Annotated in this window: 46 protein-coding genes and 1 tRNA gene (2 of these 47 only partly in view); 22 read left to right on the top strand and 25 right to left on the bottom strand. The window is 73.4% G+C overall.

Annotation, left to right across the window (positions count from 1 at the left end):
- The 3 genes from IE295_RS07875 to IE295_RS07865 all read right to left on the bottom strand — a co-directional run.
- On the bottom strand, positions 1-714 hold the 5' end (the start) of the coding sequence (locus tag IE295_RS07875) for a GMC family oxidoreductase (RefSeq protein WP_190062781.1). Its footprint begins 1,224 nt before the window's first position; only the first 714 of its 1,938 coding nucleotides appear in the window; the start codon lies at positions 712-714; its stop codon lies beyond the left edge, outside the window.
- On the bottom strand, positions 711-1,169 hold the full coding sequence (locus IE295_RS07870; RefSeq protein WP_190062780.1) for a hypothetical protein: 459 nt from the start codon (positions 1,167-1,169) through the stop codon (positions 711-713). The genes IE295_RS07875 and IE295_RS07870 overlap by 4 nt, the downstream gene beginning before the upstream one ends.
- A 143-nt stretch (positions 1,170-1,312) precedes the next feature.
- Positions 1,313-2,530, bottom strand: a complete 1,218-nt coding sequence (locus IE295_RS07865) for an alpha/beta hydrolase family protein (protein WP_190062779.1) — start codon at positions 2,528-2,530, stop codon at positions 1,313-1,315.
- A gap of 234 nt (positions 2,531-2,764) precedes the next feature.
- Between IE295_RS07865 and IE295_RS07860 the strand changes: the two genes are divergently transcribed.
- Positions 2,765-3,802 (top strand): ArsR/SmtB family transcription factor, encoded by a 1,038-nt coding sequence (locus IE295_RS07860; RefSeq protein WP_190062778.1) that lies wholly within the window; start codon positions 2,765-2,767, stop codon positions 3,800-3,802.
- Between the two features lie 40 nt (positions 3,803-3,842).
- Here IE295_RS07860 and IE295_RS07855 read toward each other — a convergent pair whose 3' ends face one another.
- A complete protein-coding gene (locus tag IE295_RS07855; protein WP_190062777.1) occupies positions 3,843-4,406 on the bottom strand; it encodes an NUDIX domain-containing protein in 564 nt (187 codons plus the stop codon).
- Between the two features lie 115 nt (positions 4,407-4,521).
- Positions 4,522-4,594, bottom strand: a tRNA-Ala gene (locus tag IE295_RS07850).
- Positions 4,595-4,786: 192 nt separating this feature from the next.
- On the opposite strand from IE295_RS07850, the gene IE295_RS07845 reads away from it, so the two are divergent.
- Both IE295_RS07845 and IE295_RS07840 read left to right on the top strand, forming a co-directional pair.
- A complete protein-coding gene (locus IE295_RS07845; RefSeq protein ID WP_190062776.1) occupies positions 4,787-5,194 on the top strand; it encodes a hypothetical protein in 408 nt (135 codons plus the stop codon).
- Positions 5,195-5,366: 172 nt separating this feature from the next.
- Positions 5,367-5,645: a DUF1540 domain-containing protein gene (locus IE295_RS07840; protein WP_224323534.1), complete on the top strand. Its 279-nt coding sequence runs from the start codon at positions 5,367-5,369 to the stop codon at positions 5,643-5,645.
- A 33-nt stretch (positions 5,646-5,678) separates the two neighbouring features.
- Here the strand turns inward: IE295_RS07840 and IE295_RS07835 are convergent, their stop codons facing one another.
- Positions 5,679-6,689, bottom strand: a complete 1,011-nt coding sequence (locus IE295_RS07835) for an alpha/beta hydrolase (RefSeq protein WP_224323533.1) — start codon at positions 6,687-6,689, stop codon at positions 5,679-5,681.
- A 463-nt stretch (positions 6,690-7,152) separates the two neighbouring features.
- On the opposite strand from IE295_RS07835, the gene IE295_RS07830 reads away from it, so the two are divergent.
- Positions 7,153-7,491, top strand: coding sequence for a hypothetical protein (locus IE295_RS07830; protein WP_190062773.1), 339 nt, complete (start codon positions 7,153-7,155; stop codon positions 7,489-7,491).
- A 62-nt stretch (positions 7,492-7,553) separates the two neighbouring features.
- Here the strand turns inward: IE295_RS07830 and IE295_RS07825 are convergent, their stop codons facing one another.
- The 3 genes from IE295_RS07825 to IE295_RS07815 form a co-directional block, all read right to left on the bottom strand.
- On the bottom strand, positions 7,554-8,231 hold the full coding sequence (locus tag IE295_RS07825) for an AIM24 family protein (RefSeq protein WP_190062772.1): 678 nt from the start codon (positions 8,229-8,231) through the stop codon (positions 7,554-7,556).
- A gap of 82 nt (positions 8,232-8,313) precedes the next feature.
- A complete protein-coding gene (locus tag IE295_RS07820; RefSeq protein ID WP_190062771.1) occupies positions 8,314-10,740 on the bottom strand; it encodes a SpoIIE family protein phosphatase in 2,427 nt (808 codons plus the stop codon).
- Between the two features lie 125 nt (positions 10,741-10,865).
- On the bottom strand, positions 10,866-11,432 hold the full coding sequence (locus IE295_RS07815; RefSeq protein ID WP_190062770.1) for a helix-turn-helix domain-containing protein: 567 nt from the start codon (positions 11,430-11,432) through the stop codon (positions 10,866-10,868).
- 128 nt (positions 11,433-11,560) lie between these two features.
- Between IE295_RS07815 and IE295_RS07810 the strand changes: the two genes are divergently transcribed.
- On the top strand, positions 11,561-12,394 hold the full coding sequence (locus IE295_RS07810) for a class I SAM-dependent methyltransferase (RefSeq protein ID WP_190062769.1): 834 nt from the start codon (positions 11,561-11,563) through the stop codon (positions 12,392-12,394).
- 246 nt (positions 12,395-12,640) lie between these two features.
- Here the strand turns inward: IE295_RS07810 and IE295_RS07805 are convergent, their stop codons facing one another.
- Both IE295_RS07805 and IE295_RS07800 read right to left on the bottom strand, forming a co-directional pair.
- A complete protein-coding gene (locus IE295_RS07805; RefSeq protein ID WP_190062768.1) occupies positions 12,641-13,867 on the bottom strand; it encodes a S8 family peptidase in 1,227 nt (408 codons plus the stop codon).
- Positions 13,868-14,150: 283 nt separating this feature from the next.
- On the bottom strand, positions 14,151-16,208 hold the full coding sequence (locus tag IE295_RS07800) for a phosphocholine-specific phospholipase C (protein ID WP_190062767.1): 2,058 nt from the start codon (positions 16,206-16,208) through the stop codon (positions 14,151-14,153).
- Positions 16,209-16,491: 283 nt separating this feature from the next.
- Here IE295_RS07800 and IE295_RS07795 point away from each other — a divergent pair, with 283 nt between their 5' ends.
- Complete coding sequence (locus tag IE295_RS07795) at positions 16,492-16,674, top strand: hypothetical protein (protein ID WP_190062766.1); 183 nt, start codon at positions 16,492-16,494, stop codon at positions 16,672-16,674.
- Between the two features lie 303 nt (positions 16,675-16,977).
- Here the strand turns inward: IE295_RS07795 and IE295_RS07790 are convergent, their stop codons facing one another.
- From IE295_RS07790 to qcrB, 4 genes are all read right to left on the bottom strand, one after another.
- Positions 16,978-17,910, bottom strand: coding sequence for a MurR/RpiR family transcriptional regulator (locus IE295_RS07790; protein WP_224323525.1), 933 nt, complete (start codon positions 17,908-17,910; stop codon positions 16,978-16,980).
- A gap of 95 nt (positions 17,911-18,005) precedes the next feature.
- Positions 18,006-19,112, bottom strand: coding sequence for a PP2C family protein-serine/threonine phosphatase (locus IE295_RS07785; RefSeq protein ID WP_224323524.1), 1,107 nt, complete (start codon positions 19,110-19,112; stop codon positions 18,006-18,008).
- Positions 19,113-19,225: 113 nt separating this feature from the next.
- Entirely contained in the window at positions 19,226-19,534 is a 309-nt protein-coding gene (locus tag IE295_RS07780; RefSeq protein WP_190062764.1) for a hypothetical protein, read from the bottom strand.
- Positions 19,535-19,564: 30 nt separating this feature from the next.
- Positions 19,565-21,244: a cytochrome bc1 complex cytochrome b subunit gene (gene qcrB / locus IE295_RS07775; RefSeq protein WP_190062763.1), complete on the bottom strand. Its 1,680-nt coding sequence runs from the start codon at positions 21,242-21,244 to the stop codon at positions 19,565-19,567.
- A 304-nt stretch (positions 21,245-21,548) separates the two neighbouring features.
- Between qcrB and IE295_RS07770 the strand changes: the two genes are divergently transcribed.
- A complete protein-coding gene (locus IE295_RS07770; protein ID WP_190062762.1) occupies positions 21,549-23,579 on the top strand; it encodes a M6 family metalloprotease domain-containing protein in 2,031 nt (676 codons plus the stop codon).
- A 194-nt stretch (positions 23,580-23,773) separates the two neighbouring features.
- Positions 23,774-25,747 carry a transglycosylase domain-containing protein gene (locus IE295_RS07765; protein ID WP_190062761.1) on the top strand — a complete coding sequence of 658 codons (1,974 nt, stop codon included), beginning with the start codon at positions 23,774-23,776 and terminating at the stop codon, positions 25,745-25,747.
- 4 nt (positions 25,748-25,751) lie between these two features.
- Here the strand turns inward: IE295_RS07765 and IE295_RS07760 are convergent, their stop codons facing one another.
- The gene (locus tag IE295_RS07760; RefSeq protein WP_190062760.1) at positions 25,752-26,192 is read right to left on the bottom strand and encodes a hypothetical protein; all 441 of its coding nucleotides are present in this window, start codon (positions 26,190-26,192) and stop codon (positions 25,752-25,754) included.
- Positions 26,193-26,270: 78 nt separating this feature from the next.
- Between IE295_RS07760 and IE295_RS07755 the strand changes: the two genes are divergently transcribed.
- Positions 26,271-26,597 (top strand): hypothetical protein, encoded by a 327-nt coding sequence (locus tag IE295_RS07755; protein WP_190062759.1) that lies wholly within the window; start codon positions 26,271-26,273, stop codon positions 26,595-26,597.
- A 37-nt stretch (positions 26,598-26,634) separates the two neighbouring features.
- Here the strand turns inward: IE295_RS07755 and IE295_RS07750 are convergent, their stop codons facing one another.
- A complete protein-coding gene (locus tag IE295_RS07750) occupies positions 26,635-27,414 on the bottom strand; it encodes a hypothetical protein (RefSeq protein WP_190062758.1) in 780 nt (259 codons plus the stop codon).
- Positions 27,415-27,641: 227 nt separating this feature from the next.
- On the opposite strand from IE295_RS07750, the gene IE295_RS07745 reads away from it, so the two are divergent.
- Positions 27,642-28,610, top strand: coding sequence for an FG-GAP repeat domain-containing protein (locus IE295_RS07745; protein ID WP_190062973.1), 969 nt, complete (start codon positions 27,642-27,644; stop codon positions 28,608-28,610).
- Between the two features lie 105 nt (positions 28,611-28,715).
- On the opposite strand, the gene IE295_RS07740 is transcribed toward IE295_RS07745, so the two are convergent.
- Positions 28,716-29,780, bottom strand: coding sequence for a cobalamin-independent methionine synthase II family protein (locus IE295_RS07740; RefSeq protein ID WP_190062757.1), 1,065 nt, complete (start codon positions 29,778-29,780; stop codon positions 28,716-28,718).
- A 192-nt stretch (positions 29,781-29,972) separates the two neighbouring features.
- Here IE295_RS07740 and IE295_RS07735 point away from each other — a divergent pair, with 192 nt between their 5' ends.
- Positions 29,973-30,866, top strand: coding sequence for an endonuclease/exonuclease/phosphatase family protein (locus tag IE295_RS07735; protein WP_372479703.1), 894 nt, complete (start codon positions 29,973-29,975; stop codon positions 30,864-30,866).
- Positions 30,867-30,891: 25 nt separating this feature from the next.
- On the opposite strand, the gene IE295_RS07730 is transcribed toward IE295_RS07735, so the two are convergent.
- On the bottom strand, positions 30,892-31,269 hold the full coding sequence (locus IE295_RS07730; protein ID WP_190062756.1) for a hypothetical protein: 378 nt from the start codon (positions 31,267-31,269) through the stop codon (positions 30,892-30,894).
- Positions 31,270-31,656: 387 nt separating this feature from the next.
- On the opposite strand from IE295_RS07730, the gene IE295_RS33355 reads away from it, so the two are divergent.
- The 4 genes from IE295_RS33355 (at position 31,657) to IE295_RS07710 (ending at position 36,448) form a co-directional block, all read left to right on the top strand.
- The gene (locus IE295_RS33355) at positions 31,657-32,325 is read left to right on the top strand and encodes a hypothetical protein (RefSeq protein WP_224323522.1); all 669 of its coding nucleotides are present in this window, start codon (positions 31,657-31,659) and stop codon (positions 32,323-32,325) included.
- A 102-nt stretch (positions 32,326-32,427) separates the two neighbouring features.
- Positions 32,428-35,100: a winged helix-turn-helix domain-containing protein gene (locus IE295_RS34105; protein WP_190062755.1), complete on the top strand. Its 2,673-nt coding sequence runs from the start codon at positions 32,428-32,430 to the stop codon at positions 35,098-35,100.
- Positions 35,101-35,185: 85 nt separating this feature from the next.
- Positions 35,186-35,632, top strand: a complete 447-nt coding sequence (locus IE295_RS07715; protein WP_190062754.1) for a DUF7144 family membrane protein — start codon at positions 35,186-35,188, stop codon at positions 35,630-35,632.
- Positions 35,633-35,674: 42 nt separating this feature from the next.
- Positions 35,675-36,448: a class I SAM-dependent methyltransferase gene (locus IE295_RS07710; protein WP_190062753.1), complete on the top strand. Its 774-nt coding sequence runs from the start codon at positions 35,675-35,677 to the stop codon at positions 36,446-36,448.
- Between the two features lie 72 nt (positions 36,449-36,520).
- On the opposite strand, the gene IE295_RS07705 is transcribed toward IE295_RS07710, so the two are convergent.
- A complete protein-coding gene (locus IE295_RS07705; protein ID WP_190062752.1) occupies positions 36,521-37,246 on the bottom strand; it encodes a YoaK family protein in 726 nt (241 codons plus the stop codon).
- Positions 37,247-37,585: 339 nt separating this feature from the next.
- Here IE295_RS07705 and IE295_RS07700 point away from each other — a divergent pair, with 339 nt between their 5' ends.
- Together IE295_RS07700 and IE295_RS07695 are read left to right on the top strand one after the other, a co-directional pair.
- Positions 37,586-38,602, top strand: a complete 1,017-nt coding sequence (locus tag IE295_RS07700; RefSeq protein ID WP_190062751.1) for a cytotoxin leucocidin — start codon at positions 37,586-37,588, stop codon at positions 38,600-38,602.
- Between the two features lie 142 nt (positions 38,603-38,744).
- Positions 38,745-39,347 carry a hypothetical protein gene (locus IE295_RS07695; RefSeq protein ID WP_190062750.1) on the top strand — a complete coding sequence of 201 codons (603 nt, stop codon included), beginning with the start codon at positions 38,745-38,747 and terminating at the stop codon, positions 39,345-39,347.
- Positions 39,348-39,435: 88 nt separating this feature from the next.
- On the opposite strand, the gene IE295_RS07690 is transcribed toward IE295_RS07695, so the two are convergent.
- A complete protein-coding gene (locus IE295_RS07690; protein ID WP_190062749.1) occupies positions 39,436-40,188 on the bottom strand; it encodes a transglycosylase SLT domain-containing protein in 753 nt (250 codons plus the stop codon).
- A gap of 331 nt (positions 40,189-40,519) precedes the next feature.
- Positions 40,520-41,401 (bottom strand): LysR family transcriptional regulator, encoded by an 882-nt coding sequence (locus IE295_RS07685; protein WP_190062748.1) that lies wholly within the window; start codon positions 41,399-41,401, stop codon positions 40,520-40,522.
- Between the two features lie 127 nt (positions 41,402-41,528).
- Here IE295_RS07685 and IE295_RS07680 point away from each other — a divergent pair, with 127 nt between their 5' ends.
- Positions 41,529-42,347 (top strand): alpha/beta fold hydrolase, encoded by an 819-nt coding sequence (locus IE295_RS07680; protein ID WP_190062747.1) that lies wholly within the window; start codon positions 41,529-41,531, stop codon positions 42,345-42,347.
- A 58-nt stretch (positions 42,348-42,405) separates the two neighbouring features.
- The gene (locus IE295_RS07675) at positions 42,406-43,257 is read left to right on the top strand and encodes an alpha/beta fold hydrolase (protein WP_190062746.1); all 852 of its coding nucleotides are present in this window, start codon (positions 42,406-42,408) and stop codon (positions 43,255-43,257) included.
- A gap of 54 nt (positions 43,258-43,311) precedes the next feature.
- On the opposite strand, the gene IE295_RS07670 is transcribed toward IE295_RS07675, so the two are convergent.
- A complete protein-coding gene (locus tag IE295_RS07670; protein ID WP_190062745.1) occupies positions 43,312-44,157 on the bottom strand; it encodes a hypothetical protein in 846 nt (281 codons plus the stop codon).
- Between the two features lie 133 nt (positions 44,158-44,290).
- On the opposite strand from IE295_RS07670, the gene IE295_RS07665 reads away from it, so the two are divergent.
- The 3 genes from IE295_RS07665 to IE295_RS07655 are packed head-to-tail and all read left to right on the top strand — an operon-like array spanning position 44,291 to position 54,335.
- Positions 44,291-50,452, top strand: coding sequence for a type I polyketide synthase (locus tag IE295_RS07665; protein WP_190062744.1), 6,162 nt, complete (start codon positions 44,291-44,293; stop codon positions 50,450-50,452).
- Positions 50,449-52,719, top strand: a complete 2,271-nt coding sequence (locus IE295_RS07660) for a hotdog family protein (RefSeq protein WP_190062743.1) — start codon at positions 50,449-50,451, stop codon at positions 52,717-52,719. The genes IE295_RS07665 and IE295_RS07660 overlap by 4 nt, the downstream gene beginning before the upstream one ends.
- Positions 52,716-54,335: a PfaD family polyunsaturated fatty acid/polyketide biosynthesis protein gene (locus tag IE295_RS07655; RefSeq protein ID WP_190062742.1), complete on the top strand. Its 1,620-nt coding sequence runs from the start codon at positions 52,716-52,718 to the stop codon at positions 54,333-54,335. The genes IE295_RS07660 and IE295_RS07655 overlap by 4 nt, the downstream gene beginning before the upstream one ends.
- Here IE295_RS07655 and IE295_RS07650 read toward each other — a convergent pair.
- Positions 54,284-56,626 (bottom strand): Orn/Lys/Arg family decarboxylase, encoded by a 2,343-nt coding sequence (locus tag IE295_RS07650; protein WP_190062741.1) that lies wholly within the window; start codon positions 56,624-56,626, stop codon positions 54,284-54,286. The genes IE295_RS07655 and IE295_RS07650 overlap by 52 nt on opposite strands.
- A 151-nt stretch (positions 56,627-56,777) precedes the next feature.
- A protein-coding gene (locus IE295_RS07645; RefSeq protein ID WP_190062740.1) for a cytochrome P450 crosses the window boundary here: on the bottom strand, positions 56,778-57,232 show its 3' end. Its footprint extends 757 nt past the window's final position; the window shows 455 of its 1,212 coding nt (coding positions 758-1,212); its start codon lies off the right edge, out of view; the stop codon is at positions 56,778-56,780.

Below are 57,232 nucleotides of genomic sequence, written 5' to 3'. Positions count from 1 at the left end.
GGGGTCGACCAGGGAGCGCAGGCTCTCCACGGGGGACAGCGGCCGGCCGAGGAAGTCCGCGAGGGTCTCCTCGGCGGCCGAGAGGATGACCTTCAGCAGCTGCTTGTCCTGGACGATGAGCTTGGGGTCGGCGAGGGCGGTCGTCAGCCAGCCGTCGAATCCGTGGCGCGCGTCGTTGCGGTACGTGGCGCCGATGAAGGGCAGGCGCCGCAGGAGCGCGGCCAGCAGGGCGTTCGAGGGCGGCTTCCTGGGCGCGGAACGGTAGGTGCAGCGCTCCAGCCGCTCGAAGTAGCGGCGCATGACGCTGCTGCGCCAGGAGGCGTCGCCGGTCTCCTCCGCGATCGCGTCCCAGTCGCGGTTGTACGGATAGACGGTGATCAGCGCGTGATGGGCGGTGCAGCCGCCGACCGTCCCGGCGCGCGGGTAGAGGATGCCCTTGCCGGGGACGAGCTTGCTGTCGCGCTGGTGCTGCTGTTCGTCGGCGTAGTGCCGTACGAAGTAGTCCCAGCGCTGGACGGGGTCCTCCGAGGCGTCCGCGTGGAAGGCGGGCACCGCGTAGTTGTCGTTGTCCTCGGCGCCGCCGGCGTCGAGGAGCAGGACGCGGGTGCCGGCGGCGGCGAGGTTGGCCGCCAGCGGTCCGCCGCCGGCGCCCGCGCCGACGACGACGTAGTCGAAGCCGGTCTCGGCGGCGGGAGCGCCGGGCTCCGGGGTCACGTCCGCTTCCTCTTCCCGGCCCGCTTCCCGCCCCTCTTCCCGCAGCAGCGGTGGGAGGTGGCGCCGCAGCCGCCGACGCGGTCGGTCGCGGTGGCGGCCAGGACCGTGTTCGTGGCCGAGATGAGCGTGGTCAGGGCGGCGGTGCGCGGGGCGAGCCGGCCGCTGACGCCGAGCAGGGCCGCCGTCGCGGTGTCGCTGCCGTGGATCAGGACGCCCTCGCGCAGGTCTTCGCGCAGCCGCTCGTCGCGGTGGGTCAGCAGGTCGAGGCCGAGCAGGATCGTACGGATCCCGAAGAGCCGGAAGGCGTAGACGGCCGCCGGACTGAGCCCCTTGCCGGGCTCGAGGCGCCGGATGAGCATGGAGGGCATCAGCAGTCCGCTGACCCCGTTGAAGAGCCGGACCCCGGCCAACGCGTACACCGAGGCGGGGCGGCGGGCGGCACTGTGCTTGGCCATGTGTGTCTCCCTGAGGGTGCGGTGGCTTCCACTGCGGCGGAAGCACCGGCGAATACCCCGATACGGGCGAAAAGGCCGTTCCCGTCCACGCTAGGGGAACGGCCTTCCCGGTGCACCTCGGGCCGGATCCGGCGTACCGGCCCTCAGCCGGCGGCCCGGACGGGCAGGTGCCGCGCGAAGAAGGAGAGCAGCCGGCCGCGCACGGCGGGCACGCTCCTCGCCGGGTCGATGCCGCCGACCAGCTTGACCCTGTCCCCCGCGGTCATCAGCCCGGCGGCCTGCAACTGGGGCGCTATGGCCGCGTAGTCGGTGAACACCCAGTGCGCGGCGTCGTCGATCCGCAGACGGCGGGTGCGGCCGCCGGGGTGGGCGAGCATGGCGGCCCAGGAACGGTCGATGTCCGCGTCGCGGAAGCCGTCGGTGCCCAGCAGGAGCAGCGGCCGGTCCACCCCCTCCCGGGCGACGGGGAACAACTCCCCTTCCCCGCCGGGCGCGTGGGGCGGATGGTTCAGATAGCCCTCCAGGTCGACCGCGGCGCCGATGCGCCGGTCCTCGTACATCGCCTCGGCGGCGGTGGTCCCTCCGGCCGAGTGCCCGTACATCCCGACCCGGCGCGGGTCCAGCGCGCGGCCGAGGCCCTCCGGCAGCCGGCGCCCCTCCGCGTCCGGGTTCCGGCCGGCGGCCAGCGCCTCCAGCCGGTCCAGCACGAAGCGGGTGTCCGCGATCCTGGTGCCGATCAGGGCGCGGAAGAGGCCGGGGTCCTTGCGGGGGTCCGATTGCAGCACGGTGTGCCGGACCCCGGGCCGCCACGGCGCCCGCCGGGGGAACTCGACCTCGGAGGCGTCGCCGGGATGATCGATGGTCACCACCACATAGCCATGACTGGCCAGTTCCTCGGCGGTTCCGGTGCCCATGGTGCGCGGGTCGCCGCCTCCGGGGCTGTACAGCAGCACCGGCCGGCGCCCGGCCCGCGCGGGAGCGCCCGTGTGCGCGTGGGTCAGGGTGGCCGCCCAGTCCACCCCCGCCTTCGGCAGTTCCGGGTGCAGCAGGGGGTCGATCATCTCCCTCGCGGCGCCCCCGGTCATGTGCGGTGCGCGCGGGTACCCGTGGACGTCACGGGCCGGGTAGAAGACCGTGACCATCACTTCCCGGACCGGGATCGCCGGATCCCACGGGTCCCTCCTGGTCCGGTCGACCAGGTGGAGCTCGGTCGTCCCGATCCGGTACGGGCCGGTCGGCGCCGGCAGACGGACGGTCAGGCCCGCCGCCGCGCGCTCCCGCGCCCGGGCGGGGCCGCCCCCGCCCGTGACCAGCAGCGCGACGGCCGCGACGGCCGACGCGGTGACGGTCCGTCGGCTCACTCCGGGCTTCACTCCGGGGTTCACTCCGGGCCTCACTACGGCCGCACCCGCATCCTTGTTCCCGCCAGTAGACATGGCTCTCCCCTCACACCTGTGACATCGGTCCTTGCGCCGTGTGGCGGCCCCCTGCGTGAATGGCGGGGGCAATGACCCGAATGCTGGCGTGCGGGCCGGGGCGCGGGCGAGGGTTCAGTCCCTGACCGAAACGATGGCGCGGCATCGCCGGGGAGAGTAGTGATCCGGATTCATTTCACGGCCGCCGACTTCGCCCGGGTGCGTTTCGCGTCCCGGCCGGCCCCGCTGCAGGAGTTGAACGCGGCGCTGATGATGCTGGTGAGCGGCCACCGGGACGAACTGCTCTTCGGCCGCTGGAGGCAGCGCGTGGCCCGGTCCCTGCCGACCGCCGTCGAACCCCTCGGGGACCTGGTCCCGGGGGCGGTGGCCCCCGCCTTCCTGGACGTCTTCAGCACCTCCCTCCGGGAGGGGCTGGACACCGTGCGGGCGTCGCACCCGGACGTCGTCCGCTCCGAGATCGAGCGCGTGTACGCCGGTCACGGCGCCCCCGCTCCCCTGTGGGTCCGCGACCTGCACCGGGGTGACGCCGGCGCCTGGCAGGTCCTGCGCCGCGCCCAGCACGCCGCCTTCGAGACGGTCCTGGGACCCGTGTGGCCCCTGGTGCAGGACCTGCATCAGGCGGAGTTCACCCGGCACGCCCTGACCGTGGCCGAGCACGGCATCGGCACCGCGCTCACCGGACTCCTCCCCGGCGCCCGGCTGCACGGGAACGTCTGGGAGTTCGACGGCCCCGGCCCACAGGACGTCAGCCTGCACGGGCGGGGGCTGGTGCTCGTACCCACCTTCCACTGGACCGGCCATCCGGTCGTCGCCGATCCGCCCGACGGCCCCCTGTTCCTGACCTACCCCGCCGGTCCAGGCCTTCCGCTCTCCGCGACCGGGGCGCCCGGCACGGAGGAGGCGCTGGCCGCGGTGCTCGGCCGCACCCGCCTCGCCGCCCTGTTCCTGCTCGCGGAGGAGCACACCACCGGCGACCTCGCGCGTCGGCTGGGTGTCAGCGACGCCACCGCGTCGGCCCATGCCGCCGCGTTGCGCGGCGCGGGCCTGATCACCACGGTGCGCGCGGGCCGGGCGGTCCTGCACCGGCGCACCGCTCTGGGCGGCCTGCTGGTCCGGCGGGGCGGGCCGGAGCGGGCCGGGCCGCGAACGCGGCCGCGGCCGGACCTCAGCGGCGCGGGGCGTCCAGCAGGTCCGTGACGAATTTGCGCATCGCGAGGGGGCGAGCGGGAGTGCGCGATCAGGAAGGCGCGAGGAGGGACGCCGCGAGGAGCAGGCCGATCGCGCTCCCCGCCTCCGAGACGGCCCCCGAGCGCACCGCGGCCACCGCGTCGCCGAGCGGCATCCAGTGCACGGTCATCGTGGCCTCGGTCGGGTCCCTGCGCAGGGACCCGTGCCGCAGGTCGGTGGCGAGGAAGAGGTGCGCCACGGCGGACGTCCGGGCCGGGAGCGGGTGGTAGGCGGTCAGCTGGCGCAGCGTGCCCGGGCGCCGGCCGGTCTCCTCCTCGCATTCGCGCGCGGCCGCGTCCTCGGGCCGCTCGCCTTCCGCGATCGCGCCGCCCGGCACGTGGAGCAGGCGGGCGCCCGGCGGGTAGAACGCGTCCTCCACGAGGGCGACCCTGCCGTCCTCGTCGATCGCGACGACCCTGGCGCCGTCCGCGATGGTCAGGCGGTCGTACGTCCCTTCCGTGCCGTCGGGCTGCAGGACGCTGTCGTGGTGCAGGGTGAGGTGGTCGCCGCGGTGCACGGCCCGGCTGCCCAGCCGGGTCCATCCGCGCGGCCGCGCGTCAAGGTCGTCGCTCATCGCCGTGCACAACGCCCCCGGCCGCGAATCGTTGCGGCGCGTACGCACACCAAAAGGGAGAGGCCGCCGGATTCGGCGGCCTCTCCCTTGTGCGTGCTCGTGGAGCACATTTCTGTGGAGCTAAGGAGAATTGAACTCCTGACCTCCTGCATGCCATGCAGGCGCTCTACCAACTGAGCTATAGCCCCGTGTTCCGTTGTGTCCGCCGGGCTTCCCTGGCGGCACGGAGAACATTACACGGACATCCCGCCCGTCCGCCAAATCGGTCCGCGCCCCCGCGGCAGGTGCCCGGCTGCCCCGTACGGGTGACACGCCGGATCGTCGCCCGAGGGCTGGGCATGCACTCGTGTGCCCTGTGATCGGACAGAAGGACGGACCCCATGAAGCGTGCCCCTCAGCGTGCCTCCGCACGGACGCGTCGGTTCCTGCGCGCCCTCGCCTGCGCGACGGGGGTGACGGCGCTGATCGTCACCGCCACCCCCTCCGCGTCGGCGGGCGGCAGGAGCTGCTCCGGCCAGGCCTGCCTCACGGTCGACGGGACGGGCCGGTACGCGGCCAGGGCGACGGCCACCACTCCGCCGGGCTCGCAGTTCTTCGGGCACTTCCGCATGTACGGCGGCGGCCTGAACGGCACGAGCGCGACCCAGCACTGGCACGAGGGCTCCAAGTACACCCTCGCCCTGGGCCGCAACCTCCCCGACCACACGAAGATCTGCGTCGAGGGGTGGGAGCACCTCGAGGAGAAGCGCGTCGCGCGCGGGCGCACCTGCGTGGACATCCACGCCTGAGGACGGGCCGGCCGTCGCCCGCCCCGGCTTCCGGGTGAACACTCACGACCGCCTGTGTCACCGCTCCACCCCCGAGGAAGGCATCGGAAGACGGGGGACGGCCGCCCCGCGGGAAGCGCGGCGCGGCCCGTCCTGGCCGTCGTGACGTCGCACCGAGGAGAACGCCGTGGAGATGCCTCAGGTGGCCGTGTGCCAGGTCGCCGACTGCGCGTACAACCAGGACACCACCTGCCATGCCCTGGCCATCACCGTCGGCGACGGGACGCACGCCCGCTGCGACACGTTCTTCACCTTCCCCACGAAGGGCGGCGACTCCTCCGCCGTCGGCCGGGTCGGCGCGTGCAAGGTGTCCGGCTGCCTGCACAACGTCGGGCTCGAGTGCCAGGCCCCCGGCATCACGGTGGCCGCGCTGCAGGACACGGCCGACTGCCTGACGTACACCATGCGCTAGCGACGGGCCGCGGGCCGTTCCGGCACCCGGGCGTCAGGAGGAGGGCGTCGGCCCGGCCATCTGCTCGCTGACCCATTGCATGGGGCCCGCCATGTTCGCGAGGTACGTGGCGCCGTTGTGGTCGCCGCCCGGGATCTCCCAGAGCTTGGTGTGGACCGGCCCCTTGCCGTAGGAGGCCATGAACTTCTTGACGCCGGCCATGGTCGCCGGGTTCTCCTTCGTGCCGACCTGGAAGGCGACGTAGACGTCGGGTCCCTTGGCGGCGATCAGGTTCTTCGCCAGCACCTCGGGGTTGTTCTCGGCCTTCTCCTTCTCGTGCCCCCGCCACAGCGGGGAGTCCGGGACGATGTCCGGGCCGTTGGCGACGGCGGCCTTGAACTTGTCGGGGTGCTTGAGCACGGACTTCATGCTCGCGAAGCCACCGGTGGAGGAGCCCATGTAGCCCCAGCCGTCACGGGACGCGATGGTACGGAAGTTGGCCTTCATCAGGTCCGGGACGTCCTCGGTCAGCCACGTGCCCATCTTGGCCTGGCCGGGGATGTCGCTGCCGTCCCAGTAGATGCCCTTGTCGTCCGGCCCGGGGTTGAGGATCGGCATGGCCAGCAGGAAGGGCTTGCTCTTGCCCTCCTGGTACCAGGAGGAGACGCTCTTCTCGAGCGAGATCTTCTGCTTGCCGAACTGCCCCAGGGCCCAGTAGTTGCTGTCGTTGCCGGGCCCGCCGGGCAGGGCGATCAGGACGGGGAACCCGCTCGAGGCGAACTTCGGGTCGTCGGTGTACTCCTTGGGCGCCCAGACCCACACCTTGCCCTTGAACCCGGACTTCTTGCCGTCCAGGGTGACGACGCTGACCTTCGTGCCGTCGGAGAGGGTGTTGACGTTCGTGAACGCGGCCTTGGGGCCCGTGGGCATCAGGGTTCCGGTGCTGCCCTTCGCCCCGTTCGCGCCGTCGGACCGGTCGTAGCTGACCGGGTCGCCCTTGTCCGTGAAGGGCGGGATCTCGTAGTAGCTCATCACCGGCCAGGCGATCAGACCGAGCACGGCTATGGATGCCACCGCGACGATCCATCGTCGTGCGCGGGACGCCCGGCGGCTTCCCCGGGAGCGGTAGGCCCCGGTGGTTGAGTGCGTCATCGTATTGCTCCGGCTGGTGCTGCCCCTGAGGACAAGACGGTCAGTTCCGTCCCTGCTGATGAGGGATCCGGCGCCGGAGGTTCCAGGAATGTCCCGCTAACGGGCCTTTGCAACACAACCATCACATGACCGGCGGCTCCACGTGCCCGGCCATCCAGCGCATGACGGCCTCGGGCAGCGCCGGGTTCCCCGGAAGACCGTCCCTCCCGGTCCGGTGAATTCCGTCGGGCCGGGGGCCGCGGGCGGGAGGCGGCGGCGGTGGGCGTCACCTGATCAGGCGGCGTCGGCGGGAAATCCCCCCGGCCTGCGCCGGTCGCCGGTCTACTGGGCGGGCCGCCGTGCCACCGGGGTGCGGGGCACGAACAGGGGACATGTCATGAAGAAGATCGTCGTCGCGCTCGCCGCTCTCGCCCTCGGCTTCGCCGGCGCCGGGCCGGCGGCCGCGGCTCCGAACGGTGTGCACTCCCACTGCGGGAAGTACATCTGCGTCATGACGGCCCATCACAACCGGTTCGTCCAGGACATCACCGTCCAGACCAAGGACGGCCTGCCCGGCACGCTGCGCTCGTACTGGGGCAAGTTCCACTCCCCCAAGGTCAACGCGGCCTCCCACCGCTGGGAGGTCGGCTACGAGCAGGCCAACGCCAAGCTCGTGTGCGGCGGCCTCGACCGCGACGGCCGCTCCATCGAGGACGGCATCTGCGTCAGCATCTGACCGCTTCCGCCGACGCCCGCCGCACCCTCGGGCGCCCTCGTGCGCCCCCGCGCGTCCGGCGCTCAGCCGGTCTGCTGCTTCTGCGGCTTCGCCTCGCTCGGCCGCACGATCACGAAGCCCTCGCCCTCCAGCTTGAGCTGGACGGCCTCGCCGGAGCCTCCGCGCAGCATGGAGCCGAGGCTCTGCGAGCGGTGCAGGGAGGTGCGCAGGGCGGTGGACCAGCCGACGACGGCGTCGGTGTCCACGAAGACCGGGGCCTGCGGGGAGACGGGGATGACGATGGGGTTGCCCTCGCAGATCACGCCGAGCTTGCCGTGGCCGGTGAAGACGCTGTTGAACAGGCCGCCGCCGGTCATGCCCGCGCCCTTGACCGTCTGGATCTCGTAGGAGAGCGTCGGGTCGAAGCACAGGACGTTGCGGCCGTTGATGGTCAGGCTGTCGCCGGGGGCTATGTCGACGATGAAGCAGTTGGCCGCCTCGTGCGCGAACCACACCTCGCCCTGGCCCTGGACGGTCATCAGCGCCAGGCCCTCGCCGGTCACGGCGCGCTTGAGGAAGTTCCCCACGCCCTGGCCCTGCTTCTCGAACTTCAGGTTGCCGCGGTAGGCGACCATGGCGCCCTGGCGGGCGTAGCACTCGCCGTTGACGGCGTAGACGATGGATTTGGCGTTGTGGACGGACATGCCGGGCGCGGTGGCCGGCTTGGCCATGTTCTCGTGGGCGAAGAGGTCGCTGTGCATGACGTGCATGATCGCCTGAAAACCGGCGTTCCGGCAACGGGCGCGCACCCGGGGCCGGAGGCCGCGCCGGGGCGCACGCCGCTCAGGGCAGGCGCTGTTCCGTCCAGACCGTCTTTCCCTCGCGCCCGTAGCGGGTGCCCCAGCGTTCGGTGAGCTGGGCCACCAGGTACAGGCCGCGGCCGCCCTCGTCGGTGGTGCGCGCACGGCGCAGGTGCGGGGAGGTGTTGCTGGTGTCGGAGACCTCGCAGATGAGGGCGGAGCCGAGGATGAGCCGCAGGGTGACGGGGCCGCCGCCGTAGCGGTAGGCGTTGGTGACCAGCTCGCTGACGATGAGCTCGGTCGTGAAGACCAGTTCGTCCAGCTGCCAGGCGCCGAGCCGGCCGGCGGCCATGGCGCGGGCCTGGGAGGCGGCGACGGCTTCGGCCGGCAGGGTCCAGGTGGCCACGCAGTCGTCCCCGAGCACGCGGGTGCGGGCGAGGAGGAGGGCGACGTCGTCGGGGGGCTTCGCGGGCAGCAGCGCCTCCACGACGGACTTGGCCGTCTCGTGCAACGGCCGGGCGGGGCCCGCGAGTTCCTCGGACAGGCGGGCGAGCATGTCGTCGACGTCGTGGGCGGGGGTGTGGATGAGGCCGTTGGTGTAGAGGGCGAGCATGCTTCCCTCGGCGAGTTCGAACTCGGCTTCCTCGAAGGGCAGTCCGCCCAGTCCGAGCGGCGGCCCGGCGGGCAGGTCGGGGAAGCTCACCTGTCCGCCGGGGGCCACCACGGCGGGGGGCGGGTGGCCCGCGCGCGCCACGGAGCAGCGGCGGGAGACGGGGTCGTAGACGACGTACAGGCAGCTGGCCCCGGTCACCTGGTCCAGCGGGAAGTCGCTGGTGCCGGCCTCCTGTTCGGCGGCGAGCCGGTGGACGAGGTCGTCCAGGTGGGAGAGGACCTCCTCCGGGTCGAGGTCGAGTTCGGCCAGGGTGTGGACGGCGGTGCGCAGGCGGCCCATGGTGGCCGCGGCGTCGATGCCGTGCCCGAGGACGTCGCCGACGACGAGGGCGACGCGGGCGCCGGACAGGGGGATGACGTCGAACCAGTCACCGCCGACGCCCTCCGCCGCGCCCGCGGGGATGTACTGGTGCGCGACCTCCGCCGCCGGCAGGTCGGGCAGCTCGGCCGGCAGCAGGCGGCACTGCAGGGTGAGCGCGGCCTGGTGCTGGCGGGTGTAGCGGCGGGCGTTGTCGATGCAGACGGCGGCGCGGGCGGCGAACTCCCCGGCGAGGGTGAGGTCGTCGGCCTCGAACGGATCGGGGCTGCGGGAGCGCCACAGGGTGACCAGGCCCAGTACGAGTCCGCGCGCGGCCAGGGGGAGCATCATGGCGGAGTGGACGCCCAGGCTCCGCGCGTGTTCCGCGCGGTCCTGCGCCACCGCGGCGAGGTCGTCGGTCGTGCGGATGTGGGGGACGAGGATGGGCACCTGGTCGGCCAGGCAGCCGGCCTGGGGGGTCCCGGGCGGGAAGTGGATGAGCGCTCCGAGCGGGTTGACCGCGTCCTCGGAGCCCGGGACGAGGGATCTGATGGCGGTCCTGCGGACCGGTCCGAGGCCGTCGGGGTAGGGCTCCTCGCCGCGGCTGACGGGTTCGAGGAGGTCGACGGTGGCGCAGTCGGCGAGCTCGGGCACGACGACCTCGGCCAGTTCGCGGGCGGTGGTCTCCACGTCGAGGGTGGTCCCGATGCGGGCCCCGGCCTCGTTGAGGAGCGCCAGCCGGAGTCTGGCCCGGTGGCGTTCGGTGACGTCCTCGACCAACTGGGTGACGCCGAGGATGTCGCCGGCCGAGTCCTCCATGCGGAAGGCGGAGACCGAGACGAAGCGCGTGTGCGTGGGGTCGGAGCGCAGCCGGCAGGGCTGCTCGGTGAAGATCATCGGCCGTCCGGTCTCCAGCACCTCCCGCAGCCGGCGCTCGATGGTCTGCGTGTCCTGGTCCACCAGGAAGTCGCCGGTGCGCCGGCCCCTGGTCTGTTCCGCGGTGACGCCGCCGATGCGGGCGATGGCGCGGTTGATGCGCAGGATGCTCAGGTCGGGCGCGTGGACGGCCAGGCCGATGGGCGACCGCCGGAACAGGCCGTCCAGGACCGACCGGTCCGTCTCCCACTGGATGACCTCCCGGGCCGGGGAGCCGACCAGGAACCACTCCTCCCGGGGGCTCTCGCGGGTGACGTGGCGGGCCCGTACGCCCAGGTGGAGCCGGGTGCCGTCGCGGTGGACGACGGGGACGACGCCGAACCAGCCGGCGGTCCGCCGGCAGGCCTCGGCGGCCTGTGCGACCAGGTCGCGGTCGCCCGGGGCGACCAGGGCGTCGAGCGCGGGCCGGCCCATGACGTCGGCGGCCCGGTGACCGAGGAGCGCCTCGGCGCGGGGCCCCCAGCCCACGACCCTGCCGCGGTGGTCGACCACGGCCGTGGCGGCGCTGGCGACCGAGAACGGGTCGTCCGGGCTCTCGTGGAAGAGCGTCGTCGGGTCGTCCATCACGCCGGCCTCCTTCCGCCGGACCCGTCGGGACGGAACGTTCTCCTTCCACAGTGAGGGGTGGGCGACCTCGGCGCCTGTCAGTCCACGGGGCTGCGGCCGGCCCCGGGCGGCGGGGCCGCGCCCTACGTGGCGGGCTTCGCGCGGACGTGCATGCGTTCGCCCTGCGGTCCGAAGAGGCTGAGGAGCTCGACGGGCGCCCGGCCCGTGCTGCCGAACCAGTGCGGCAGCCGGGTGTCGAACTCGGCGGCCTCCCCCGCCCCCAGCACGATGTCGCGCTCGGCGAGCACCAGGCGCAGCTCGCCGCTCAGCACGTACAGCCATTCGTAGCCCTCGTGCGTGCGCGGCTCGGGGACGCTGCGCGCGGTGCCGATGACCATCTTGAACGCCTGCGGCCCGCCGGGCTGCCGGGTCAGCGGCACCACCGTGCAGTCGTCCCCGTGCTTGAGCGGTCTCAGCCGCACGCGGGGGTCGCCGACCGGGGGCGCGCCGACCAGTTCGTCCAGCGGCACCTGGTGGGCGTGCGCGATGGGCAGCAGGAGCTCCAGGCTCGGCTTGCGCTGCCCCGACTCCAGCCGGGACAGCGTGCTGACCGAGATGCCGGTGGCCTCGGAGAGCGCGGCGAGGGTGCAGGACCGCTGTCGGCGGATGCGTCTGAGCCTCGGCCCGACGGCGGCGAGAACGTCTTCCATCCCCTTATTGCAGAAACGGCAACAAGGTTTGTCAACCGGCCTGCCCCGGGCGCAGGGTCGGCGTGTGGCCCGGGGCCGGGAGGCGCCGGGCGGGCCGGAACCCGACGACGACGTGACGGAGATGTGTGATGAACGACTTCGACTGGGCCGCGATGGCCGACCTGCTGGAGCTCGAGGGCGAGGCGCACAGCCCTTACGTGCGGCAGGCGTTCGAGGAGCTGGGGCACCTGACGCCGCGCCGCATCCTGGACGTCGGCAGCGGCCCCGGCGTGGCGGCCTGCCGGCTGGCGGCCGCGTTCCCGCAGGCCGAGGTGACCGCGGTGGACGGGACGCCGGAGCTGCTGGCCCGCGCCGAGGAGCGGGCCGCGCGGCTCGGCGTCCGGCTGCGGACGCGGGTGGCGGAGTTCCCGGCGGGGCTGGCCGGTCTCGGGCCGGCCGACCTGGTGTGGTCGGGGCAGGTGGTGCATCACGTCGGCGACCAGCAGGGGGCGCTGGACCGGCTGGCCGGGCTGCTCGCGCCCGGCGGCGTCCTGGCGATCGTCGAGGGCGGCCTGCAGGAGCGCCGGCTGCCGCGCGACCTGGGCTTCGGGCGGCCCGGGCTGGAGGCCCGGGTGGACGCGGCGATGGCCGCGCGCTTCGCCCGGATGCGGGACGGGCTGCCGGACTCGGTGGCGGTGGTCGAGGACTGGCCCGGCATGCTGCGGGCCGCGGGCCTCACCGACGTGCGGAGCAGGACCTTCCTGGTGGACCGCCCCGCGCCGCTGGCCGAGGAGCACCGGCGGTTCGTACGCCGGTCGCTGGAGCGGCAGCGCACGGGGCTGGGCGAGTTCCTGGACGCCGAGGACCTGACGACGCTGGACCGGCTCCTCGACCCGGCCGCCCCGGAGGGCGTCGACCGGCGTGCGGACCTGTTCCTGCTGACCGCGAAGACCGTGCACTTCGGCCGGCGCCCGGGGCACTGACCGCGCCGCCGCCGGGAGGGTCACCCGGCGCGGTGTCCGTCACCGCAGGGCGCGGACCAGGACCCTCAGCTGTGCGTCCAGGGGCGGGCGGCCCGGGCCGCGGAACAGGCCCGGGCCCTTGGCGAGCGCCGCGCGCGTTCGGCGGGACGCCGGCCGGATCCCGGCGCCGCGCCCCCGGGCACGCGACCGGCCGCCGGTCCCCGCCGAAGCGGGGCCGGCGGCCGGCCTGATCGCTGCGCCTGGCGCCTACGGCACGACCTTGAGCAGCTTGTTGGGCGTACCCGCGCCCGGGTTCGACACCTTGCCGTCGGTGGCGCCCTGCGTCAGCGCGCCCGCGACCTGCTCCGGGGTGGCGTCCTTGTGACCGCCGAGGTAGACCGCGGCGGCACCCGTGACGTGCGGGGTGGCCATGGACGTACCGGAGATGGTCTTGGTGCCGGAGTCGCCGTCGTTCCAGTCGGAGGTGATGTCCGAGCCGGGAGCGTAGAGGTCGACGACGGCGCCGTAGTTGGAGAAGTCCGACTGCTGGTCGTCCTTGGTGGTGGAGGCGACGGTGATCGCCTCCTTCACCCGGGCCGGGGAGCCCTTGCCGGCGTCGGTGGACTCGTTGCCCGCCGCGACGGCGAAGGTGACGCCCGAGGCGATGGCCTTCTGCACGGCCGCGTCGAGCGCCTCGTCCGCCCCGCCGCCGAGGCTCATGTTGGCGACGGAGGGGCCCTTGTGGTTCTTCGTGACCCAGTCGATGCCGGCGACGACCTGCTCGGTGGTGCCCGAACCCTGGGCGTCCAGGACCCGGACGGCCACGATCTTGGCCTTCTTGGCCACGCCGTGCGCCGCGCCGGCGATGGTGCCGGCCACGTGGGTGCCGTGGCCGTTGCCGTCCTCGGCCTTGTCGTTGTTGTCGACGGCGTTGAAGCCGTACACGGCGCGGCCGCCGAAGTCCTTGTGGCTGATGCGCACACCGGTGTCGATGACGTACGCGGTGACGCCCTCTCCGGCGCCGTCGGGGTAGGTGTACTTCCCGTCGCCCTTGGTCTCGGCCTGGTCGATGCGGTCCAGCCCCCAGGAGGGTGGGGCCTCCTGGCTGGCGTTGATGCTGAACCGGTGGTTCTGGACGACCTTGTCCACGGCCGGGTCGGCGGCGAGCCGCTTGGCCTCGTCACGGTCGAGACCGCTGGCGGAGAATCCGTTGAGGGCGGAGCTGTACGTGCGGTTCAGCTTGCCGCCGTAGCGTTCTGCGAGGTCCTTTCCCTGCGTGGATATGGAAGGGGCGGCGCCCTTCTTGCCGTCCTTCAGCAGGACGATGTAGCTGCCATCGATGGCGCCCTTGGCGTCGGCACCGTAAACGGTTCCTTCGGCGGGCGCCGCGGCACCGGCGGGCAGGGCCAGCAGAGTGGCTCCGGCGGCGACGGCCGTCACGGCGGAAATGGCCAGTACGATCCGCCGGTTGCCGGTGCGCTGGTGAGTCGGCATAAGGAGGTTTCCTCCTCGCGAGGTTGTGGGGGGGGAATTGCGCGTTGTCGCACAACGCACCCGGAGCGAAGGAGTCCGCTCCGGGTGTTCAAAACCCTGTCAGTCTTGACGCGCTCAATTCAACTCCCGTCCAGAGGTGTGACATACGCAACGCTCCTGCGTAAATGCAAACACCAATGAACGACGGCAAAGCGGACGATCGCGTTCAAGCGCCGTTCCCCACAAGGGAATTGAGATCCGGCCGGTCTGGCCGGAATCCCTCCCTCCGACCGCGGCTCTCCCGTCAGTGCGTGAGGATCGCGGGGTCGCTCACCCCCGGCTCGCCGTTCTCGACGTGTCCGGCGAAGCGGCGCAGGAACGTCGCGTCCCCGTCGGACACCACCGACACGTCGTACCAGCGCTTGCCGCGGCGCAGGTCCAGCTCCCGCACCACGCGTCCGCCCGCGGGAACGGTGAAGGTCTCCTTCGTCGCGCCGTACGCGTCGGTGACCGTCAGATGGCAGGCGGCGCTTCCCGCGTTCGTCATGGTCAGCTCGAGGCGGCCGCTCGCACCCTTGTGACGGGCCGTCACCTCCGGGCCGACCGCGTCAGCGGTCCCCCTGAAGACGCGCAGGAAGCCGTTCGGGCCGTACACCGAGAGGTCGTACCGCCCCTTGGAGTACGCCGCGTTCCAGGTGTCCGAGATCTTCTTGCCTGCCTCGGTGGTGTACGTCCACGGGCCGTCCGTACGGTTGGCGGAGGTGACGGTGAAGCAGGCGCCGGCCCGCTCGCCGCCGCTGAACGTGAGCGCGAAGCGCCCGGTCCGCGGCGTCGCCGCGCCGTCGGCCAGCGGCGCGTAGCACAGCGGCCGGGTGGGCTTGGCGCCCTTCTCCTGCTTGGGGAGGGAGGGGCTGGCGGGCGGCTTCGGCACGTAGTCCGGGTGGCGCTCGCGGTCCTTGGGCTCGTAGGCGGCGGTGTCCGGCAGCTCGGCGGGCTCCGGACGGCGCAGGCTGAAGTCGAACGCCGAGGTGAGGTCGCCGCAGACGGCGCGCCGCCAGGGCGAGATGTTGGGCTCGCGCACGCCGAAGCGGCGCTCCATGAACCGGATGACGGAGGTGTGGTCGAACACCTCGGAACAGACGAAGCCGCCGGTGCTCCAGGGCGAGACCACGATCATCGGGACGCGCTGGCCGAGCCCGTAGGGGCCCGCGGAGTAGTGGCCGTTGCCGCCGAAGACGTCGAGGGCGGTGTCGACGGTGGACAGGCCCTGTGCGGCGGAGGCCGGCGGGAAGGGCGGCGGCACGTGGTCGAAGTAGCCGTCGTTCTCGTCGTAGGTGATGAACAGGGCGGTCCTGCTCCACACCTCGGGGTCGGCGGTGAGGGCGTCCAGGACCTGGGAGATGTACCAGGCCCCGTAGTTCACCGGCCAGTTGGGGTGCTCGGAGAAGGCCTCGGGGGCGGCGATCCAGGAGATCTGCGGGAGCCGGCCGGCCTTGACGTCGGCCTTGAGGAGGTCGAAGTAGCCGCCGCCCTTCTTGACGTTCGTGCCCGTGCGGGCCTTGTCGTGGAGGGGGTCGCCGGGCTTGGCGTTGCGGAAGTTGTTGAAGTAGAGCAGGGAGTTGTCGCCGTAGTTACCGCGGTAGGCGTCCTTGATCCAGCCCCAGGAGCCGGCCTGGTCCAGGCCGTCGCCCTCGTCCTGGTAGATCTTCCACGAGATGCCGGCCTTCTCCAGCCGCTCCGGGTACGTGGTCCAGTCGTACCCGGCCTCCTCGTTGCCCAGCACGGGGCCGCCGCCCTTGCCGTCGTTGCCGGTGTGGCCGGTCCACAGGTAGTAGCGGTTGGGGTCGGTGGCGCCGATGAAGGAGCAGTGGTACGCGTCGCAGACGGTGAACGCGTCGGCCAGCGCGTAGTGGAAGGGGATGTCCTCGCGCGTCAGGTGGGCCATCGTGCCGGCCGACTTGGCGGGGATCCATCTGTCGTACTTGCCCTGGTTCCAGGCCTTGTGCCCACCGGCCCAGTCGTGGTTGAGGCCGGCGATGAACCGCATGCCGAGGTCCTCGGCGTCGGGGCGGTAGGGCAGCACGTCCCTGGCGCCGTCCGACTGGTACCAGACCGGCTTGCCGCTGCCCAGGGTCACCGGGCGCGGGTCGCCGAATCCGCGGACGCCCTTGAGTGAGCCGAAGTAGTGGTCGAAAGAACGGTTCTCCTGCATCAGGACGACGATGTGCTCGACGTCCTCGATGCCGCCGGAGCGGCGCCGGGCGGGGATGGCCGCCGCGCGCTCGATGCTGCTCGACAGGGCCGCGAAGCCCGCGGTCGCTCCGGCGATCTGGAGGAAGCGCCGGCGGTTGAGTTCAACCATGAGTCTGGAGACCTCTTGGAGTCTGGGGACGGGGACCGAACGTGTCTGGCGTAGCGCCAGGCAAGCGTTCCAAGAGGAGCGAGTGCCGGGGAAGGGGTGGTGTCGTCCGCGTGAAGGAACACGGTCGTCGTGACGAACAGCACTCCCCGGTGCGGCGGCGCACGCGACGTGACGCCGGCACGGAATTGGGCCCGCCGCCGGTTTGGGCGGCGGAAGGGAGGGCACTCGGGTGCTCACCCCCGTCTCCACAGGCCTGCGGGGGTGCGTCGCACGAGGAGGTTCGATGGAGCGCGCGAACAGCAAGCACGGAGCCAAGCGGGACGACGAGCTCAAGAGGGAGGTGGCGGAGCTGATGCGGTCGGGACGACCGACGCACACCCAGGAGTGGCGCGACGCGGAGTCCCCGGCGGCGGACGAGGCCCCCGAGGGGATGACCGCACCCCGGGAGGGCCGCGGCGCCCGCTGACGTGGCAACCGGCGGTCCCGGTCCAGGGGTAGACCGGGGCCGCCGGGGGTGTCCGAGGGGAGCGGACGACCCGAAGAGAACACCGCCGGGACGACGAGGAGGGTGGTCGTCCCATGGCGTTCGCCACTCGGCACCGGGGCTCGCCGTCGCGAGCGCTCAATTCCGGTTCAGCCCATCAGGCCCAGGCGCCACATGCAGTAAATATATTTACTGCCGAGTATGCAAGAGCATGAAAAATTTCATTCGATCCGAGGCATGAAAATCTCCGGAACCGGGCAGGCCCGCGAGCCGCCCGGAGCGCCCTCAGGGGCCCAGGAAGAAGTCGTGCTGCTCCGCCGCCTGCTCGTACTTCTCGAGCCGCAGCTGCGTGCGCTCGGGGTCGGCGTCGGCCATGGCCTGGAGGATCGCCGCGGACACGACGCCTGGCGCCGCGTACGAGTCGAAGACCAGGCGCGAGCCGGTCCCGGCCGTGAACGCCACGTCGGCCTCCTCCACCAGCGGCCCGAGCGTCACGTCCGTGATCAGCGCGACGCGCAGCCCGGTGCTGCGCGCGGCCCGCATGGCGGCCAGGGTCTCCTTGGAGTGCCGGGGCATGGCGAACGCCAGCACCCACGTCCCGCCCGCCTCGCGCGACTGCAGCAGCGCGTCGTAGGCCACGCTGCCGCCCCGGGAGACCAGGCGTACGTCCGGATGGATCCGTTTCGCCGCATACGCGAAGTACTCCGCGAGCGAGACCGAGATCCGCAGGCCCAGGACCGTCAGCGGGACCGATCTGGCCAGCTCGCGGCCGATGCCGAGGACCTGGTCGGGGTCGGCGAGGACGCGGCGCAGGCTCTCGAGGTTCGCGATCTCGGCGTCGACGGCCGCCTGGAGCTCGTTGCGGCGGTCCTCCTGCGCGGCGCCCTCCGGGGCGCCGGCGACCGCGCTCAGCGCGATGGGCTGCAGCGCCTCCCGGAGCGCGGGATAGCCCGTGAAGCCCAGCGAGGTCGCGAAACGGGTCACCGACGGCTGGCTGACCCCCACGCGCTCCGCGAGATCGGTGATCGACAGGAAGGCGGCCTCGGTGAGGTGGTCGGTGATGTACTGCGCGATGCGCCGCTGCGCGGGGGACAGCCGGTGGCCGCCGAGAAGGGCGCGGACCTTGTCCGCGGGGAGCGGCTCGATCTCCGTGGACCGCCGCTTTCCCGGTGTGATCGCGGACGCCCGCGCCCGCGCCCGCTGCTGCCCTGATGGCACCGGTGTGCCCCCTTCCCGCATTTCCCGATCAACATAGCCCACCCGCCGCGGCGGCCCGCCGGCCGGCGGTCACGGACGGCGGTCACGGCGGGCGGTCACGGCCGGCGCTTGATGGCGACCAGCGCGACGTCGTCGTCGAGCGCGCCGTTCGTGTACGCCAGCAGGTCCGTGTGGACGCGGTCCACGAGCCGCTGGGGCTCGGTCTCCTGCCACGCGGCGAGGCGTTCGGCCAGGGGGTAGAAGACGCCCCGGGAGTCGCGGGCCTCGATGACGCCGTCCGTGTACAGCAGGAGCAGGTCGTCCTCCCGGTAGGAGAAGGTCTCCGCCTGGTACGCGCTCTCCGTGATGTCGCCGGCCAGGCCCAGCGGCAGCGCGATCTCCCGCACCGTCAGCGGGACGACCTCGCCGCCGCGCAGGCGCAGGGGCGGCGGATGCCCGCAGTTGATCAGACGGACCGAGGGCTCGTCGTCCGGGATCTCCAGGGCCAGGGCGGTCACGAAGCTCTCCCCCGCCGCCGCGTCGTCGACGAGGCCCTCCAGGTCCCAGTAGACGGTGTTCTGCAGGTGGGCGACGAGCCGGGGGAAGGGCGGGAAGCGGTGTGCGGCAGCGCGGAAGGCCCCCAGCAGCAGGGCGGCGTCGCCGACGGCCGTCAGCCCCTTGCCGCGCACGTCGCCGATCAGGACGCGGGTTCCCTCCCGGGCGCGCACGGCCGCGTAGAGGTCCCCGCCGATCTGCGCCTCCGCCTCCGCGGCGACGTACACCGAGGCGATGGTCAGCGGGCCGATGCGCGGGGGAAGCGGCCTGAGCAGGACCTTCTGGGCGACGTCCGCCACCGACCGCACCTGGTCGAGGGCCTGCTCGTGCCGGGCGTGGACGACGCGGAAGACCACGATGAAGAGGGTCGCCAGGAAGAGGGCGACGGTCTGCGCCTGGTTGTCCGGCACCCCCAGGCGGCCGAAGACGATGCTGAGCATGATCTGGGCGAGGATGGCGAGCGCCCCGATGAAGGCGGTCAGCCGGGGGCCGGCGAACGCCGCGGTGAGCGCCGGCGCCGCCACGAGCAGCGGCCCCAGGTGGATGTCCGGGCCGGTCACCAGGTCGAGCACCACGATCACCAGGATGAGCCCGAGCGGCACCGCGATCAGGGCGGGGCGGTAGCGCTCCACCCCGCGGGGGCGAGGGGGACCGTAGCGAAGGCTCACCCCTCCTGCTTACCGCCCCCGCGCGCCCACTGCCCCTCCGGCGCGTCCGACCGGCCCCGCCGTGCCGCCCGCCGGTGCCGGAAGTCCCGCCGGACCCGGGGATCCGGCCGGGCTCAGGGCCCCGGCTGCCCGTCGGGGGCGTCGGCCGGCAGGGTCCAGTCGTTGACCAGGCGTCTGGCCCGCCCCGCGTCGTCGGCGAAGACCAGCACCTGCAGCGTCCAGGGGGCGCGGGCGCGCCCCCGCCGCCGGGGGGCGTAGGGGGCGACCGTGGAGCGGATCCGCCAGGCGCCGAGGAACCGGCGGATCTCGTCGGCCGCGGTCCGCGTCGCGACGTTGGCCACCGGCACCAGCAGTCCGTACGGATAGGGCCGGCGCCGCCCGAACACCGGCGGGAGCAGGCCGGCACCTGGCAGACGTCTCACGGATCACCGCCCTCGGGAGTGGCTCGCGGGTCAGTGGCTGCGCTCGGAGACCGGCTCGTGCTCGGCGTGGTGCCCGTGGGCCGCGATGATCTCCTTGTACTCCGTCGGCGTGGGCTTCGGGATCTGGCCGCCCTCGCCGAAGTAGGCCCTGGACAGGCGGGCACGGACCCGTTCCGACCAGCTGATGCTGCGGCGGATGCCGTTCTCGTCCACCTCGGGCGGAAGCTCGAGGGGCCGGTACTGCTCGTGCGCGGTCAGCGAGTACAGGCTCGACTGCGTCAGCGGCTCGTGGACCTCCACGTACTCGCCGTGGGGCTTGCGCACGATGATGCCCGACTCGCGCCCGTGCAACACCTTGTCGTGGTCCCGGCGTTGCAGCCCCAGGCACCACCTCTTGGTGATGACGAAGACGAGGACGGGCAGCACGAAGAAGCCGATTCGCACGGTCCAGGTGATGGCGTTCAGGGAGAGCTGGAAGTGCGTGGCGAAGAGGTCGTTGCCGCCTCCGACGAGAAGGAGCGCGTACTCCGCGATCCAGGCCGCGCCGAAGGCGGTGCGGTTGGGGTTGTTGCGGGGCCGCTCGGTGATGTGGTGCTCGCGCCGGTCGCCGGTGAGCCAGGCCTCGAAGAAGGGATACAGCCACAGCGCGAGCAGGATCATGGGGAAGATCATCAGCGGGATGAGCACGCCCAGCACCAGGGTGTGCCCGAGGAAATTGATCTCCCAGCCGGGCATGACGCGGATGAGGCCCTCGGAGTAGCCCATGTACCAGTCGGGCTGCGCGTCGGTGGTGACCTGGTCCGGGCGGTAGGGGCCGTACGACCAGATCGGGTTGACCTGCGCGATGGCGGAGAAGACGGCCAGCACGCCGGTGACGAGGAAGAAGAAGCCCCCCGCCTTGGCCATGTAGACCGGCATCAGGGGCATGCCGACGACGTTCTTGTTGTTCCTGCCCGGGCCGTAGCCCTGGGTGTGCTTGTGGAAGAAGACCAGGATCAGGTGGGCGACCAGCAGGCCCAGCATGATGCCGGGAATCAGCAGCACATGGACGGTGAACATGCGCGGCACCCAGATGGTGCCGGGGAATTGGCCGCCGAAGATGAAGAACACCAGATAGGTGCCCACGATCGGCAGGGAGAGGATCGCGCCCTCCATGAACCGGATGCCGGTGCCGGAGAGCAGGTCGTCGGGGAGCGAGTAGCCCATGAAGCCGTCGAACATGCCCAGGATCAACAGGCCCGCTCCGATGAGCCAGTTGAGCTCGCGGGGCTTGCGGAACGCGCCGGTGAAGAAGACGCGCATCATGTGCACCAGCATCGCCATGATGAAGACGAGCGCCGCCCAGTGGTGCAACTGCCGCAGGAGCAGGCCGCCCCGGACGTCGAAGCTGATGTCGAGCGTCGACTTGTACGCCTGGGACATCATGATGCCGGTCAGCGGGGTGTACGAGCCGTCATAGACGACCTCGTCCATGCTGGGCTTGAAGAACAGCGTCAGGTAGACACCGGTCAGGATGATGATGAGGAACGAGTAGAGGGCGACCTCTCCCAGCATGAACGACCAGTGGTCGGGAAAGATCTTGCGCAGGTTCGACTTGGCGAGCGAGAAGAGGCCCACGCGGCCGTCGGCCCAGGTCGCGAGCCTCTCCCCCCTCGACGCCTGGGCGGTGGAACCCCGTCCGGCCGCAGTGGTGTGTGGGGTGTTGGTCATGCGCTGCGCTCCCGGACCCTGATGGGCGGCATCTACCTGCCTGACCCTTCTTAGCGAATTAGCGAATACAGCCATTTCTGACGCCGTGGCCCATCTTCCACCCTTTCAGCCGCAGCATGCGTGATTTGCGAAGAGTGTCGGGGTGGGTGAGGGAGCGGCGACGGGCCGGGGTCACGCCGCCTCAGGAATGTCCCGCAGGCACTCTGGCGCCACCCCCCTCCCCGCCCTACCTTGACCGCGAGGGCCACAGCCATCGCACTGCTTGTCATGTCCCCATCCGATCACTCCGGGCAAGAGGTGAGCCTTGTTCATCCGCCACAGAGGCAACCGCCGATTACGCCGAACGAGCGTCCTCGCCGCGCTCTTCGGCACCCTGGCCGCCGTCGCGGCCGGCCCCGCCGGGGCCGCACCGGACGCAGCCCCCCGGCCCCGGCCGCCCCTCGTCCAGCCGATCGACCCTCAGCACTGGCGCAATCCGGACGACATGACCTGGGCCGAGTACCGCGCGGTGCCCGGCACCGACTGGGCCGATCCGGACGTCAAGCCCACCCGGCGTACGTTCAAGGGCGCGCTGGTCCTCCTGGACTACCCCGACGAGGAGTTCTCGGTCAGCAAGCCGGCCGGCTCCGCACGGTTCGGCAATCCGCTGCCCGCCGCCTCCGGCGTGCCCCGCGAGCGACTGCCCGGGTTCTACCGGGACTTCCTCAACAAGCCCGGGCCGCTCAACCACGGCCACACCATCAACGAGTACTGGATGGAGGACTCCGGCGGCCGCGTCGGCGTCGACCTGACGGCCTTCGGCGTGTACCGCATGCCGTGGAAGTCGTACCAGTACGGCATCGAGCCCGGCATGAACCCCGGCGCCTGCCCGCGCGGCGACACCTGCGGCAAGGACATCCGCGCCGACGGCAAGCGCGCGTGGGTCGCCGACGTGGGCGCGGGCAAGGCCGGCGAGTTCGACTTCGTCTTCTACCTCACCGCCGGCGTGGACGAGTCCTCGGCCTGGCAGGAGTTCGGGCAGATGCGGTTCGCCTCCCCGCAGGACGTACCGGCCGCGTGGGGGCCGCCCTCCCCCATCCCCTCCGGCGGCAACGCCGCCGCGACGCGCTACGTGCCCTGGACCTCCTGGCAGGCGGCCGCCCGCATCTGGCCCAACGCCGCGAACGGCTCGTCCACCCAGGCCGAGAGCTCCGGCATGGCCACGTTCGCCCACGAGCTCAGCCACATCCTGGGCATCGGGGACAACTACAACAACCCCTACGGCACCCCCCTCAGCCGCGCCTACACCGGCATCTGGGGCATGCTCTCGCGCGGCTCGTTCAACGGCCCCGGAGGCCCCCACACCCGCTGGCGGATCCCCGCCGCGGCCGGCGGCTCCATGGGCGCCCAGCACGTCCTGCGGGACAAGATGAAGCTGGGCATCGTCGACGACAGGAACGTGCTGCGGCTCGACCGCGACGCCCTCAAGAACTCCGGCCTCGTCGTCGCCCGCGTCACCGCCCGCTCCGCGCCGCCCGGCGACAAGGGCCTCACCGGCGTCAACATCAGCATGGGCCGCGACCTGTCCCCCGCCTGCGACCGCGCCACCGACCCCCTGTGCGACGGCGGCGGCTACGACAACTACACCCTCGAGGTCGTCGACCGCATGGGCATGGACTCCTTCACCCCCGACCACGGGGTCCTGCTGAGCAAGACCAAGAACGCCGACCGGGCCCCGTTCGCCTGGGTGATCGACGCGCACCCGGAGGACATCGGCCTGGTGGACTTCACCCGCCCCGACGGCACCCAGCAGAAGATCACCATGGGTGACTACCGCCAGCTCAGCGACGCGCTCTTCCACGCCGGGGCCGACTCCGGCAGCTCCTACGAGTACGTCGACGAGGCCAACCGGCTGCGCTTCTACGTGCTCAACGTGCGCCGCGACGCCTCCGGCGTCCTCTCCTACGACATCGGCGTCAAGTCGCTGGACGGCGCGGGACCGCAGGAGCGCGGGGTCGCCCTCCGCCCGGGCTCGGCGAAGGGCAAGCCCGCCGACGGCCGCGCCCTGTGCACCTTCGCGCTCGCCAACACCGGCAAGCCCGCCCCTGGGGGCGGCACGCTCGCCTCCTCCGACGTCTACCGCCTGTCGGCCGAGGCCTCCGGGCGCGGCTGGTCGGCCTGGCTGCCCAACCGCCTCACCACCGCGGCCGCCGGCACCTCGGTCCCGGTCGACGTCGCCGTGAGCGCGAAGGCGGGGGCCGACCGCGCCGGCAAGGTCACGCTCACCGCGCGCTCGGAGAGCGACCCGGGCCGGACCGCCAAGGCCACCTGCTCCCTGACCGCCTCGGGGAGGTGACGGACGGGACACCCGGCGAGCCGCGCCCCCGGCCGTGCGCCGGCCGGGGGCCCGGCGCACGGCCGGGGCCCGACGCGGACCGAAGCTGTCACACAATGATCATCTAAACCGGCCAACCGGAACCCCGCTCAAGATCGTCTCAGTCGGTGGTCACCGATTTCCCGCGTGCCCCCTCGTCGAGGAGCGACTGACACTTGAGCAAACACCGGAACACGCCACGCCCCCGCCGGCACCGCGCGAAGGACGCGACGACCGGCAAGCGGTTCATCGACTACCCGCGCCGCGGCAAAGGCGGAGTGCGGCGCTGGCTTCCGTCCTGGCGGCAGGTGCTGTGCGCGTTCGCGCTCTGCGTGGGAGTCCTGACCGGCCTGTTCGCATGGGCGTATTCGGCGTTCGACATCCCCGACGAGAACGCGGCGGCCCGCCAGGAGGCCAACACCTATTACTGGTCGGACGGCACCCAGATGGTGAGCCTGGGAGCGCTCAACCGCAATATCGTCCGCTTGTCGGACGTGCCGGAGTCCGTCCAGAACGCGGTGATAGCCGCCGAGAACGAGAGCTTCTACCGGGATTCCGGCGTCTCGTTCCAGGGCATCGTCCGGGCCGGCGCCAGCGCGGTCAAGGGCGAGGAGACCCAGGGCGGCTCGACCATCACGCAGCAGTACGTGAAGAACACCTACCTCTCCCAGGAGCAGACCGTCTCCCGGAAGGTGAAGGAATTCGTCATCTCGCTGAAGGTCGACCGGACGAAGAGCAAGCAGGAGATCCTGCAGGGGTATCTCAACACCAGCTGGTTCGGGCGCGGCGCCTACGGAATCGAAGCGGCGGCGCAGGCCTACTACGGCATTCCGGCCAAAAACCTCGACCCCAGCCAGGGCGCCATGCTCGCCGCCCTCCTCAAGGGCGCCGAGCTCTACGACCCCTCGACCGGCTCGGGCAACCACGCGCGGGCGGTGGACCGCTGGAAGTGGATTCTCGACCGGCAGGTCAAGGCGGGCCTGATGTCCCGGGCGGACCGGGACAAATACCGGACGTTCCCCGAGCCGCGCAAGCAGTCCACGTCCACCAACCTGGGCGGCCAGACCGGATATCTCGTCGACGTCGCCAACAAGTACATCAAGCAGCGCACCCTGCTCACCGACCAGGAGCTCGCCCGCGGCGGCTACAAGATCCACACGACGTTCGACAAGAACCGCATGCGGCAGCTGAGCACGGCGGTGGAGGGCGTGCTGCGCGAGAACATCGACCCCGGCAAGCGCGACGCCGACAAGGGCGTCCAGGTCGGGGCCGCCTCGGTGCGTCCCTCCGACGGGGCGATCCTCGCCCTCTACGGCGGCCCCGACGCCACGAAGCACTTCACGAACAACGCCGACACCTTCGGCGTGCCGGTGGGTTCCGCCTTCAAGCCCTTCGTGCTGGCCTCCGCCCTCGAGCACGGAGCGCTCCCCCGCGGCGGGGACGGCGGGCGGCAGGACGTGTCGCCCGACACCTACTACGGCGACGACGGCGGGCTGCGCGTCGCCTCCGACGGAGCCGGGCCCGACGAGTCCCACCCCACGCTGCGCCAGGCCCTGACGACCGGCGGGAACGCCACGTACGTCCAGCTGGGCCGGGACGTCGGCCTGGAAAAAGTGCGGGAGACCGCCATGAACACCGGCCTGCTCAAGGAGAGCCTGGCCGAGCTGGAGCAGACCTTCCCCATCGGCACCTCGACGCCCAGCGCGATCCGCATGGCGGGCGCGTACGGCACCTTCGCCAACCACGGCCTGCAGAACGACCCCTACTCCGTGACCAAGCTCCTCAAGGACGGCACGTCCATCGGCGGCTTCGAGAGCAGGGCGAAGCCCCGGCAGGCGCTGGAGAAGGACGTGGCGGACAAGGTCTCGGACGCCCTGCGCGACGCCGGGTCCAAGAGCGTGGCCGACATGGACGCCGACACCGCCGAACGGATCGGGCCCTTCGCGGCCGGCCGGACGGGCGACCAGGACCGGCTGAGGTCGGCGTGGTTCGTGGGCTCCACCGACAAGCTCTCCACCGCCGTGACGATGTTCCGCACCTTGCCGGACGAGCCTCGGCTGCTGCCCATGTCGGACGTGGGCGGCGACTCGACACAACGCGGCAACGCCTTCCCCGCCCGCATCTGGGCGGACTACACGGGCGCCCGGTGACCCGTCAGTCGTACGGAAGCAGGGCGTACGACGGGTCCTGGGCGGGGGCGACGTCACGGTCGCCCCGGGCGTAGAGGGTGGCGAACTCCACCGGTTCGTCGAAGCGCACGGCCGTCACCGGGGACGGCTCGCCCACGGTGGTCTCCTCCTGGCCGATGACGTAGCCGGTGACGGTGACGTACTGACAGGGGCCCTGCTCCTCCACCGAGGAGAATCCGTCGCCGTGCGGCTCCCAGTCCCCGCGGGCGGACCATTCGTCCCGCATCTCCAGCCGCCCGGGGGCCGGGCAGTGCCAGCGGAAGCGGGTGACGTGCATCCCGGCCAGGTTGGCGAGGACCGACCAGCCGCGGCCGTCGGGCAGAAAGGCCAGGTCGCTGCCCTCCATCGCGCCGTAGTCGAAGGGGGCGCTGCTCCAGTGACCTATGAGCGCGTCGTCGTATCGCATGCCGGAATCATGCCGCACCCGGCCGGGGGCACGGCTCGGCGTCCGGGGCGGAGGGCGGCCTCGTGCGATGGTGGAGCCATGAGCGAGCTGCCTTCCGAACTGTTCCGGCAGTGGGTGCACTCCTACGAGGAGGACACCGGGGGCGTGACCGTCTACCGCCCCACCGGCCACCCCCTGCCTCCCGCACGCGGCCGCCGGGGCATGGAGATCCTCCCCGACGGCACCTTCGTCGACCGCCCCATCGGCAGCCGCGACGTGCCCGGCAGCGTCCCCGGCCGGTGGACGGCCAGGGACGAGCGCACGCTCGTCGTCGCCTTCCCGGGGACGGACCGGCCGGGCCGCGTCCTCGAGATCGTCCACTGCGACGCGGACGTGTTGAAGGCGCGCGTCACGGCCGCGCCCTAGGGCGTGTCCGATGGGTCGGTGCGAGCCCCCCGGGACCTCATGATTCGCCGGACAGGGCCTGGCGGCTCAGGTGGTCGCGGGCGAGCGCGGTCAGGACGGTCTGGGTCTTGGGCTCCTGCCGCGAGGACGGGCACAGGCCGCGTTCCAGCATGGTCCGCTCCAGCAGTTCCTGTGCGGCGGGGGCCTCCGCGTGCCGGGTGCGCAGGGACAGCTCCAGGAAGCGCAGGTCGTCGCCGACGCTCCAGAACTCCGCGATGAGCGGGTGGATCAGGTCCCGGCGGCAGGGCTTCCACTTGATGGCCCGGATCGGGCCGAGCGCCACGAGGTCCTCGAGGTCGTCGTCGGTGACCCCGGCGCTCGCCAGCAGGTCCCGCTGCTCCGGGGTCAGACGGGGCCGGCGCGAGCGCCCGTGCCCGTCGTCGTCGACGGGGCGCTCGAAGTCGCCGTCCACCTTCAGTGAGGCGGCCCAGACGCGGTTGCGGCCGCTCCAGTCCTCCTCGATCTTGAACTCCCACCCCTTGCCGTCGCGGTTCTCCCGCCAGCGGTCGGGCAGGGCGTCCGGGTCGCACGGGCGCAGTTTCGCCGTGAGGTCGCCCTTGTCGCCCTTCGCAGGCCGGCGGAGCCGGATGATGGCTCCGCCCTCCGCCAGGGGGAGGCGGATGCCGTCGCCGTCCGCCCGCGGTTTGTCCCAGAAGTAGATGGTCAGGCGCTTTCCGTCCTCGGCGTCCAGCCCGAGTGCCCGGCGCGCCCGTTCCGCCGTTCCACCGGAAACGATGATCTTTACTTCGGCCTCCGCGTTCCTGAACGTATCCGCCATGTCACCCTTTATGGCACAGGAAGAGTGGGCGCGCCAACAGACTTGCATTCCAAGGGTATTCAGCGTAGGCGGCTGTGGGTTGTCGCCCGGAATCGGACCTTCAACCGTGGATTCCAGACGTCGGCGAGGCCGCCCGGGAGCCGGGCCGCGACGCGGCCCCTAGCATCGGTCGCGCCTCCCGGGAACTTCCCGGGAGCACGTGTCAGGGAGGCATTCCTGTGCGCACCATGAAGGCCATCGCCGCTCTCGCCCCCGTCGCCCTGGGGGCGGTCCTCTCGTTCCCCGGCAGTGCCGCGGCCGCCGGGAAGGACCACGCGCCGGACCGTAACGCCACGGCCGGCGCGGCGGCGTTCAGAAACTTCATCCTGCAAACCGGTACGGCGCTCCACGAGACCGACGACACCTTCGCCACCGCGACGGCGGACTGGGACCGGGACGGCCGTCCCGACCTGGTGGCGGTGAAGAAGAGCCGGACGGGCACCAACAGCACCGAGGTGCACATCCTCTCCGGCGCGAGCAACTTCCAGAGATTCGTCCTGCAGACGGGCACGGCCCTGCACGAGACGGACGGTACGTTCGCCTTCACGCTCGCCGACTGGGACCGGGACGGCCGCCCGGACCTGGTCGCGCTGAAGAAGAGCCGCACCGGCACCAACAGCACCGAGGTGCACATCCTCTCCGGCGCGAGCAACTTCCAGCGGTTCATCCTGCAGACCGGCACCGCCCTGCACGAGACGGACGACACGTTCGACTTCGCGGCCACGGACTGGGACCGGGACGGCCGCCCCGACCTCGTGGCCGTCAAGAAGAGCCGCACGGGAACCAACAGCACCGAAGTCCACATCCTCTCCGGCGCCACCAACTTCCAGCGCTACAGCCTCCAGACCGGCACCGCGCTCCACGAGACGGACGGTACGTTCGACTTCGCGGCCGCCGACTGGGACCGGGACGGCCGCCCCGATCTCGTCGCCGTCAAGAAGAGCCGCACCGGTACCAACAGCACCGAAGTCCACATCCTCTCCGGCGCCACCAACTTCCAGCGCTACAGCCTCCAGACCGGCACCGCCCTGCACGAGACGGACGACACCTTCGAGTTCTCCGTGGCCGACTGGAACCGGGACGGCCGCCAGGACCTCGTGGCCGTGAAGAAGCGGTACACCGGAACCAACAGCACCGAGGTGCACATCCTCGGCTGAGCCGCGCCGGCGGTCCGCCTGCGGGCCGCTTCCGCTCGGCGTCCACCCCGGCGGCTCTCGGCGCCGGGGTGGACGTCCGGTGTCCGGGCGGGCCGGAGGGGGCCGTCAGAGTCCCAGGTCCTGTGCGGCCAGGGCGGTTCCCTCGACGCGGGCACGGATCTTGGCGAACGCGGTCTCGCGCGAGGTGGAGGTGTCGTCGGCGAAGGGGGAGAACCCGCAGTCGTCGCACGTGCCCAGGCGCTCCACGGGCAGGTGCCGGGCCGCGGCGAGGACCCGGTCGCGCACCTCCTCCGGCGTCTCGACGCGCGGGTCGATCGGGTCGGTCACGCCGATGAACACCCGTGCCTCACCGGGCAGGTGCTCGGCGATGACGCCGAGCACCTTGTCCGGTTCGGGTTCACTCGCGAGCTGGACGTAGAAGGCGCCGGCCTTCAGCTGCAGCAGCCTGGGCAGGAGTGCCGCGTAGTCGACGTCGGCGCTGTGGGTGGAGTCCTGGTCGCCGCCCGGGCAGGTGTGCACCCCGATCCGTGCCCGCTCGGCCGCGGAGAAGCGCTCCAGGACCCGGTTGTTGAGCGCGACGAACTGCTCGAGCACGCCGCCGGACGGGTCCAGCTTGAGCGAGAGCCGGCCCTCGGTGAAGTCGAGCTGCACGGCGTGCGCGCCGGCTTCCAGGCAGCGGCGGATGTCGCTCTCCGCCTCGGCCGCCAGGTCGTCCAGGAACCTCTCGCGGGGATAGCCCTCGATGCCGTCGGCGGGGTAGAGCAGGCTCAGCGCCGAGGGGGCGATGACGGCCTGCTTGACCGGCACGCTCGCGTGCCGGAGGGCGGCCCGCAGATAACGGTCGGCGTGGGCGGTGTAGCGCAGCGGTCCGGCCGTCAGCCGGGGCAGCTGCCGCTGGTGGCCGTCGGCGAACGGGATGACGGCTCCGTCGGGGGCCAGCCCCTCGAGCCCCGCGACGGGATAGGTCGCGAAGCTCGGCTTGGCCTGCTCGCCGTCGGTGACGACCGGCGAGCCGGCCTCCTCCAGGCGGCGGATGGTCTCGCGGACCGCGTGGTCCTGGGCGGTGGCGAGCTCGGCGTCGCCGATCTCGCCGGAGGCGTGGGCAGCCATGGCGGCCAGCAGCTCCGGGGTGCGGGGGATGCTGCCGATGGGCTCGGTGGGAATGGTCACCCGGGGAGGTTAGGTAACGGGCGGTAACCCAGCAATCGCACAAGTGAACTGCGCACCGTTCGTGCGACGGCGGCGGTGTTTTCCGGCCATCGTGGGCCGGCCGCCGGGGGCGCGATTACGGGAACCCGCTTCTCGGGAAGGAACGTTACGCCTGCTGCCGATCCCGCACCGGGGGGCGCCGTGCCCGTATCCGTGCCGAGACCGTCGCTCAGCCGTCGCACCGCCCTGCACGCGGCGGCCGCGGCGGTGACCGCCGCGCGTACCGCCCCCGTCGCCGCCACCTCGCCCGCCCGGCCACCGGACCGCCGGCGGGCGCTGCGGGTGATGAGCTTCAACCTGCGGTTCGCCTCCGAGACGGGCCCGCACCCCTGGTCCGAGCGCCGGCCCGTCATGCGCCGGCTCCTGCGGCGCGAGAGGCCCCACCTGCTGGGCACGCAGGAGGGGCTCCACGGGCAGCTGCGGGACGTCGTGGACGACCTCGGCGCGCGCTACGCCTGGATCGGGCTGGGCCGGGCCGGCGGCAGCCACGACGAGTTCACGGCCGTCCTCTACGACGCCCACCGGCTCACGCCCGAGGAGTACGACCACTTCTGGCTCTCCGCCACCCCGGCCCTGATCGGCTCGGCCACCTGGGGCAACACCGTCGTCCGCATGGCGAGCTGGGTCCGCTTCGCCGACCGGCTCACCGGGAGGCGGTTCCACGTGCTCAACACCCACCTCGACCACGCCCACCAGGGCTCCCGCGAGCGCGGCGCGGAGCTGATCACCAGTCGGCTGCGGGCTCTCGAGCCGTCCCTCCCGCGCATCGTCACCGGCGACTTCAACGTCGCCGCCCACCGCAATCCCGTCTACGACGCGATGCTGGACCGCGGGACGCTGAAGGACACCTGGGACGACGCCGCCGAGCGCGGCCGGCAGTACGCCACGTTCCACGGCTACCGGCCGCTGGTGCCGGACGGGGACCGCGTCGACTGGATCCTGGTGTCCCCCTCGGCCCGCACGCTCAGGGCCGGCATCAACACGTTCTCCGAGGACGGCCGCTTCCCCAGCGACCACCTCCCCGTCCAGGCGCTCGTCGAGCTCTGACCGGGCCGCCGGCGCCGGCCCGCCGTCAGCAGGGTGCCAGGTCCTCGTTCTCCACGGCGGTGCGCAGCTCGGCGTGCTCGATCAGGCCGGCGGGGTAGAGGGCGCGGCCGACCTCGTGGGGCCTGGCGTAGACGGCGACGAGCTGGCGGACCTTCACGGCGTCGGCCACGACGGGCGTGTCGTCCGTCCCGTCGTAGGCGTCGGGCTCGGAGAGGGCCGACCACATCTCCTCCGCGGCGCTCATGAGCTGGTCGGCCTCCTCCCGTGCCCGCCTCCAGTCGCCCTCGCGGACGGCCTGGTCCATGGCGGACACCGTGCCGAGGATCGTGACGTAGTCCTCGGCCAGGCGCTCTTCCTCGGCACTGGGCTCGACAAGCTTGGCAGCCAGCTCGGCAGCGTACATGGGTCCTCCGTACAGAGACATGGTCCGAGGGGCTGATGAGCCTCGGTCCCGGGTATCGTCGCGCGACCGGGGCCGTCCGCCGTTTGTTGACAGCGCAATGGCGGTGATTTGTCACCCGCGCGGTTGAGTCCGGGCGCGTCCCGCGTCCGCCGGGCCCGGCGTTCGGCGTCCGTAACTTCCCGGGAATAGCAGCGGGGTTGCCCGGGGGCGCGGCCCCCGCCGTCGCCGCGGCCGTGACCGGCGCGCGCGAGGGCGTACGGAGCCTTCGCGCGGCAGCACGCCGGGCCGATCTTCCGCCCATCGGAGGAATCACCGGACGTTCGCGGCCGCGGGCGCCCGCGGGTGTGCAAGCTGTTCCGCGTGAGGGGATGGCTGAGAACTGGCGCTGTGGTCTTGACCGTTGTGGTCGTGCTCGCTCCGGCCGGCGGGGCGGTCGCGGACGAGGCGGGGCTGAGGGCGGAGTCCGAAGGCGTGTCGCTGACCGCCGTCGCCGGGAGCCTGCCGCGCCCGCTGCCGGCGCACGGGCCGCCCCGCGCGGACATCGCCGTGCTGGGCGTCGAACTGCCGGGCGTCGGCGTGAGCGCGCGGGTCACCGGCGGCGGTGCGGGGTGTCTGAGCGTCAGCACGCCTCTGGTCGCGGTCGGCCTCGGATGGTGGCCCGCGTGCGGGAGGCCGCGGCCTCCCGTGCCCGTGCACCGGCCCCCCGCACCACCGGTGCCCCCGCCTCCCGCACCCGCTCCCCCGCCCCCGCCGGCCGTCGCGCCCGTACGCCCCGCGCCCGCGGCCGTCCCCGCCGCGCTCCGGCCGGCGCCCGCCGCCGCGAAGCCTCCGCCCCCGCCCTCCGCCCCACCGGTGGTGATGGCGGAGGCGGTCCCGCCCGCGCGCGTGCGGTTCGCTCCCCACCGGCTGCACCGGAACTACGTCAAGTCCGCGGGAAAGCCGCCGGTCCGGGGCACGTCGTTGGTCACGCTCACCCTCGTGCTCACGGCACCGGCCGTCCTGGCGGCCGCCCTGCTGCGGCCGCGCTCCGGCGGAGGCGGTGGGCGCCGCCGCTGACCAGGGGCGCTTCCCTCGCGTGGCGATCACCGGCGGGGGCGGGCGAAGATGGTCACGGCAGGTCGAGACCGCGCTCGCGCTCCCCCTCACGGTGGTGATCGGATGCCCCCGACCGGATTCCCGGACCCCCTGGGCGAACGCGGGGAACCGCTGCCGGCCGCGCAGTTCTCGGCCCCCGCCGTCCCCCGCGCCCACGTCCGCAGACAACGGCTGCTGGACCGGCTCACCGACGGTGTGAACGGGCCGCTGACCCTCGTCACAGGACCTGCGGGTTCCGGCAAGACGACGCTCGCGGCCGCCTGGGCCCGCTCGGACTCCTGCCACCGGCCCGGCCCCGTGGCCTGGCTGACGCTGCATCCGCGCGACAACGCGCCGGGGGTCTTCTGGTCCTGTGTGGCCGGGGCCCTGCGCCGGGCCCTGCCCGCCCTGCCCCTCGACCCGGTCGCGACCGCCCGCCACCGGGGCGCCGGCCGGTCCTTGCCGGCCGCCCTCGCGGTGGCCGTGGAGCGGCTGCCCGGACCGGTGGTGCTCGTCCTCGACGGCTTCGAGAAGCTGCCCGGACGGGACGTGCCGGCGGGCCTGGAGTTCCTGCTCGAACACGCCGGGCCCCGGCTCCGGCTGGTGCTGACCGGCAGGGCCGACCCGCCGCTGCCGCTGCACCGCTACCGCGCGGAGGGCCGGTTGTCCGAGATCCGGGGCGCCGACCTGGCCTTCACCCCGCGCGAGGCGGCGGAGCTCCTGCGGCGGCACGGATTGACGCCGGGCGAGGACGCCGTGCGCACCCTGACCGGACGCACCGAGGGCTGGGCCGCCGGGCTGAGGCTGTGCGCCCTGGCCATGCGGCGGTCCGACGACCCCGACGGCTTCGCCCGGTCCCCCGCCGCGCCCGAACGCGCCGTCGCCGACTACCTGCTCGCCGAGGCCCTCGGCCCCCGGCACCCCGTCGCCCGGGAACTGCTCGTACGGGCCAGCGTCCTCGACCCCGTCACCCCGGACCTGGCGAACGCGCTGACGGGACGCCGGGACGCCGGGCGGATCCTGTCGGGGCTCGCCCGGGTCAACGCCTTCGTCGAAGCCGGGCCCTCGCCCGGACCGGATGCCGGTGCCTCGTGGTACCGCCTGCATCCGCTGTACGCGGCGGTCCTGCGGACGCACCTGGAGACCGAGCGGCCCGGACTCGCACCGCGCCTGCACGCCCGCGCCGCGCGCCGGCTGACCGAGGCCGGACAGGTCGCCGAGGCCCTGGAACACGCGGCGGCCGCCGGGGACTGGCGGTTCTGCGCGCGGGAGGCCGTCCGGCACTCGCCGGTCGCGGCCCTGCTCGCCGGGCCCGAGGCGGAGCGGCTGGACGACGTGCTCCGCCGCCTTCCCGCGGACGTCCCGGGCGCCGAAGCCGCCCTGCTGGCCGCCGGCCGCCGCCTGGCGCGACAGGACCGCGCCGCCTGCCGCCGGTGGCTCGCGGCGGCCGAACGCGACCTGCGGGGCGTGCACCCCGCCGTGGAGGTCCGGCTCGCCCACGCTCTGCTGCGGCTCCTGAGCGGGCCGGACGAGGCCTGCGCGGAGGCCCTGGAGGCCTCCCGCGCCGTCCGGGAGCTCGTGGACCGGGCGCACCCGGCACTGATCGAGGCGCACCCCGAGCTCGAGGCGCTGCGGTGCCTCGGCCTGGCCCGCGCGCTGCTGTGCGCCGGCCGCGCCGACGAGGCGCGCCGGCACTTCGCCGCCGCCGTGGAGGCCTGCTCCGCCGAGACCACCGCCCTGATCCGGTACGAGGCCCTCGGCATGCTCGCGCTCGCCGAGGCCACCGAGGGCGCGCTCGGCGCCGCGGAGGACCACGCGCTGCGGTCCCTGGCGCTCGGCGACCGGCACGGCCTCCCTCCCGGCCGCCGCACGGCCGCCCACCTGGCCCTGGCCACGGTGGCCTGGGAGCGCGACGAGCCCGGCACCGCCCGCCGTCACCTGGAGGCGGCCGGGAGCTGTCCGGGCGTCGGTGACGACCCGGTGACGGCCGCCTGGAGCGCCGTTCTGCGGTGCCGCGCGGAGGCGGCCGACGGGCATGCGGAGGCGGCCCTGGCCGCCCTCGACGCACCCGGCCCGCCCCGGGGGGCGTGGGCCGCCGAGCGCCTGGCCCTGGAGCACTCCGCCGTCATGCTGGCCGACGGTGACGCCGAGGGCGCGGCCGCCGCCCTGCACGAGGCGGGGACGGACGGGCCGGCGCTCGTCGTCGCCCTGGCCACCGCCCACCTGGCCGCGGGGCGCACCGGGCGGGCGCTGCGGCTCGCCGGGCGCGCCGGCCGCTCGTACCGGCTGGGCCTGCCGGACCGGGTCCGCGTGGGCCTGCTCCGGGCACACGCCGCCGCGCTCGGGGGCGACGGGGCCGATGCGCGCCGCCGGGCCGGCCGGGCCCTGGACGCCGCCCGGCCCGAGGGGCTGCGCAGGCCCTTCACCGAGGCCGGTGCCTGGCTGCGGCCGCTGCTCGACGGGCCCGCCGGTCACGACGGTGCGTCGGCCGCGCCCTGGCCCGCGCCCGGGGTGGACGGCCACGGCGTGCGCGCCCCCGCGCCCGCGCCCGTACCGGCGCTGGTGGAGCCGCTCAGCGACCGTGAGCGGGAGGTGCTCGCGTGCGTGGCGCGGATGCTGTCCACGGACGAGATCGCGGCGGAGCTGCACCTGTCGGCCAACACCGTCAAGACGCACCTGCGGAGCATCTACCACAAGCTCTGCGTCTCGCGCCGCCGCGCGGCGGTCGAACGGGGCAGGGAGCTGCACATTCTCTGACGACTCACCCGTTACGGGCGATGCGGACGGCCCGCCGGGTGGTGACGCTGAGGAGTGTCCAGACGCATACGCGTGGAGGTGGATCATGTCGTCCTCGCTCAACCCGAGCCCCGGCGGCTCACAGGCCGCGGCCGGCGGGCTGACGGTCTTCGCCGCGGTGATGATGCTGGTCCTGGGGTTCCTGGATCTGTTCCGGGGCGTGATGGCCCTGGTCCACGACGACATCTTCGTCACGACGCCCCATTACGTCTTCCGGTTCAACCTGACGGGCTGGGGCTGGATCCATCTCCTCCTGGGGATCCTGGCGATCATGGTGGGCGTCGGCCTGTTCAAGGTCTCGCTGTGGGCCAGGGTCGTCGGCGTGGCGATGGCGGTCCTGCTGCTCGTCGCCAACTTCCTGTCCATCCCCTACTACCCGCTCTGGTCGATCGTGGTCATCGCCCTGTCCGCGTTCGTCATCTGGGCCCTGTGCGTGGTCAAGCCCGACTCCGGGCCGGACGGCGGTACGACCCTGGGGCCGATCGGCCACTGAAATTGCCTGGCGGTTCCGGCGGTATGCCGTGAAACTGCGGGTATGGCACATGATTTCGAGCGACTCCTGGACGAGGCCGAGTCGGTCTCCGTGGCCGGCTGGGACTTCTCCTGGCTGGACGGCCGGGCCACCGAGGAACGCCCCTCGTGGGGCTACCAGCGGCTGATGAGCGAGCGGCTGGCCGCTGCCTCGGCGGCGCTGGACGTCCAGACCGGCGGCGGGGAGGTCCTGGCCGGCGCGCTCGCGTCGCCAGGAGGCGCGTGCCCGCCCGTGCTGGCCGCCACGGAGTCCTGGCCCCCGAACATCGCGAAGGCCACCCGGCTCCTCCACCCCCTGGGAGCGGTGGTCGTCGCGGATCCCGACGAGCCGCCGCTGCCGTTCGCCGACGCGGCGTTCGACCTGGTGACCAGCCGCCACCCCGCGACCGTGTGGTGGACGGAGATCGCCCGGGTGCTGCGGCCCGGCGGTACGTACTTCGCCCAGCACGTCGGCCCCGCCTCCGTCTTCGAGCTCGTCGAGTACTTCCTGGGCCCGCAGCCCGAGGCGCGCCGCAAGCGGCACCCGGACGACGAGAGCGCCGAGGCGAAGGCGGCCGGGCTCGAGGTCGCCGACGTGCGCCTGGAGCGGCTGCGCATGGAGTTCTTCGACATCGGGGCGGTCGTCTACTTCCTGCGGAAGGTGATCTGGACCGTGCCCGGCTTCACCGTCGAGGGCTACCGCGACCGGCTGCGTGACCTGCACGAACACATCCAGGCCGAAGGGTCGTTCGTCGCCCACTCGTCCCGCTTCCTCATCGAGGCCCGCAAGCCGGCGTGAGGCGGGCGGAGGGCTCTTCGGGCACGGAGGGCTCTGCGGGTGCGCGCCCGGTCAGTTTGGGCGCGCACCCCGTCAGCCGTGCGGGGACGGTCCGGGCGGCGGGGGCAGGCGGCGCGACCGCGTCGCGTGGACGGCGGCGGTCGCGAGCACGCCCCCGGCGGCGGCCAGCAGCACCAGGGCCGGGCGCACGGACGCGTGCAGCATCCAGGCACCCAGCAGGCCGCCCACGAACATCGCGCCGACCGAGGCCGCGCGGCGGCCCTGGTCCCTGGCGGCCGAGGAGGTCCGCGGGGCGGGTGCGAGGGGGGAGCCGCTGAGGAGGGCCGTCATGGCCCGGGTCGCGAGCGTGGTGGGCAGGTCCGGCACGCGGGCCCGCATCGTCGTCACGTTGCGCGCCCCCATGGCCGCGGCCACCACGGCGGTCACGGCGTAGTGCCGGGCCGTCAGCGCGCCGCCCCCGCCCCCGAGGCCCCACGCCACCACCGCCCCGACGCCCAGCACGGCGGCCTCGGTGACGAGTGCCCAGGTGAACCACCGGTGCCCGCCGGCCTCCTCGCGCGACTCCGACCGGGCCCCGAACACCACCCCCACGGCGAACCCGCCGAGGGAGGACAGCGCCGCCGCCGGGGACAGGCCGCCCTCGCCGGCTAGGGCGAAGCCGAGGAAGAGCAGGTTTCCGGTCTGCACCGCGGTGAAGACCGGGCCGAGCACGAGGAAGCTGACGGCTTCGACCATGCCGGTCGTCAGGGTGAGGGCCACCATCGCCGTCGTGAGGGCGGCGCCGGGCGCCGGCCTCATGGCGGCACCGCCGCGACGACATCGATCACGCTCCCGACGATACGGCCGGTGGACACGGGCGTCCGGCCACCCGGGGCCGCGGCGTGGCGCCGCCCCTGTCCCCCGGCTTCCCCCCGGCTTCCCCCGCGGTGTCACGGCGCTCACCTGCGCGGACCGGTATCTGACGGCACGCCATTTTCTGTTACCGGCGGTAGACATGGGACGAGAGTCGCGTCATGATGCGTTTGGGACTCTCGGGACCAAAGTCCCTATGCAGCACGGATGAACACGGATTGGCTTGCAGGCCAGGGGACTTCGTCCGTCCTGCCGTCAACACGCTGTAAGAAAGTACGGAATTCAATGAGTCATGTCTCCAGGCGGCGTCTGCTGACGTTCGCCCCCGCCGCCGGCGTCGCCGCGGCCCTTCCCGTCACCGTCGCGACCGCGGGCTCCGCGGCCGCCGCCCCTCGCCCGCAGACCGCCGGAAAGGGAAAGGGCGCCGCCCGCTCGCTCCAGGACATCACCGACGAGTGGGGGCGGTGGATGGCGAGGGAGCGCTTCCCCAAGTCCAACGGCTGCCGCTACACCGCGTCCACGGATTACGGCAAGCAGAGCTCGCTCGGCGACTACCACCAGCACCAGGTGCGCACGAAGTACACCGGGATCGTCTACGACCCCAACGCCCCCTCCCCCGTTCCCGGTCAGGTCACCTCCGTGACCACCAACTACCGCAACGGCACCGACGTCGAGCAGCTGGTCACGTACAAGCAGAGCAAGACGACCGAGCAGGACCTGCGGATCTCGGTGACGGAGTCGCTGAAGATCGGCGTCACGATGGAGGTCTCGGCGGAGATCCCGGCGGTCGCCAAGGTCAGCGAGACCACCTCGATCGAGGCGAGCCTGTCCTCCACGCAGGAGTTCGCGCACCGGGAGTCCCAGAACTGGGCCGTCGACCTGCCGCTGAAGATCCCGGCGAAGTCCCTCGTCGAGGCGTCGCTGGTGGTCGGCACCCAGAAGTACGACATCGACTGGACCGCCACCGTCGCCATGACGGGGAACGTGGCGATCTGGTTCAACGAGAAGGTCGACCTCAACCGCGACGGGGACAACCACTGGCTGTGGTTCGTGCCGATCGAGGAGGTCTTCCGCGACTGCCGGACCCACGGCATCATCGACACCACCGGCTATGAGATCACCGCGGACGGCGTGAACGCCTTCGCCAGCGGGACGTTCACCGGAGGCCAGGGCGTCTCACTGAACATCAATGCCGTTCAGAAGCCGCTCGACGGACGGCAGAAGCGGGACACCGCCGCCGTGCGGACGATACCGATCCCGCTCAGCCAGAACGGCAAGCGGGTCATCGCCTCCGGCCGCTGACCGATGACCGGCGTGCGGGGGCCGGGCCGCGACGGACCCCGCACGCCGGCGCGTCGTACAGGTGCACGTACACTCATGGGCCAATTCCGGGTTCCACCACCGGGAAAGCACCATCAATAACGGGGACACCTTGCTGACGCACATGAAGTCCGGCACACGCCGCCGATCCGCGCTCACCATGGCCGGGGCCGTGCTCGCCACTGTCGCGCTCACCGCCTGCGACGACTCCGACGGGGCCAAGTCCGGCGGAAACGGCGGAAATGACAAAAAGGCCTCCGCCGAAGCCTCGAAGCCGCTCAAGCTCGGGCAGCCCAGCCCCGAGAAGCAGGAGGACCAGCGGTACGGGAAAAAGGGCGAATTCATCATCACGCCGCAGCGGGTCGTCATGGGAAAGGCGTCCGACCTCACCCAGCTGGACGCGAGCAAGTACCAGGGGAAGACCCTGGCCTGGGTCTATGTGAAGGCCAAGCTCGACGGCGGCGACAAGGAGATCAAGGGCCCGATGCTGTCGACCGACGTCGGCACCGTGTCCGAGGGCGAGCAGCGCGGCACGCGGCTCATCCTCATCGGCAACCTCAGCAGCGCGCCCGCCGACTGCAAGGACGAGGACACCCAGGCCACGTGGAAGCAGGGTGACGAGAAGACCTTCTGCACCCCCTTCATCGTGCCGGACGGCAAGAAGATCACCCACGTCACCTACGCCCGGGGCTTCTACAAGGAGCCCCTGAAGTGGACCACGGACTGACCGGGGTCGCACGGGCGACGAACGACAGGGCGGCCGCACCTCGCATGAGGTGCGGCCGCCCTGCGGCGTTCTGCGGGTCGCGTCCGGATCAGTACGCGGAATTGACGTTGTCCATCGAGCCGTACTTGTCGGCCGCGTAGTTACAGGAAGCGGTGATGTTGGCGACCGGGTCGTAGATGTCCCAGGACGTGCCCTCGACGTGATACGCCTTGAACGTCGGGTCGATGATCTGCAGCAGACCCTTCGACGGCACACCGTTCACAGCGTTGACGTCCCAGTCATTGATCGCACGCGGGTTACCGGTGGACTCCCGCATGATGTTCCGCTTGATGCCCTCGTACGAGGCAGGAATGCCCTTGGAGCGCAGGACGTCCAGCGACTCACTGATCCAGCCGTCCAGGTTGTCCGCGTAAGCCTTCTTCACCGGAGCAGCGGGCTTGGCGGCGGGCTTGGCCGGGGCGGGCTTGGCGGCGGGCTTGACGGGCTTGCGGGCCTCGGAACGGCTCGCGGCCTGCTTCGCGGCACGCTCACGGTCGGCCTTCGCCTTCGCAGCGGCGTCCGCGTCCGCCTTCACCTTCGCCTGCACGGCGGCCTTGGCCTTCACCGTGGCCTGCGCGGCAGCATCGTCCATGGCCTTCGTCAGCTCAGCATCCTGCGTCACACCGAACTCCTGCGCGCTCAGCGCCACCGGCTTCACACCCGCACTGTGAGCATCCGCAGCAGAAGCCTGCGGAACCAGGGCGAACGTCAGAGCGGCGGCACCAGCAGCGGTCACCAGACCAGCAGCAGAGAACTTATGGGCCTTGGACAGAGCGGTATAACCGGAGACGGTGGAGCGCATAACGAGCTGAACCCTTCCAATCGCTTAGTCGCAATGGCCGTCAATGGCGCAAAAAGAGCGCCGTTTCTCGGTCGACGGCGCCGTGCGACTCCGCAATTGTTAGCGGCGCGAAAACCCGCTGGCAAAGGTGTGACCTACGGCGAAACGCCGTACCCCCACACCCCCGACACGAGATCAAATGCCGGAATCCGGCCACGAATCGGGTACGGCCCTCTTTCGTATGTGACCCACGCCCCATGAGCGGCCTCACAACCCGGGGCCGTTTCGCTCGCTCAGCGCGACCGTTCGTCACCCCGCGAGGCCCTCCACGGAACTCCCGCGCCCGGCCTTTTCACGCGGCGGCATGGCAGGCCTCGATGAGCGCGCGCAGCCCGGCGCCCGGCGGGTCCGGCCGTACGGCGAGATACGTGCGCATCACGGGGGCGGGGTTGCGCAGCGGGCGGAAGACCACGCCCGGCACCGGCAGCTGGTCGGCGTGCGGGGCGTAGAACACGGTCCAGGACGGCTTGCCGTAGGCGATGGTGGCCAGGGTGTCCTGGGCGGTGGTGAATTCCGGGCCGAGGACCGGCTCGAAGCCGGCCGCCCGGCAGGAGCGCGTCACCAAGTCGAACAGCGCGGGGTTGCGGGACGGCGGGCTCAGCCGCAGCGGCAGGCCGGCGAGGTCGGCCATGTCGATCTCGGCGCGCACGGCGAGGTCGTGCCGAGCGGGCAGGGCCACCATGAGCGGGTCCTGCCACAGGGGCAGCAGCTCCAGGCCCGTGTCCGCGCGCTCCCCGCGCAGCAGGGTCGCCGCGAGCTCCCCGGAGCGGACCTCCTTCAGCCTGGTGCCGGTGGCCGCGGTCACGAGTTCCAGCTGCGCGTCCGGGGCGAGCCGGGCGAAGGCGGCGAGGATGTTCTCCAGCCGCGCCCCCAGCCCCGAGCTGGTGCCCAGCCGGAGCGTGACCGCCCGCTGGGTGCGCAGCTCGTCGATCGCGGCCCGGGCGCGCGCCTGTGCGGCGAGGACCTCCCTGGCGTGCGGCAGCAGCAGCCGGCCCGCCTCGGTGAGGGTGACGGTCCGGGTGGTGCGGTCGAACAGCTCGGTGTCCAGCTCGCGCTCCAGGCGGCGCACCTGCTGGCTGACGGCCGACTGGACGATGTGCAGCCGGTCGGCCGCCCGTCCGAAGTGCAGTTCCTCCGCCACGGTCAGGAAGTAGCGCAGCTGCCGGATCTCCATGCCCACCCCATTGATCACTTCTCGTGATGAGTGTAGGCGCGCTTCGCCCGTTGGTCGCGGGCCCGGCCCGCGATGGGATGGATCCCGCAAGCGATCAAGAAGTTCGAAGGGTCGAAGGAGCCGGGCCATGCCGTATCTGAAGGTCGACGAGGAGACGTCCCTCTACTACGAGGACGCGTACGCGGGCGGTGACGGGACCGCCGCCGGGTCCCTGCTGTTCCTGCACGGGTGGGGGACCAGCGGGCGGGTCTGGGACGCCCAGGTGCCGGCGTTCGCCGGTGATCACCGCGTGGTCACGGTCGACTGGCGCGGCTGCGGCCGTTCGGACCGGCCGGAGCGGGGCAACACCCTCGAGAGGGTCATCGGCGACGTCGTCGCCCTCATCGGTGCGCTGGACCTTCACCGTCCGGTCGTCGTCGGATCGTCGATGGGCGGTCTGGTCGCCACCGAGCTGGGCCTGCGGGACCCGGCGCTCGTGGGCGGCGTCGTGTCGGTGTCCGGTCCCGCCTACTGGCCGGCCGAGGCCGTGCCCGTCGGCGATCTGCGGGAGGACCTGCGCCGCGACCGGGCCGGCACCGTGGCCGGATGGGTGCCCGAGTGGTTCGCGCCGGGCGCGGACCCCGCCCTGGCCGAGTGGACGGTGCGGGAGCTCCTCGACGCGGGCGTGTCCGTGGACGAGCAGCTCGTGGGCCTCACCGCCTACGACCCGCGGCCGCTCCTGCCCGGGCTCGGCGTCCCGGTCCACTACCTCCACGGCGAGCTCGACAGCCAGATCCCGCTCAAGGTCGCGCGGACGTGTGCCGCGCTGACTCCCGGGGCCGGGCTGACCGTCCTTCCCGGAGTGGGCCACATGCCGCACCAGGAGTCGCCCGAGGCGTTCAACGCCGCGTTGCGGGACGCGCTCGTCCGGATGCGCGGCACGGCACGTACCGCCGCCGTCGCCTGAGACCTCCGGCCCCGACGGCACGCAACCCAGCACCCCAGCACACCCTGAAAGAGAATCCATGCCGAAGACCACCCTGCGGATCAGCGGCGGGGACGCCACCGTCGAGTACGACGTCACGGGCACGGGCCCCGGCCTCGTCCTCGTGCACGGCACGGCGATCACCCGGGAGCAGTGGCTGCCGCTGACCGAGGCGACCGCCGACCGGTTCACCGTCGTGGCCCCCGATCTCTCGGGATCGGGCGGTACGAGCGACCACGGCGGCCCGCTCACCCTGGCCGACCTCGCGGACGAGGTCCTGGCGGCGGCCGACGCCGCGGGGCTCACGGGCTTCCACCTGGTGGGCCACTCCCTCGGCGCGGCCGTCGCCACCCACCTCGCCGCCACGCACCCGGACCGGGTGCGCTCGCTCGCGCTGCACGCGGGCTGGGCGTACACCGACACCCGGATGGACGCGGAGTTCGGCTACTGGCTCGAGCTGCTGCGGACCGACGCCGAACAGGGGACGGCGTTGTTCGCGCGGATGCTGCCGCTGATGGCCTTCGGGCCGGGGTACTGGGCGCGGACCGACGCCGGGGCCAACGAGGAGCTCGTCCGCTCGCTGGCCGGAATGATCACCCCGGGCGCGGTGCGGCACGTGGAGGTCGACCGGCAGGTGGACCTGCGCCCGCTGTTGGGCCGCGTCAGCGCGCCGACGCTGGTGCTGGCCAGCGCCCATGACCGGCTCGTCGGCGCCGAGCAGCAGCAGGCGCTGCTCGCCGGCATCGCCGGGTCGCGGTACGCCGAGATCGACACCGGCCACGCGGCGCCCGGGGAGGACCCGGCGGGGTTCGTCGCGAAGCTGGCCGCCTTCCTGGACGAGCAGTCGGCGGCGGACCGGATGGCGACGGCGGACCGGGCGGCGGTGTCCTGACGCGGCGGGCGGCCCACCGGCCCGGTGGGCCGCCCGGCTCCGGCGTAGGTCCGCTCAGCGTTGTGCCGCGTACTGTTCCGCGTCGCCGAACCGCGCCAGGACCAGGGCGCCGGCGATCGAGACGGCGAAGCCGGCGAAGGCCAGCGGCCTGAAGCCGTGGCGCGTGGCGTCGCCGAGCCAGAGCACGCCGTAGGCGGCCGGCCAGACGGTCTCGCCGATCACCATGGCCGCCGTGGCCGCGGTGACCGCCCCGGAGCGCAGCGCCTCGATCAGCAGGAGGTAGCCGCCGAGGCCGGCGACGGCCACGGCGTACGCGGACGGCGCGGTGAGCAGGCGCTGGGCGGAGAGGTCCGGCAGCAGGCGCACGGCGACGGCGACCAGGCCGAAGCACAGGCCCGCGATCCCGCCCAGCACCGCCGCCCGGGCGCGCCGTACGCGCCGGGCGAGCAGGCGGCCGAGGAGGACCAGCGCCAGCGTGACGCCGAGGATCACCCACCGCATGCGGGCGTCCCCGGCGCCGGTGCCCTCGTGGCCCGCGGCGACGGCCAGCAGGGCCAGGCCGCAGCACACCGCGCCGACGGCGGTCCACTCCGCGCGGCGCAGCCGGATGCCCAGGACGGCCGCCGCGACGACGGCGGTGACGGCCAGCGACGAGGCGAGGGCCGCCTCGACCAGGAACAGCGGAACCGAGCGCAGGGACACCAGCTCGGCCACGAAGCCGAGGGTGTCCAGGGCGATGCCGGCCAGGAACGGCCACCGGCGCAGTGTCAGGGCCAGCGTGGCCAGGCCCGTCTCCGGCGATCCGGCGGCCGCCGCCGTGCGCGCTCCCATCGCCTGCAGCACGGTGGCCGTGCCCATGCACACGGCGGCACAGAAGGCCATGACGACGCCGAACACCATGTGCGCACCGTAACCGCCCTGCGGTGAAGGGGGTGCGAAAGACCCTCCCCGACGCGCCCGCTTTGGGTGGGGATCGTGAATATCATCCCGCTCCATATGGTCACACAAGGTCACCGACTGGACACTCGAGGCAATGTCTCCGGAACCGGGGGTGCCGATGCCCGAGGACGACGTCGAGCGCCGGCTCGCGGACGATCCCGTCGCGATCGTCGGGGTCGCCGGGATGTTCCCCGGAGCGGGGAACATCCGCGCCTTCTGGGACAACGTCGTCGCCGGGCGGGACTGCACCGCCGAGGTGCCGCCGCAGTGGTGGAGCGTCGAGGACCATTACGACCCGGACCCCTTCGCCCCCGACAAGACCTACGCCCGCCGGGGCGCCTTCCTCTCGCCGGTGGTGTTCGATCCGCGCGAGTTCGGCATGCCGCCGAACACCGTGGACTCCACCGGGCTGGTGCAGCTGCTCGGCCTGATGGTGGCCAGGGACGTGCTGCGCGACGCGGGCTGCGCGGACGCCGCCTGGTACGACCCCGCGCGCACCGGCGTGGTGCTGGGCGTGTGCGGGACCAACTCGACGCTGATCCCGCTGGCCGCCCGGCTGCTGGGGCCCTCCCTGGTCCGGGCGGTGCGCGAGAACGGAGGCTCGGAGGAGGAGGCGCGGCGGATCGCGCGCGGCTATCTGGAGGGCCTGCCGCCGTGGACCGAGGACTCCTTCCCCGGCATCCTCGGCAACGTGGTGTCCGGGCGGATCGCCAACCGCTTCGATCTGGGAGCGGCCAATCACACCGTGGACGCCGCGTGCGCCAGCTCGCTGGCGGCCGTGCGGTCGGCCGTCGACGAGCTGACGGCCCGCCGGGCCGACATGATGATCACCGGCGGGTGCGACGCGGACAACTCCGTCGTGTCCTTCCTGTGCTTCAGCAAGACGCCCGCCCTGTCGCCGACCGGGCGGGTGCGCCCCTTCGACGCCGAGGCCGACGGCACGCTCGTCGGCGAGGGCATCGGCATGCTGGCGCTGCGCCGCCTCGCCGACGCCGAGCGGGCCGGCCAGCGGGTCTACGCGGTCATCCGGGGCCTGGGCGGCTCCAGCGACGGCCGCGGCACCAGCATCTACGCCCCCTGCGGCGCGGGTCAGCTGACGGCGCTGCGGCGCGCCTACCGCGACGCCGGCTGCCCGCCCCGCTCGGTGGGGCTGATCGAGGCGCACGGCACGGGCACCCCGGCCGGCGACGAGGTGGAGCTGGCGGCGCTGAACGAGCTGCTGGCGCAGGAAGGTTCCGGCGACGGCCACCGCGTCGCCGTCGGCAGCGTCAAGTCGCAGATCGGCCACACCAAGGCCGCGGCGGGCGCGGCAGGGCTGATCAAGGCGGCCCTGGCGCTGCACCAGAAGGTGCTGCCGCCCACGGTCAACGTGACCCGCCCCGGCGCCGAGGCCACCCGCGAGGGCAGCGCTCTGTACGTCAACACCGCCGTCCGGCCCTGGATCCGCGATCCGGGCCGGCCGCCGCGCCGGGCCGGGGTGTCCGCGTTCGGCTTCGGCGGGGTGAACCACCACGCGGTCCTGGAGGAGTACGCGGGGCCCGGCGATGAGGAGCCGTACGTCCTGCACCGCACGCCCCGCGCCTGCCTGTGGCACGCCGCCGGGCCCGAGGAGCTGCTGGCCCGGCTGGAGCGCGGTGAGGCGCCCGACGACGGCCCGGCCCCGGCCGCTCACGCCCGTCTCGGGTTCGTCTCGACGGACGACGAGCACCACGCAAGGCTCCTCGTCCTGGCCGCCGAGCAGCTGCGCAACAGCCCCGGGCACACCGGCTGGCGGCACGCCCGCGGCATCCACTACCGCCGCACCGCCCTGCCGGCGGGGACCGGGGTGGGGGCGTTGTTCGCCGGGCAGGGCAGCCAGTACCCGGGCATGGGCCTGGGCGCGCTGCTCGCGGTGCCGCCGGCCCGCGCGGCCTTCGACGCGGCCGGCGCGCTCTTCCCGCCCGGCGACCCGCTGGCGCGCACAGTCTTCCCGCCGCCCGGCACGGACGACGCGCTCGCCGCCGAGGAGCGGCTGCGGCGTACCGCGTACGCCCAGCCCGCCATCGGGGCACTGGCCATGGGGCAGTACCGCTTCCTGTCCGGCCTGGGCTTCGCCCCGCACCGCGTGCTCGGCCACAGCTTCGGCGAACTGACCGCGCTGTGGGCGGCCGGAGTCCTGGGCGACGACGCCTTCCTGACGCTGGCGCGGGCCCGGGGCCTGGCGATGCAGGCCCCGGACGACGGCCGCGACCCGGGGGCGTCGGCCGCCGTGCGCGGCACGGAGGCCCAGGTGCGCGAACTGCTGGCCGGCCGTCCGGGGCTGTCGGTGTCCTGCCGCAACGCCCCGGACGAACAGGTCGTGGGCGGCCCCACACCGGAGGTGGAACGATTCGTGCGCCACTGCGCCGAGCGGTCGGTGCCGGTGCGGCGCCTGCCGGTCGCCGCCGCCTTCCACACCCCCCACATCGCCTTCGCGCGGGACTCCTTCGCCGCGGCCTGCGCGGAGGCGGACTTCGGGGTGCCCGCCGTGCCCGTGCTCGCCGGCGCGGCGGGAGCCGCGTACGGGCCCGATCCCGGCACCAACCGCCGCACGATCACCGAACAGCTGTGCCGTCCCGTGGACTTCGCCGGACGGGTGCGGGAGATGTACGACGACGGCGTGCGCGTCTTCGTCGAGTTCGGGCCCAAGCGCGTCCTGACCGGCCTGGTGGAGCGCACGCTGGACGGCCTGGCGGTGGAGACGGTTCCCTGCGACACGGGCGCCACCGTGGACAGCGGGGCCGCCCTCAAGGAAGCGGCACTGCGGCTGGCCGTGCTCGGGCTGCCGCTGACCGGCATCAACCGCTACGACGCCCCGGCGGAAGCGGAGCCGTCGGCGCCGTCGAAGGCGGCCCGGCTGCTGGAGGGCCCGAACTTCGCCGCGCTGCGCCGCGCGCGGACGGCCGAACGGCACGCCGGCACGGCTCGCGACCGCGGCGGGGAAGCGACGCCGCCCGGCGGCGGGGCAGGAGCGGGCGCCGGCGCGGAGGCGCTCACCAGGGCCGCCGCCGATCACCTCGCCGCTCACGTCCGCTTCCTCGACGGCCAGTTGGCGACCGCAGAGGAACTGACGGGCCTGTTGCGTGCGGGGGCCGCGAACGGCGGCCTCGACGCCTCGCTCTCCGAGGCCGTCAGATCCATCGCGGAACACAGCGTGGCGCTGGGCGAGGCACACACCCGGGCGGGAGAGGTGGTGACGCGGCTCCTGCGCCTGCCGGGGTACGACGGCGAGGTCGCCGCCGTGCCGCCGGCGCCCGTTCGGGGGCGGCCGGGCGGGCCGCCGCCGGGCCTCGTACGGGAACCGCCGCACGCACCGGACCCCGAGGACGCGGATGCTCCCGGCCGCCCCTCCGCCCTGGCCGAACTGCTCGCCGCCCACCGCGGGGAGACGCCCCCCGACGGCGGACCCCGCCCCGCCCCCGGCCCCGGCCCCGAAACGGCTCCCACGGAGGTGGACCGGGAGGCGCTGGAACAGCTCTTCCGTCAAGTGGTCGCCGAGAAGACCGGCTACGACGTCGACATGATCGAGCCGGACATGTACATCCTGGAGGACCTGGGCATCGACTCGCTCAAGCAGGTCGAGATCGGCGCGGAGATCTGGCGCAGGTACCCCACCATCTCCCGGGAGGATCTCTTCGGCTTCAGCGAGGCCCGTACCGTGCGCGACCTCGCCGAGATGCTGGAGGGCATCCTGACCGGTTCCGGTCGTGGGCTCCGGCGCTCCGACGACGTACCCCTCGGGCGCGCCTTCGCCGTGCCGCGCACGCTGCCCGCCGTGGACGTCCGCCCCGATGCCTGGCCCGGACAGCGGTGCGCGCTGGTGCTGGACGACGGCGGCGGGCTGGGCGAGGTGCTGGAGGGCGCGCTGCGGACGCGCGGCTGGCGGGTGTGCCGCCTGTCCCTGCCCGGCGTGCGCGGGGACGGCGCCCCGCCGCCGGACGACGACACGTCATGGTCGCTGGCGGACTGGACCGAGACGGCCCTGACCGGCCGCCTCGGCGAGATCCTGGCGGCGGCCGGGCGCGTCGACCTGTGCGTGGTGCCGGTGAGCCGGGACGAGGACGCGAGCGCCGGTCATCTGGTCACCCGTCTTCAGCACGCCGTTCTCGTCGCAAAGCACCTCGCGTCCCCGCTGGAGGAGGCCGCGGCGTCGGGCAGCCGTGCGGGCTTCGTGACCGTCACCCGGCTGGACGGCTGCCTGGGCTATGCCGGCGCCGGCGGCAATCCGGTCGCGGCCCTGGCCGGAGGGCTCGGCGGCCTCGTCAAGACGATGGCGCTGGAGGCCGCACCCGTCTTCTGCCGCGCCCTGGACTTCGCCCCGGGGATGTCCGCCGCCGCCGTGGCCGAGGCGTTCGTGACGGAGATCGAGGATGCCGCCACCGACGTCCGCGAGGTCGGCCGGGACGGGGAGACGCGCCGCACGCCCTCCCTGGCCGACACCCCCGGGCCGATGATTCCCTCCCCGCCGGAAACACAGGGAACGCCAGAGACACCGGAAGCGCACGAACTGGGCCCGGACGACCTGCTGTTGGTGACCGGCGGGGCGTCCGGCATCACCGCCTGGTGCGTGAGCGCGCTGGCCGCCGAGCAGCGCTGCGGGTACCTGCTGCTGGGCCGGACCGAACTCGCCGACGAGCCGGAGTGGGCCGCCGGGCTCGAGGGCGCCGACGCGCTGCGCGGCGCGCTCGCCGGCCGGCTGCGCGCCGCCGGCGAGGATCCCGACGCACCGCCGCAACGCGCCGACGCCGACCGGCGCGTGCGGGAGGTGCTGCGGGGGCGCCGGATCCGCGCCACCCTCGAGGAGCTGCGCTCGCGCGGCGTCGAGGCGCGCTATCTCGCGGCGGACGTGCGCGACGCCGACGCGCTGGCCCGGGTCCTGCGGCCGTACGCGGAGCGCGTCACCGGCGTGGTGCACGCGGCGGCGGTCCTCGGCGACACCCCGCTCGCGGGCCTGCGGCCGGAGTCGGTCGCCGAGGTGATCGGCACGAAGGTGTCCGGCCTGAGCAACGTGCTCGGCTGCCTGGATCAGGAACGGCTGCGGCATCTGGTGCTGTTCACGTCCGTGTCGGGCTTCTGGGGCAATGTGCGGCAGGCGGACTACGCGCTGGCCAACGAGGCGCTGAACCGGTTCGCGTGCGCGTTCAAGGCCGCTCGTCCCGCCTGCCGGGTGGTGCCCCTGGTGTGGGGCCCGTGGGAGGGCGGCATGGCCGCCCCGATGCGGGAGATCTTCGTCCAGCAGGGCGTCCCGGTCCTGGCGCGCGACGTCGGCTGCGCGTACTTCGTCGACCGGATGCGCCCGGGCGCGGGCGACGGCGGAGTCGTCGTCATCGGCCCGACGCGCGCCCCCTACCGGCTGACCACCGACCTGCCCGCGCGCGGCACGACCGTGCGGCGGTCCCTGGCCGCGCTCGAGCGGGAGCCGGTCCTGCTCGACCACCGCTGGGCGGGCGCCCCGCTGCTGCCCATGACGGCGGCCGTCGGCCTGGGCCTGCACATCGTCGAGCGCGCCCAGGGCGAGGGGCGGACAGTGGTCGAGTGCCGTGACTTCCGCATCCGGCGCGGCCTCTACCTCGACGGCTCCCATCCCCGGGATTTGACGGCCCGTCTGGTGCCGTCGCGGGAGCGGGCGTCCGCCGAGGTCGCCGTCACCGTGCGCGCGCTCGACGACGGCCGGGAGACCCAGGTGTACTACGAGGGCGTGTACCGCTGGGCCGAGCGGCCGCCCGTGGCACCCCGCGTGGAACTGCCGCCGTACACGGTCACGGACGATCCGCACCCAGCCTACGCCGAGGGACTCCTCTTCCACGGCCCGACGCTGAGGGGAATGCGCAACGTCCTGGACGACTCCGGCGACCACCTGGTGATCGGCGCGAGCCTGCCGGAGACGGAACTGGCCCACGGCGCGTACGCGGGACGGTCGTACGGGCCGTGCCGGGCCGACGTGCTGCTCCAGGCCGCCGCCCTGCTGGCGCGCGCGTGCCACGGCCGGCTGTGCTTCCCCGCGAGCGCCGACCGGATCGAGCTGTTCGCCCCGCTGCCCGGGGAGCCGTTCGTCATCACGGCCCGGCTCGATTCCCACTCCGTGCTCGAGATGCGCTGCACCGTCACCGCGTGCGCCCTGGACGGCCGGGTCCTGCAGCGGTGGACGGGGCTGACCATGCTCCCGTTCGCCGAGGAGCGGCTGGTCGCCCGGCTGACCGCACCGCGCCGGGCCCTCGGGGACGGAGGAGGAACATGAGCGAACTGGGCTTCGAGGGCGTCCCGCTGGACCGGCTGTGCCCGGCACCGGCCCCGGACACCAGGGCTCCGGCGCCGGCCCCGCCCACGGACGACGCCGGAGCCGACGACGGCGCCGAGTCCGTGGTGCGGCGGATGACGACGCGGCTGCAGCGCGCCCACACCGCCGTGCTGGAGGCCCATCGCGCCGTCGACGCCTGGCGCGTGGGGCTCATGGCGCCCGGCACCATGACCACCCCCTCCGCCGCCCCTGCGCCGGTCGCCGCCGTACCCGGGAACCCGTCGCGCCAGGACGAGGTGACGGCGGTGCTGCGGATCGCTGCCGCGGCGGGCCCGCCGCCGGACGCGTTCACCCTCACCTGGTACGACGCGCCGCCCGCGGACCCGGCCGGCCTGCGCGTACGGCCCGAGGACGGATCCGGGTGCGGCGTGCACGCCGGCGACCGGCTCGTCCTCCGGCTCCGCCCGGCGCCCGGCGAGGACCCCCAGGACCCTCCTGTGCCCCGCTTCCCCGGCGAGTTCCGTCCGCCGGCATCCTCGGCCGTCCGCCGGCTGTCGCGCGCCGCCCTCGAGGCCCTGGCCGCCGGGGACTTCGCCGGGGTGTTCGGCCCCGCCCACGACCAGGACGGGCTGGGGCCCGACGAGCTGCCGGCGCCCTGGCCCGCCCCGCTGCTGGACGAGATCACCGCCGTCGACCCGCGCGGCGGCCGCTACGGCCTCGGTCTGCTGACCGCCGTCTTCCGCGCCCCGTTCCCGGAAGGCGACGACGCACCCCGGTGGCCGTGGTGGGTGGCGGCGGCCACCGAGGCGCTCCGAGTCCACGCCTTCCACCTGGGACTGCACCTGTGCCTGCCGGGCGCCCGCGTGGTCCCGCTGCCGGACACCGCCACCCACGTCCGGCTGCCGTCGCCTCCCGGATCCCGGCCCGGCGACGACGCGCCCCTGCGGCTCGCGGTCGAGGTGACCGGCCTGGGCCTGCTACCCGGCCCGTACGTGACCGCCGACTGCCGCGTCACGTCCGGCGGCCGCCCCGTCGCCCGGCTGCGCGGGCTCGGCGTCTCGGTGCGGGAACGGCCCGGCCCCCCGCTCCTCCCCCACCCCGGCCGGCCCACCTGTCGCAAGACGTCGGACGGCGCCCGGGCGTTCTTCCACGAACTGCACGCCGCCCGCTCCGCCGAGAGCCCGTACCCGCCGTACGCCGACACCACCGGGCAGCCGGTCACCACGCCGGTGCGGCCCCGGCTGCCGCGCGCCGGACTGCGCGCGGTCGACCGGGCCGTCAGCTTCCACGAAGGGCCGGGGCCCGGCGGCGCCGGGAGCCGGCTGGTCACCGAGTACGACGTGCCCGCCGACCCCTGGTACTGCCGGGAGGCCGGGGACGGCGACGCCCTGCCGCACCTCGCGCTCATGGAGACGTCCCTGCAGTGCCTGGGCGTGTTCACCCAATGCGACGGCGTGGCGGCGCGTTACCCCGACCGGCCCTTCGTGTGCCGCAACCTCGAGGGCCGGGCCCGGCTGCTGCGGGCCGTCGACCCCCGCTCCTCGACGGTCGTCCAGGATTGCGTCCTGCTGTCCTCCGCCGCCCTGCCCGGGGCCGTCATCCACCACTGCTCCTTCGAACTGAGCACCGGCGGCCGGGCCTTCTACGCCGGAGAGGCCGCACACGGCTACCTCACCGCCGAGGTGCTCGACCTCCAGCAGGGCCTGGACGACGGCCGGGAGGTCCCCCCGTGGGCGGAGGACCGGCGGATCACCGGAGCGCTGCGCCCGGACCTCCGCGCCGACGCCCGCCTCGGCCGGGGCCGGCTGGCCGCGCCGGCGAAGGCGCTGATCGTCCCCGGCGGCGGCGCGCACGGCGCCGGCTACGTCCTGTGCGAGCAGCCCGTCGACCCCGACGACTGGTTCTTCGACCAGCACTTCGCGTACGACCCGGTGCTGCCAGGCTCCGTGGGGGTGCACATGCTCGGCCAGGCGGTGCGGGCCTTCGCGCTGTACACCGGCGTCGTCGGCCACCTGGCGAACCCGTCCTTCGCGCCCGCCGTCGGCGAGGAGACGCGCTGGGTCTACCGCGGGCAGATCCTCCGTCACCACCGGCGGATGCGCGGCGAGGTGCACATCCGCGAGGTGCGCGCGGACGGCGACGGCGTGCTGCTCCTCGCCGACGGCAGCGTCTGGCGCGACGGCCTGCGGATCCACCGGGTGGACAACCTCGCCCTGACCGCCCGGCCGCGGCCCGGTGCCGCCGTGTCGCGGGAGGACGTCCGGTGACCGTCCACCACGACCCGGACGGTGTGTACGCCGTGCTGTCCGCGACGGACCTGCCCTGTTACGTCGTCCGGTCCGGCGGCCGGGGCGGGGTGACGCACGACTGTCCCGCGCCGGGCTCCGGCGTCGCCCTGCTGGCCGCCGCCGGCCCGCTGCCGCCGCACCGGCTCGGGTCGGCGGCCTTCGCGCGGCGGCACGGCGTGCGCTTCCCCTACATGGCCGGGGCCATGGCCGCGGGCATCGCCTCCGAGGAGCTCGTGGGCGCGCTGTCGGACGCCGGGTGCCTCGCGGCGTTCGGGGCCGCCGGACTGTCCGAGCCGCGCCTGGACTCCGCGCTCGGGCGGCTGGAGCGCGAGCTGGGCCGGCGCGGCATGCCGTACGCCTGCAACCTGATCCACAGCCCCATGGCGCCGCACGCCGAACGCTTCTGCGTCGACCTGTGCCTGCGGCACCGGGTGCGCTGCGTCGAGGCCTCCGCGTTCGTCCGGCTCACCCCGGAGGTGGTGCGCTACCGCGTGACGGGGCTGCGGGCCGACCCCGCCACGGGCATGCGGGCGGAGCACCGGCTGATCGCCAAGGTGTCCCGTCCGGAGACGGCGGAGATGTTCCTGCGGCCCGCGCCCGAGGCGCTGGTGGCCGAGCTGCTGGCGCGCGGGGACGTCTCCGCCGAGCAGGCGGCGCTCGCCCGCGCGGTGCCGATGGCCGACGACATCACCGTGGAGGCCGACTCCGGCGGCCACACCGACCGCCGCCCGCTGACCGTACTGCTCCCGGCCGTCGTGGGATTGCGCGACCGGACCCCTCCCCCGCTCCCCGGAGGCGAACCCGTACGGATCGGAGCCGCCGGCGGCATCGGCACCCCGCGCGCGGTGGTCGCGGCCTTCTGCCTCGGGGCGGACTACGTCGTCACCGGATCGGTGAACCAGGCCACCGTCGAAGCCGGCACCTCAGCGGCCGTCAAGCGACTGCTGGCGGAGGCCCTGCTGTCGGACTGCGTCATGGCACCGGCCGCCGACATGTTCGAGCAGGGCGGCACCGTGCAGGTCCTGGGCCGTGGCACCCTCTTCCCCGGCCGCGCGGCGCGCCTGTACCGGCTCTACGTCGACCACGACGGGCTGGACGACCTGCCGCCGGAGGAACGGCGCCGCCTCGAGCGGTACTTCGGCCGGTCCCTGCCGCAGGCGTGGGAGGAGGCGGCCGGCTACCTCCGGGCCCGTCATCCGTCCCGGCTGCCGCGCGCCGCGCGGGACGCCAAGTACCGCATGGCCCTGGTGTTCCGCTGGTACCTGGCGATGGCCTCGCGCTGGGCGACCTCGGGGGCCGACGGACACGCCGAGGACTGGCAGGTGTGGTGCGGCCCGGCGATGGGCGCGTTCAACGACTGGGCGCGCGGCAGCGCCCTCGCCGCCCCCGGGGGCCGGCACGTGGCCGACGTCGCCGGGCACCTGCTGCGGGGCGCCGCGTTCCACACGCGCCTGGACCAGCTGCGCGCGTGCGGCGTACGCATTCCCGCGGCGTGGGCCGAGTACCGCCTGCCCGGCGCACCCGGCCCCGCGCCGCGCCCCGCTCAGGGCCGTGCGCCGGCCACCCGGTCCGCGCGCACGCACTCGATCATGTAGTCGCCGGTGTCGGGGTCCACGGTGACGCCGTGGGTCTCGCTGCGGAAGCCGGGGAACTCCCGGTCGAAGGACTCCAGGGCGCCGAGGTAGCGCAGCAGCGGCCCGTCGGGGGTGCCGGTGGACTCCCCGGGCATGAGGACGGGGATGCCGGGGGGCGTGACGGTGACCATGGCGGCCGCCACCCGTCCGGGAGCGTCCGCGAGCGTGACCCGCTCGGTGCCCTCCCGGATCAGCTGCTGGTAGCACCACTGGGGCGGGGTGACCGGCTCGGGCAGGTCCTGGAAGGCCGTGTCCAGCAGGGTGACCAGGTCGGCCCGGCGCAGGTGGTCGTGCATGGCCCGGCACAGCTCGCTCAGCGTCGTGCCGGCGTAGCGCCGCGGGTACTGCGCGACGAGGGCGGGCAGGACGCGGTCGAGGGGGGTGTCGGCGTCGTGGAGCGCCTTGAAGTCCATCAGGGCGTCGAGGAGGGTTCCCCACTTGCCCTTGGTGATGCCCATGGAGAAGAGGATGAGCGTGGTGTAGCTGTCGGTCTTCTCCACCATGATGTTCCGGGTGGCCAGGTAGGCGGTCAGGATGCGGGCGGGGATGCCGTGGTCGGCCCACCGGCCGGTGGCGTCGATGCCCGGGCAGGTGAGGGTCACCTTGACCGGGTCGAGCATCGCGTAGCCCTCGCCGAGGCCGGTGAAGCCGTGCCAGTCGGCGCCCGGCTCGAGCTGCCAGCAGGACGGCTGGGTGCGCAGCAGCTCGGCGGGGGCGTCGGCGAAGTCGTGCTGTTCGCCGGTGGCCGGGTCGGTGACCGTGCCGGGCTGCCAGACGCCGAAGAACCAGGCGGGCCGGTCGCCCGCGGCCGCGACGCGCCGGCCGGTGCGGACGACGGCCTGGCGGAAGCGGACGGCCTCGGTGACCGCCTCGTCGACGAGCCAGTGCCCCTGCGGCCCGTCCATCATCCCGGCGGCCACGTCGAGGGAGGCGATCGCGGGATAGAGGGGCGAGGTGGTGCCGTGCATCATGAAGGCCTCGTTGAACCGGTCGTGCTCCACCGGCGCCCGGGGCGAGGACTTGACGTGCACCATGGCGCTCTGGCTCAGCGCGGCCAGCAGCTTGTGCGTGGACTGGGTGGTGAAGACCGTGGGCCGGTCCGGCCCGTCGAAGGTGTCGGGGCCCACCGCCATGCCGTAGCGCCGGGCGTAGAGGGGGTGGAAGCGCGCGTAGGCGAACCAGGCCTCGTCGAAGTGCACGCGCGGCGTGCTGGCGGCGAGCTCCCGGGCGACCTGGACCGCGTCGTAACACAGCCCGTCGTACGTGGAGTTGGTGACCACCGCGTACTCCGCCCCGGGCGAGCGCGCGGCGCGGGCCAGCGGGTTGCCGGCGACGCGCTCGCGCACGGCCGCGGCGCCGATCTCGGCCGGGGGCAGCGGGCCGGCCAGTCCGTAGCCGTTGCGGGTGGGCACGAGGTAGACGGGGCGGGCGCCGGAGAGGATCAGGCCGTGCAGCACGGACTTGTGGCAGTTGCGGTCGACCAGGGCGATCTCGTCGTGGGAGACGCAGTAGTGCCCGACCATGCGGTCGGCGGTGGAGTTGCCGTGGAGGACGAAGTACGTGCGGTCGGCGCCGAAGACGCGGGCGGCGTTGCGCTCGGCGTCACCGATCGGGCCCGTGTGCTCGAAGAGGGAGCCGAGTTCCTCGACCGAGATGGACAGGTCGCTGCGGAAGAGCCGTTCGCCGTAGTAGTCGAAGAAGGCGCGCCCGACCGACGACTTCAGGAAGGCGACGCCGCCCGCGTGGGCCGGGGTGTGCCAGGAGTACTCGTGGGCGCCGTCGAAGTGGCGCAGCGCCTTGAAGAACGGCGGGAGCACGGTCTCGCGGTAGGCGCGCGCCGCGCCGGCGATCCGGCCGGCGATGAACGCCGGGGTGTCCTCCAGCGGCCAGATGTAGCCGACCACGGACTCGGACACCCACAGCGGGAGGTGGTCGAGGTCCTCGTCGGCCCCGTCGGCCATGACGAGCAGCACGGGCAGGTCCTTGAAGCGCCGGCCGATCTGGCGCAGCACCGCGGCGCCGGCCGGCTCGTCCTTGGTGGTGTCGCCGGGAGCGAGGTCCCAGGCCACCACCGCGGCGGCGAGGCCGGCCTCCGTGCGCAGCACCGCCCGCGCGTCGGCCTCGGTACGGGCCCAGCGCACCTCCAGGCCGTGGTCCTCCACGGCCTTGCGGATCCTGCGCAGCTGCTCCGCCGCGGAGTCCGGCGCGTGCGGGTCCTCCCGCAACGCGAACAGAACGGTGCCGCCAGCCATTTCGCCCCCCAATTTCTTGCGATCATCACGCCGCCGGCGTTCAGTCTCGCCACGTCGGGTGCGGGCGGGTGGGGCGGTGACGGCACAACCACCCGTGGGAGGGGCGGGACCCGGGGAAACTCGCTCACGCGCTCGAGGGGACGGCGGCCGGTCAGCAGGCGACGAGCAGCTCGCGCAGGCCACGGATGACGAACCCGGGCTTCCACTCCGGCTCGGCCACGAGACGCATCTCCGGGGCGCGGCGCAGCAGTTCGCCGAACACCGCGATGAGTTCGCGGCGCGCGAGGGGGGCGCCGAGGCAGTAGTGGATGCCGGCCCCGAAGCCGAGGTGGGGATTGTCGGAGCGGGTGATGTCCAGCCGGCCGGGGTCGTGGAAGCCGGCCGGGTCGTGGTGGGCCGAGCCGAAGAGGAGGGCGACCTCGCTGCCGCGCGGGATGACGGTGCCGCCGATCTCGATGTCGTCGAGCACCCAGCGCTCGAAGAGCTGCAACGGCGTGTCGTAGCGGATCAGTTCCTCGATCGCCGTGGGCAGCAGCCCGTGGTCGGCGCGGAGGGCGGCGAGCTGTCCGGGGTGACGGAAGAGGGCCCACCAGCCGTTGCCGGCGG

Origin of the sequence: Streptomyces griseocarneus (assembly GCF_014655595.1) — a bacterium.
In the GTDB taxonomy this organism is placed as follows: Bacteria; Actinomycetota; Actinomycetes; order Streptomycetales; family Streptomycetaceae; genus Streptomyces; species Streptomyces griseocarneus.
The sequence above is the reverse complement of the archived record's forward strand: the minus strand, read 5'-3'. Positions and strand labels throughout refer to the sequence as shown.

Bases quoted from the DNA above. Each gene is read 5' to 3' on its own strand.
- IE295_RS07870 (WP_190062780.1), bottom strand. From the start codon at position 1,169: ATGGCCAAGCACAGTGCCGCCCGCCGCCCCGCCTCGGTGTACGCGTTG.
- IE295_RS07855 (WP_190062777.1), bottom strand. From the start codon at position 4,406: ATGAGCGACGACCTTGACGCGCGGCCGCGCGGATGGACCCGGCTGGGC.
- IE295_RS07845 (WP_190062776.1), top strand. From the start codon at position 4,787: ATGAAGCGTGCCCCTCAGCGTGCCTCCGCACGGACGCGTCGGTTCCTG.
- IE295_RS07840 (WP_224323534.1), top strand. From the start codon at position 5,367: ATGCCTCAGGTGGCCGTGTGCCAGGTCGCCGACTGCGCGTACAACCAG.
- IE295_RS07830 (WP_190062773.1), top strand. From the start codon at position 7,153: ATGAAGAAGATCGTCGTCGCGCTCGCCGCTCTCGCCCTCGGCTTCGCC.
- IE295_RS07825 (WP_190062772.1), bottom strand. From the start codon at position 8,231: ATGCACAGCGACCTCTTCGCCCACGAGAACATGGCCAAGCCGGCCACC.
- IE295_RS07820 (WP_190062771.1), bottom strand. From the start codon at position 10,740: ATGGACGACCCGACGACGCTCTTCCACGAGAGCCCGGACGACCCGTTC.
- IE295_RS07815 (WP_190062770.1), bottom strand. From the start codon at position 11,432: ATGGAAGACGTTCTCGCCGCCGTCGGGCCGAGGCTCAGACGCATCCGC.
- IE295_RS07810 (WP_190062769.1), top strand. From the start codon at position 11,561: ATGAACGACTTCGACTGGGCCGCGATGGCCGACCTGCTGGAGCTCGAG.
- IE295_RS07805 (WP_190062768.1), bottom strand. From the start codon at position 13,867: ATGCCGACTCACCAGCGCACCGGCAACCGGCGGATCGTACTGGCCATT.
- IE295_RS07800 (WP_190062767.1), bottom strand. From the start codon at position 16,208: ATGGTTGAACTCAACCGCCGGCGCTTCCTCCAGATCGCCGGAGCGACC.
- IE295_RS07795 (WP_190062766.1), top strand. From the start codon at position 16,492: ATGGAGCGCGCGAACAGCAAGCACGGAGCCAAGCGGGACGACGAGCTC.
- qcrB (WP_190062763.1), bottom strand. From the start codon at position 21,244: ATGACCAACACCCCACACACCACTGCGGCCGGACGGGGTTCCACCGCC.
- IE295_RS07760 (WP_190062760.1), bottom strand. From the start codon at position 26,192: ATGCGATACGACGACGCGCTCATAGGTCACTGGAGCAGCGCCCCCTTC.
- IE295_RS07755 (WP_190062759.1), top strand. From the start codon at position 26,271: ATGAGCGAGCTGCCTTCCGAACTGTTCCGGCAGTGGGTGCACTCCTAC.
- IE295_RS07750 (WP_190062758.1), bottom strand. From the start codon at position 27,414: ATGGCGGATACGTTCAGGAACGCGGAGGCCGAAGTAAAGATCATCGTT.
- IE295_RS07745 (WP_190062973.1), top strand. From the start codon at position 27,642: ATGAAGGCCATCGCCGCTCTCGCCCCCGTCGCCCTGGGGGCGGTCCTC.
- IE295_RS07730 (WP_190062756.1), bottom strand. From the start codon at position 31,269: ATGTACGCTGCCGAGCTGGCTGCCAAGCTTGTCGAGCCCAGTGCCGAG.
- IE295_RS34105 (WP_190062755.1), top strand. From the start codon at position 32,428: ATGCCCCCGACCGGATTCCCGGACCCCCTGGGCGAACGCGGGGAACCG.
- IE295_RS07715 (WP_190062754.1), top strand. From the start codon at position 35,186: ATGTCGTCCTCGCTCAACCCGAGCCCCGGCGGCTCACAGGCCGCGGCC.
- IE295_RS07710 (WP_190062753.1), top strand. From the start codon at position 35,675: ATGGCACATGATTTCGAGCGACTCCTGGACGAGGCCGAGTCGGTCTCC.
- IE295_RS07705 (WP_190062752.1), bottom strand. From the start codon at position 37,246: ATGAGGCCGGCGCCCGGCGCCGCCCTCACGACGGCGATGGTGGCCCTC.
- IE295_RS07700 (WP_190062751.1), top strand. From the start codon at position 37,586: ATGAGTCATGTCTCCAGGCGGCGTCTGCTGACGTTCGCCCCCGCCGCC.
- IE295_RS07695 (WP_190062750.1), top strand. From the start codon at position 38,745: ATGAAGTCCGGCACACGCCGCCGATCCGCGCTCACCATGGCCGGGGCC.
- IE295_RS07690 (WP_190062749.1), bottom strand. From the start codon at position 40,188: ATGCGCTCCACCGTCTCCGGTTATACCGCTCTGTCCAAGGCCCATAAG.
- IE295_RS07685 (WP_190062748.1), bottom strand. From the start codon at position 41,401: ATGGAGATCCGGCAGCTGCGCTACTTCCTGACCGTGGCGGAGGAACTG.
- IE295_RS07680 (WP_190062747.1), top strand. From the start codon at position 41,529: ATGCCGTATCTGAAGGTCGACGAGGAGACGTCCCTCTACTACGAGGAC.
- IE295_RS07675 (WP_190062746.1), top strand. From the start codon at position 42,406: ATGCCGAAGACCACCCTGCGGATCAGCGGCGGGGACGCCACCGTCGAG.
- IE295_RS07670 (WP_190062745.1), bottom strand. From the start codon at position 44,157: ATGGTGTTCGGCGTCGTCATGGCCTTCTGTGCCGCCGTGTGCATGGGC.
- IE295_RS07665 (WP_190062744.1), top strand. From the start codon at position 44,291: ATGTCTCCGGAACCGGGGGTGCCGATGCCCGAGGACGACGTCGAGCGC.
- IE295_RS07660 (WP_190062743.1), top strand. From the start codon at position 50,449: ATGAGCGAACTGGGCTTCGAGGGCGTCCCGCTGGACCGGCTGTGCCCG.
- IE295_RS07650 (WP_190062741.1), bottom strand. From the start codon at position 56,626: ATGGCTGGCGGCACCGTTCTGTTCGCGTTGCGGGAGGACCCGCACGCG.